Annotated in this window: 52 protein-coding genes and 1 riboswitch (1 of these 53 running past the window's edge); of the genes, 10 read left to right on the top strand and 42 right to left on the bottom strand. The window is 59.7% G+C overall.

Translation table 11 applies throughout. The features are described from left to right. Nucleotides 1-861, bottom strand: partial view of a 30S ribosomal protein S1 gene (rpsA, locus tag DXD77_RS00255; protein ID WP_022095232.1) — the 5' portion only. The gene continues 306 nt to the left of window position 1, outside the view; 861 of the gene's 1,167 nt are visible here — the first part of the coding sequence; its start codon is at nt 859-861; its stop codon lies off the left edge, out of view. 315 nt (nt 862-1,176) lie between these two features. On the opposite strand from rpsA, the gene DXD77_RS00250 reads away from it, so the two are divergent. Then, nucleotides 1,177-1,935 carry an HAD family hydrolase gene (locus tag DXD77_RS00250; RefSeq protein ID WP_117564964.1) on the top strand — a complete coding sequence of 253 codons (759 nt, stop codon included), beginning with the start codon at nt 1,177-1,179 and terminating at the stop codon, nt 1,933-1,935. A 266-nt stretch (nt 1,936-2,201) separates the two neighbouring features. On the opposite strand, the gene DXD77_RS00245 is transcribed toward DXD77_RS00250, so the two are convergent. Then, nucleotides 2,202-3,521 (bottom strand): serine dehydratase subunit alpha family protein, encoded by a 1,320-nt coding sequence (locus tag DXD77_RS00245; protein ID WP_117564617.1) that lies wholly within the window; start codon nt 3,519-3,521, stop codon nt 2,202-2,204. A gap of 271 nt (nt 3,522-3,792) precedes the next feature. Here DXD77_RS00245 and rpiB point away from each other — a divergent pair, with 271 nt between their 5' ends. Continuing rightward, complete coding sequence (rpiB, locus tag DXD77_RS00240) at nt 3,793-4,260, top strand: ribose 5-phosphate isomerase B (RefSeq protein ID WP_117564619.1); 468 nt, start codon at nt 3,793-3,795, stop codon at nt 4,258-4,260. Between the two features lie 176 nt (nt 4,261-4,436). On the opposite strand, the gene ndk is transcribed toward rpiB, so the two are convergent. From ndk to DXD77_RS00225, 4 genes are all read right to left on the bottom strand, one after another. Further along, entirely contained in the window at nt 4,437-4,841 is a 405-nt protein-coding gene (gene ndk, locus DXD77_RS00235; protein WP_055251725.1) for a nucleoside-diphosphate kinase, read from the bottom strand. A 377-nt stretch (nt 4,842-5,218) separates the two neighbouring features. After that, the gene (gene argH / locus DXD77_RS00230) at nt 5,219-6,649 is read right to left on the bottom strand and encodes an argininosuccinate lyase (protein ID WP_117647262.1); all 1,431 of its coding nucleotides are present in this window, start codon (nt 6,647-6,649) and stop codon (nt 5,219-5,221) included. Between the two features lie 118 nt (nt 6,650-6,767). Beyond that, on the bottom strand, nt 6,768-6,938 hold the full coding sequence (locus tag DXD77_RS10315; RefSeq protein WP_156961417.1) for a hypothetical protein: 171 nt from the start codon (nt 6,936-6,938) through the stop codon (nt 6,768-6,770). Nucleotides 6,939-7,171: 233 nt separating this feature from the next. Continuing rightward, nucleotides 7,172-8,398, bottom strand: a complete 1,227-nt coding sequence (locus tag DXD77_RS00225) for an argininosuccinate synthase (protein ID WP_117647260.1) — start codon at nt 8,396-8,398, stop codon at nt 7,172-7,174. Nucleotides 8,399-8,952: 554 nt separating this feature from the next. Here DXD77_RS00225 and DXD77_RS00220 point away from each other — a divergent pair. After that, the gene (locus tag DXD77_RS00220) at nt 8,953-9,780 is read left to right on the top strand and encodes a Cof-type HAD-IIB family hydrolase (protein WP_117647258.1); all 828 of its coding nucleotides are present in this window, start codon (nt 8,953-8,955) and stop codon (nt 9,778-9,780) included. Nucleotides 9,781-10,123: 343 nt separating this feature from the next. Here DXD77_RS00220 and polA read toward each other — a convergent pair whose 3' ends face one another. Then, a complete protein-coding gene (gene polA, locus DXD77_RS00215; protein ID WP_117647256.1) occupies nt 10,124-12,868 on the bottom strand; it encodes a DNA polymerase I in 2,745 nt (914 codons plus the stop codon). A 166-nt stretch (nt 12,869-13,034) separates the two neighbouring features. Between polA and DXD77_RS00210 the strand changes: the two genes are divergently transcribed. Both DXD77_RS00210 and DXD77_RS00205 read left to right on the top strand, forming a co-directional pair. Further along, nucleotides 13,035-14,432, top strand: coding sequence for an aminopeptidase (locus DXD77_RS00210; protein WP_117647254.1), 1,398 nt, complete (start codon nt 13,035-13,037; stop codon nt 14,430-14,432). Between the two features lie 103 nt (nt 14,433-14,535). Further along, nucleotides 14,536-15,345, top strand: coding sequence for a YaaA family protein (locus tag DXD77_RS00205; protein WP_117647252.1), 810 nt, complete (start codon nt 14,536-14,538; stop codon nt 15,343-15,345). A gap of 40 nt (nt 15,346-15,385) precedes the next feature. Here DXD77_RS00205 and DXD77_RS00200 read toward each other — a convergent pair whose 3' ends face one another. Next, nucleotides 15,386-15,901, bottom strand: coding sequence for a hypothetical protein (locus DXD77_RS00200; RefSeq protein ID WP_117647250.1), 516 nt, complete (start codon nt 15,899-15,901; stop codon nt 15,386-15,388). Between the two features lie 63 nt (nt 15,902-15,964). Continuing rightward, a riboswitch (TPP riboswitch) is annotated at nt 15,965-16,080 on the top strand. On the opposite strand from DXD77_RS00200, the gene thiC reads away from it, so the two are divergent. Further along, nucleotides 16,073-17,407: a phosphomethylpyrimidine synthase ThiC gene (gene thiC / locus DXD77_RS00195; protein ID WP_117647249.1), complete on the top strand. Its 1,335-nt coding sequence runs from the start codon at nt 16,073-16,075 to the stop codon at nt 17,405-17,407. (Overlaps the previous riboswitch by 8 nt.) Before the next feature lie 178 nt (nt 17,408-17,585). Then, nucleotides 17,586-18,416, top strand: a complete 831-nt coding sequence (thiD, locus tag DXD77_RS00190; protein WP_117647247.1) for a bifunctional hydroxymethylpyrimidine kinase/phosphomethylpyrimidine kinase — start codon at nt 17,586-17,588, stop codon at nt 18,414-18,416. A 145-nt stretch (nt 18,417-18,561) separates the two neighbouring features. Here the strand turns inward: thiD and DXD77_RS00185 are convergent, their stop codons facing one another. From DXD77_RS00185 to DXD77_RS00165, 5 genes are all read right to left on the bottom strand, one after another. Then, entirely contained in the window at nt 18,562-19,167 is a 606-nt protein-coding gene (locus DXD77_RS00185; RefSeq protein ID WP_233506663.1) for a pentapeptide repeat-containing protein, read from the bottom strand. A gap of 85 nt (nt 19,168-19,252) precedes the next feature. Next, on the bottom strand, nt 19,253-19,912 hold the full coding sequence (locus DXD77_RS00180; protein ID WP_158549051.1) for an SGNH/GDSL hydrolase family protein: 660 nt from the start codon (nt 19,910-19,912) through the stop codon (nt 19,253-19,255). Between the two features lie 75 nt (nt 19,913-19,987). Then, complete coding sequence (locus DXD77_RS00175; RefSeq protein ID WP_117647242.1) at nt 19,988-21,121, bottom strand: TIGR02452 family protein; 1,134 nt, start codon at nt 21,119-21,121, stop codon at nt 19,988-19,990. 140 nt (nt 21,122-21,261) lie between these two features. Further along, a complete protein-coding gene (locus DXD77_RS00170) occupies nt 21,262-21,957 on the bottom strand; it encodes a Bax inhibitor-1 family protein (protein WP_117647240.1) in 696 nt (231 codons plus the stop codon). Between the two features lie 80 nt (nt 21,958-22,037). Further along, entirely contained in the window at nt 22,038-22,340 is a 303-nt protein-coding gene (locus DXD77_RS00165; protein WP_117647238.1) for a hypothetical protein, read from the bottom strand. A 286-nt stretch (nt 22,341-22,626) separates the two neighbouring features. Between DXD77_RS00165 and DXD77_RS00160 the strand changes: the two genes are divergently transcribed. The 3 genes from DXD77_RS00160 (at nt 22,627) to DXD77_RS00150 (ending at nt 25,184) form a co-directional block, all read left to right on the top strand. Beyond that, a complete protein-coding gene (locus DXD77_RS00160; RefSeq protein ID WP_117584218.1) occupies nt 22,627-23,676 on the top strand; it encodes an inorganic phosphate transporter in 1,050 nt (349 codons plus the stop codon). A 67-nt stretch (nt 23,677-23,743) separates the two neighbouring features. Further along, nucleotides 23,744-24,367 (top strand): DUF47 domain-containing protein, encoded by a 624-nt coding sequence (locus tag DXD77_RS00155; RefSeq protein WP_055251695.1) that lies wholly within the window; start codon nt 23,744-23,746, stop codon nt 24,365-24,367. Between the two features lie 286 nt (nt 24,368-24,653). Further along, the gene (locus DXD77_RS00150; protein WP_089571592.1) at nt 24,654-25,184 is read left to right on the top strand and encodes a nitroreductase family protein; all 531 of its coding nucleotides are present in this window, start codon (nt 24,654-24,656) and stop codon (nt 25,182-25,184) included. Between the two features lie 167 nt (nt 25,185-25,351). On the opposite strand, the gene DXD77_RS00145 is transcribed toward DXD77_RS00150, so the two are convergent. The 29 genes from DXD77_RS00145 to argF all read right to left on the bottom strand — a co-directional run bounded on the left by DXD77_RS00145 (nt 25,352) and on the right by argF (nt 57,522). Continuing rightward, nucleotides 25,352-26,026 (bottom strand): DivIVA domain-containing protein, encoded by a 675-nt coding sequence (locus DXD77_RS00145; protein WP_117647236.1) that lies wholly within the window; start codon nt 26,024-26,026, stop codon nt 25,352-25,354. Between the two features lie 62 nt (nt 26,027-26,088). Next, complete coding sequence (locus DXD77_RS00140; protein ID WP_199408976.1) at nt 26,089-26,334, bottom strand: YggT family protein; 246 nt, start codon at nt 26,332-26,334, stop codon at nt 26,089-26,091. Between the two features lie 57 nt (nt 26,335-26,391). After that, nucleotides 26,392-27,117, bottom strand: a complete 726-nt coding sequence (locus tag DXD77_RS00135) for a cell division protein SepF (RefSeq protein ID WP_117647234.1) — start codon at nt 27,115-27,117, stop codon at nt 26,392-26,394. A 60-nt stretch (nt 27,118-27,177) separates the two neighbouring features. Then, nucleotides 27,178-27,915, bottom strand: coding sequence for a YggS family pyridoxal phosphate-dependent enzyme (locus DXD77_RS00130; protein ID WP_117647232.1), 738 nt, complete (start codon nt 27,913-27,915; stop codon nt 27,178-27,180). 120 nt (nt 27,916-28,035) lie between these two features. Then, entirely contained in the window at nt 28,036-28,893 is an 858-nt protein-coding gene (locus DXD77_RS00125) for a PhoU domain-containing protein (RefSeq protein ID WP_117647231.1), read from the bottom strand. A gap of 92 nt (nt 28,894-28,985) precedes the next feature. Continuing rightward, on the bottom strand, nt 28,986-29,789 hold the full coding sequence (pstB, locus tag DXD77_RS00120) for a phosphate ABC transporter ATP-binding protein PstB (RefSeq protein WP_117647229.1): 804 nt from the start codon (nt 29,787-29,789) through the stop codon (nt 28,986-28,988). Between the two features lie 12 nt (nt 29,790-29,801). Then, nucleotides 29,802-30,707, bottom strand: coding sequence for a phosphate ABC transporter permease PstA (pstA, locus tag DXD77_RS00115; RefSeq protein ID WP_117647227.1), 906 nt, complete (start codon nt 30,705-30,707; stop codon nt 29,802-29,804). A gap of 3 nt (nt 30,708-30,710) precedes the next feature. Further along, nucleotides 30,711-31,637: a phosphate ABC transporter permease subunit PstC gene (pstC, locus tag DXD77_RS00110; RefSeq protein ID WP_117647225.1), complete on the bottom strand. Its 927-nt coding sequence runs from the start codon at nt 31,635-31,637 to the stop codon at nt 30,711-30,713. A gap of 1 nt (nt 31,638) precedes the next feature. After that, nucleotides 31,639-32,475: a phosphate ABC transporter substrate-binding protein gene (locus tag DXD77_RS00105; protein ID WP_117647224.1), complete on the bottom strand. Its 837-nt coding sequence runs from the start codon at nt 32,473-32,475 to the stop codon at nt 31,639-31,641. Further along, nucleotides 32,472-33,272, bottom strand: a complete 801-nt coding sequence (locus DXD77_RS00100) for a polyphenol oxidase family protein (protein ID WP_117647222.1) — start codon at nt 33,270-33,272, stop codon at nt 32,472-32,474. The genes DXD77_RS00105 and DXD77_RS00100 overlap by 4 nt, the downstream gene beginning before the upstream one ends. Nucleotides 33,273-33,481: 209 nt before the next feature. Beyond that, nucleotides 33,482-34,636 (bottom strand): cell division protein FtsZ, encoded by a 1,155-nt coding sequence (ftsZ, locus tag DXD77_RS00095; protein ID WP_117647221.1) that lies wholly within the window; start codon nt 34,634-34,636, stop codon nt 33,482-33,484. A gap of 199 nt (nt 34,637-34,835) precedes the next feature. Continuing rightward, entirely contained in the window at nt 34,836-35,831 is a 996-nt protein-coding gene (locus DXD77_RS00090) for a cell division protein FtsQ/DivIB (RefSeq protein ID WP_233506661.1), read from the bottom strand. A gap of 217 nt (nt 35,832-36,048) precedes the next feature. Continuing rightward, entirely contained in the window at nt 36,049-36,960 is a 912-nt protein-coding gene (gene murB / locus DXD77_RS00085) for a UDP-N-acetylmuramate dehydrogenase (RefSeq protein ID WP_117636007.1), read from the bottom strand. 5 nt (nt 36,961-36,965) lie between these two features. After that, nucleotides 36,966-38,384, bottom strand: coding sequence for a UDP-N-acetylmuramate--L-alanine ligase (murC, locus tag DXD77_RS00080; RefSeq protein WP_117636008.1), 1,419 nt, complete (start codon nt 38,382-38,384; stop codon nt 36,966-36,968). A gap of 97 nt (nt 38,385-38,481) precedes the next feature. After that, on the bottom strand, nt 38,482-39,597 hold the full coding sequence (murG, locus tag DXD77_RS00075) for an undecaprenyldiphospho-muramoylpentapeptide beta-N-acetylglucosaminyltransferase (RefSeq protein WP_117647217.1): 1,116 nt from the start codon (nt 39,595-39,597) through the stop codon (nt 38,482-38,484). Beyond that, nucleotides 39,587-41,080 (bottom strand): putative lipid II flippase FtsW, encoded by a 1,494-nt coding sequence (gene ftsW, locus DXD77_RS00070; RefSeq protein WP_117647216.1) that lies wholly within the window; start codon nt 41,078-41,080, stop codon nt 39,587-39,589. The genes murG and ftsW overlap by 11 nt, the downstream gene beginning before the upstream one ends. A gap of 36 nt (nt 41,081-41,116) precedes the next feature. Next, a complete protein-coding gene (gene murD, locus DXD77_RS00065) occupies nt 41,117-42,523 on the bottom strand; it encodes a UDP-N-acetylmuramoyl-L-alanine--D-glutamate ligase (RefSeq protein ID WP_117647214.1) in 1,407 nt (468 codons plus the stop codon). Nucleotides 42,524-42,532: 9 nt separating this feature from the next. Beyond that, on the bottom strand, nt 42,533-43,552 hold the full coding sequence (mraY, locus tag DXD77_RS00060) for a phospho-N-acetylmuramoyl-pentapeptide-transferase (RefSeq protein ID WP_089571579.1): 1,020 nt from the start codon (nt 43,550-43,552) through the stop codon (nt 42,533-42,535). Nucleotides 43,553-43,555: 3 nt separating this feature from the next. After that, the gene (murF, locus tag DXD77_RS00055; RefSeq protein WP_117647212.1) at nt 43,556-44,980 is read right to left on the bottom strand and encodes a UDP-N-acetylmuramoyl-tripeptide--D-alanyl-D-alanine ligase; all 1,425 of its coding nucleotides are present in this window, start codon (nt 44,978-44,980) and stop codon (nt 43,556-43,558) included. 128 nt (nt 44,981-45,108) lie between these two features. Further along, nucleotides 45,109-46,809 carry a penicillin-binding protein 2 gene (locus DXD77_RS00050; RefSeq protein WP_334203902.1) on the bottom strand — a complete coding sequence of 567 codons (1,701 nt, stop codon included), beginning with the start codon at nt 46,807-46,809 and terminating at the stop codon, nt 45,109-45,111. A 182-nt stretch (nt 46,810-46,991) separates the two neighbouring features. Further along, nucleotides 46,992-47,462 carry a hypothetical protein gene (locus DXD77_RS00045; protein ID WP_022094483.1) on the bottom strand — a complete coding sequence of 157 codons (471 nt, stop codon included), beginning with the start codon at nt 47,460-47,462 and terminating at the stop codon, nt 46,992-46,994. A 90-nt stretch (nt 47,463-47,552) separates the two neighbouring features. After that, on the bottom strand, nt 47,553-48,518 hold the full coding sequence (gene rsmH / locus DXD77_RS00040; RefSeq protein WP_006234266.1) for a 16S rRNA (cytosine(1402)-N(4))-methyltransferase RsmH: 966 nt from the start codon (nt 48,516-48,518) through the stop codon (nt 47,553-47,555). Between the two features lie 20 nt (nt 48,519-48,538). Continuing rightward, nucleotides 48,539-48,973: a division/cell wall cluster transcriptional repressor MraZ gene (locus DXD77_RS00035; protein WP_006234269.1), complete on the bottom strand. Its 435-nt coding sequence runs from the start codon at nt 48,971-48,973 to the stop codon at nt 48,539-48,541. A 462-nt stretch (nt 48,974-49,435) separates the two neighbouring features. Continuing rightward, nucleotides 49,436-50,377 (bottom strand): site-specific tyrosine recombinase XerD, encoded by a 942-nt coding sequence (gene xerD / locus DXD77_RS00030; RefSeq protein ID WP_172674638.1) that lies wholly within the window; start codon nt 50,375-50,377, stop codon nt 49,436-49,438. 2 nt (nt 50,378-50,379) lie between these two features. Then, nucleotides 50,380-52,041: a CTP synthase gene (locus DXD77_RS00025; protein WP_055252564.1), complete on the bottom strand. Its 1,662-nt coding sequence runs from the start codon at nt 52,039-52,041 to the stop codon at nt 50,380-50,382. 178 nt (nt 52,042-52,219) lie between these two features. After that, entirely contained in the window at nt 52,220-52,558 is a 339-nt protein-coding gene (locus DXD77_RS00020) for a hypothetical protein (protein ID WP_040358312.1), read from the bottom strand. A 256-nt stretch (nt 52,559-52,814) separates the two neighbouring features. Then, the gene (locus tag DXD77_RS00015; protein ID WP_006234276.1) at nt 52,815-54,296 is read right to left on the bottom strand and encodes a DUF1846 domain-containing protein; all 1,482 of its coding nucleotides are present in this window, start codon (nt 54,294-54,296) and stop codon (nt 52,815-52,817) included. Between the two features lie 604 nt (nt 54,297-54,900). Continuing rightward, complete coding sequence (locus DXD77_RS00010) at nt 54,901-56,388, bottom strand: YfcC family protein (protein WP_369831490.1); 1,488 nt, start codon at nt 56,386-56,388, stop codon at nt 54,901-54,903. Between the two features lie 138 nt (nt 56,389-56,526). Beyond that, nucleotides 56,527-57,522 (bottom strand): ornithine carbamoyltransferase, encoded by a 996-nt coding sequence (gene argF / locus DXD77_RS00005; RefSeq protein WP_117584234.1) that lies wholly within the window; start codon nt 57,520-57,522, stop codon nt 56,527-56,529. Nucleotides 57,523-57,671: the final 149 nt, after the last annotated feature.

Below are 57,671 nucleotides of genomic sequence, written 5' to 3'. Positions count from 1 at the left end.
CTTGACCAGTGCGCGCCACGGATCCTCGGTGGTCTGCTTGAGACCCAGGGAGATGCGCTCGCGGTTGAGATCGACGTCGAGAACCTCGACCTCGACCTCCTGGCCGACCTTGACAACCTCGGAAGGATGGTTGACGTGGTTCCAAGAGAGCTCGGAGATGTGGATGAGGCCGTCGATACCGCCGAGGTCGACGAAGGCGCCGAAGTCGACGATGGAGGAAACGGTGCCCTGGAGACGCATGCCAGACTTGAGCTTGGACAGGATCTCGGAGCGCTCGGCCTTACGGGACTCCTCAAGCACGACGCGACGGGAGAGGACGACGTTGTTGCGGTTGCGGTCCATCTCGATGACGCGGGCCTCGATGCGGGTACCCATGTAGGAGGTGAGGTCCTTGACGCGACGGAGGTCGACGAGGGAAGCGGGCAGGAAGCCACGCAGGCCGATGTCGAGAATCAGGCCGCCCTTGACAACCTCGATAACCTCGCCCTCGACGTTCTCGCCGGAGTTGAACTTCTCCTCGATGCGGTTCCAAGCACGCTCGTACTCGGCACGCTTCTTGGACAGGACCAGACGACCGTCCTTGTCCTCCTTCTGGAGAACGAGGGCCTCGATGGGATCACCGAGTGCAACGATGTCTGCAGGGTTAGCGTCCTTGCGGATGGACAGCTCGCGGACCGGGATAACGCCCTCGGACTTGAATCCGATGTCAACGAGCACCTCGTCATGCTCGATCTTAACGACAGTGCCGTTAACGAGATCGCCCTCATCAAAGTCGGTAATCGTACCGTCGATGAGGTTGTTCATCTCCTCCTCGTTGACATCGTCAAGAGAGAAAATGGACGAGTTCTGAATCTCACTCAAAGGTGGACCCCTTTCGAACTACGGGGCCCCGATTGCTAGGACCTACAGAAGGGTGCGACAAGCACACAACGTTTAGGAACACTCGGGAGCCGACAGATACTAATGTGACGCTTATGCAATCACGTTCGTATAGGTTACGGGGAAATCACTTCGATTTCAAGCGTGAACTGCCATTTTTTACTCGTATGGAGACTTTTTCGCAATCTTGTGAACGACTGTCTCCACAAGCTGACGATAAGCAGTTGGGCATACGGCTTTGGAGTAAAGTATCCCAGACATACGATTCTGAAACGATTTATCGAGAAAGGTGCCCGCGTGCTCAAAGCAGTCGTTTTCGATATGGACGAGACGCTTCTTAGCATCAACCTCAACGCGTTCATCCTTCGCTATTTTAAGGATGTCTCGTCGATGCTTGCAGATATCGGACGACGCAGCCGCGGCGGCACGATGGCGCGCCTCGGCACGATTCTGGTCGACCTCAACGCCAATCGCCGAAGCGGCACTGACAATCGCACCAATCTTGAGTTCTACCAAGAAGAAATTGAGCGCCGGTGCGGCATTTGCCTCTCAGACCCACTCATCTACGAGGCGTTTACCTACTACGATCGTGAAGTCCTGCCGTACAAGAACGATGACATGATCAATGCGAAAGCCATGCCGGGTGCACACGCCGCGCTCGAGGTGGTACAGAACGCGGGCCTGCGCTGCGCGCTCTTTACGAACCCCAGCTTTCCGCAGGGGGCCATCGAGTGCCGCATGGGCTGGGGCGACATGGCCGACGCCCCCTTTGAACTCGTGACGCACATGGGAAACGCCACCCGCTGCAAGCCCGATGCCACCTACTATCTAGAGCAGCTTCAGGTGATGGGACTCGAGCCTCATGAGGTCCTCATGGTGGGCAACGACCCCAAGCGCGACTTCCCCAGCCCCGCCTGCGGCATCCAAACCGCCTATGTTGGCCAGGGAAAACCCGGCCGAGCCACCTGGCACGGCACCATGGAAGACTTCGCCCGCGACTTCAACGCCGTAGTAGAAGCCTTCTACGAGCACCAAGTAGCCGACGAACTGTCGTAAGGGTTAGTCGTTGGGGACGTTCTAAACAACTAGTCAAACAAGAACGTCCCCAACGACTACTCATTCAAGTCTGTCCCCAATGAGTGCCCCAAACAAAAAAGCGCCGTAGGTTGAGCATCAGTCAGCGAAAACGCCCCTAAGCGAGCAAGGTGACGTGAAAGAGGAGGGAAGCGTACTTTGGTACGCGACCGACGATTGAACGTCAGATTGCCGCTTAGGGGCGTTTGCAGCGTCGGCTAGCTACGCGGTTTGGTAAAACCGCGTAGCTAGCAAACCCGTGTTTTGCCGATCATAATGTTGAGGATCTCGACGTCGGTGTCCTTCATGCCCACACGGCCCACGTAGCCCATGCTGGCGATTGTCTGCTCGACGGTATCCTGGATGAGGCCCTCGCCGGCGCGGAAGCCGCGACCCTGCATGGCCATATCGTGACCCAGAATCGCCGCATCAACGGCAGCGGAAATCTTGGCGGCGCAGCTTGCCTTGGCGCCATCGCACACGATGCCGCCAACGTTGCCGAGCGTGTTCGAGACCGTCGCGCCAATCTGCTCGCGCGTGCCACCACACAGCCAGGTAATCGCGGCACCGGCACCGCATGCGGCGCAAATAGCACCGCAAAACGCCGAGAGCGCACCAATATAACTTTTGATATGCACGGCGATAAGATCGGACAGAATTACGGCGCGCACCAGGCGATCGTGGTCGCAGCGCAGGTACTCGGCATACTCCATGACGGGCAATGCGCAGGTAATGCCCTGATTGCCCGAGCCGCACACAATGGCGACCGGCAGCGCGCAACCGTTCATGCGGGCGTCGGACCCGGCGGCCGCACGGGCACGGGCACGGCAGGCGACGTCATCGGCACGAGCACCCAGCAACGTACGGCCTACCTCGGCGCCCCAAGCGTGCGCGAGGCCCTCGGCACTGATCGCACCGTTCAGCTCAATCTGGCGCTCAACGGCCGCGCGGGCGCTCTCGATGTCGCCGCCCTCGATAAAGTCGATGATGGACTCGATCGACATGGGCGTGTCGGCGTTATCTGCCGCGCGCTCGGCCACGACGCGCTCGGCGCAGGCGGCGCACTCCCCCGCCGACTTGCCGCACACCGGAATACCGTCGAGCGTATGGCACGTGACATTGGTGTGGTGGTCGGTAATCTCGACGACCGCGGTATGGCCCCCGGCTGTGGCAGTCACCTTGATGTAGAGGTTGGGTACACCCTCGACAAGCGACACATCGCAGTAATCAGCATCGGCGAGGAGCTCGGCCACGCGAGCACGATCTTCGTCGTTAACGCACTCGAGCACCTCGAGCGCGCTCTTGGCGTCACCGCCCACGGCACCCAGTACGGCCGCTGCTTCAATACCGTGCATGCCGCCCGAGTTGGGCACGGTCACGCTCTTAACGTTCTTGATGATGTTGCCCGAGCAGGCAACGTCCATATGATCGGGTTCGCAACCGAGTGTCTGGCTCGCCAGCGCCGCTGCATAGGCAACGGCAATAGGCTCGGTGCAGCCGAGCGCACAGACAAGCTCGCGGTTCAAGACATCGCAAAAAGCGGCATCGCGAATGGAATCGGTAGGCATAGGTATCTCCTGCTTACATAACGGACTGGACTCTCGATAATAGTTAGCTCTTTTATTTGATAACAATGCATCAAAAACCGCAACCATGGTTCCGACGGACGGCGTTCAAGCGCAATCCGACGGCATTCATTCATGAAAAGCCGGTCTTGTTGCATGCTAAAGCGTTTGACCAAAAAACGCCCGAGCGTTTACACAAAAGTCGCGCTATCATGCAGTCGAACGCGGTAAAACCTTTAGCAATTCCGCCGCACGGACCAGAGAGGAACCACTCATGAAGATTGGTATCGGTAACGACCACGCCGCCGTCGAGCTCAAGAACATCATTTCCGAGCACCTGAAGGAGCGCGGCTGTGAGGTCGTGAACTTTGGAACCGACACCTCCGAGAGCTTTGATTACCCCATCGCCGGCTACAAGGTGGGTAAGGCCGTTGCCAACGGCGACGTCGACCTGGGCATCCTGATCTGCGGCACCGGCGTCGGCATCAGCCTGGCTGCCAACAAGGTGGAGGGCGTTCGCGCCGTCGTGTGCTCCGAGCCCTTCAGCGCCAAGCTCTCGCGCATGCACAACAATACCAACGTGCTCGCCTTTGGCGCCCGCGTCGTGGGCTCCGAGCTCGCCAAGATGATTGTCGACGAGTGGCTCGACGCCGAGTTTGAGGGCGGTCGTCACGAGCGTCGCGTCAATCTCCTCAACGAGATCGACCAGACGCGCGGCCTTAAGATCGTCGACGAAGCCTAAAGATTCACAAAGCCATACGCTAACGCCAGCCCCCGCCCGGAAGAAACATCCGGACGGGGGCTCTTTAGTAGATTTGTGGGCGTTTACCAAAATCTACTGGAATAAAAAGGGCGCCGCGGATGGAGTTCCGCGGCGCCCAAACCACACGCTAACAGCTTTAAGGAGTCAAAGCTGGTTTAGCCAAAAAAGCGCTTGATCTCGATCTCGGCGTTCTCCAGGCAGTCGGAGCCATGGATCACGTTGGCGTTGACATCGACGGCAAAGTCGCCGCGAATGGTGCCGGGAGCGGCATCAAGCGGGTTGGTGGCGCCCATAAGGGTGCGCATCTTGGAGACAGCGGAGAGACCGGAAACGACCATCTTGACGACCGGACCGCTCGTCATAAAGTCACACAGACCGCCAAAGAAGGGCTTATCGGCCAGATGAGCATAGTGCTCCTCGACGGTGGCGCGCTCAAGCGTGGTCATCTCCATGCGCTCGATAACAAGGCCGCTGCGCTCGATACGAGCAACGATCTCGCCGATCTTGCGATCGCGCACGGCGTCGGGCTTAATCATGATGAAGGTCTTCTCGATAGCCATAAGGTAGCCTTTCAAGTAGGTTCGCGCGTGCCCAAGTCCCATTCCGGCACCCGCCTGGACTGCATCGTAACAGAGTTCTAGCTGCAGTTAAACAAAAAGCCGTTTATTGAAGCGTTATTATTTATTGAAGCGCTCCATATGTGTCACTTCTGTTCCGAAGCCCGACTAGAGTACCATCCGCCCCACTTCCAACTGCACCGAACAGAACAGACGGTCGATTGCCGCCCGTGAACGCACCCCCTTCACAACCTGCGCAAATGTCCTACAAAAGTTCTCGACAAGCTCCTTCCTTCTCTATAACAAAACGGGCGCCTACCGTAGCGGGCACCCGTAAAGGCAAGATATGATGAACGCACCAGACAGACGCATCCAATAAGCTAATTAGCTCCGTGGCCCATCTCGACGACCTTAGTCAACGAGCCAAACACACCCTCATCGGCCGCAAGCTGCGCTTCGGCGCGCCCCAACTGCACGGCAACGGCGGCAGGGGCGGTACCGCCCTCGGTCGTACGCGCGGCGACAATCGACGGAATATCGAGCGCCTCGGTAATATCGTGCTCAAAGAGCGGGCTTGCCTCCTGGAACACCTCAAACGGCAGGTCCTCAAGATTGCAGCCGCGCTTCTCGCACATCAGGACCAGATGGCCCACCACGGCATGTGCCTCGCGGAACGGCAGACCGCGCTTGGCCAGGTAATCGGCAACATCGGTGGCGGCAAGGTGCCCCACGCCGCACTCGCGCGCCATGGCATCCTCGTTGACGGTCCAAGTCGAAATCATACCGGCCATAACGGACAGGCACTGCATGAGCGTATGGGCAGTGTCGAGCGCGCCCCCCTTGTCCTCCTGCAAGTCCTTGTTATAAGCAAGCGGCAGGCCCTTCATGGTCACGAGCAGCTGCACCAGGTTGCCGTACACGCGACCGCTCTTACCGCGGATAAGCTCGGCAAAGTCGGGATTCTTCTTCTGCGGCATGATAGACGAGCCGGTGGAGTAGGAGTCTGAAAGCGTGATAAAGCCAAATTCGGAGCTCGACCACAGCACGATCTCCTCGGAAAGACGCGACAGGTGCATCGCCATGACGGATCCGGCGTAATGCAGATCGAGCAGGAAATCACGGTCGGAAACCGCATCGAGCGAGTTGGGAATCACGCCCGCAAAGCCAAGTTCGGCAGCCGTCATCTGGCGATCGAGCGGATAGCTCGTACCGGCAAGCGCGGCAGCACCCAGCGGGCAGTTGTCGGCGGCATCAAAGGCGGCCTTCAGACGTGTAAAGTCGCGCGCGAACATCCAGGAATACGCCAGCAGATGATGTGACAGCAGCACGGGCTGAGCATGCTGCATGTGCGTGTAACCCGGCAGAATCACCTTGTCGTACTTCTTGGCCGCATCCACCAGCACGTGGCGCAACTGCAGGTTGGCCTCCATGAGCTCCTTGGCCAACGCCTTGACGCCCAGGCGCGAATCGGTCGCCACCTGGTCGTTGCGCGAACGTCCGGTATGCAAGCGCTTGCCGGCCTCGCCGATGCGACGCGTCAGCTCGCTCTCGATGGACATATGGATGTCCTCGTCGTTGATATCGAAGGTGAAGTTGCCGGCATCGATATCCTGTTCGATTCCGGTCAGGCCCTCGGCAATCGCCTGCTCATCCTCGGCACTGATGATGCCCTGGGCCGCCAGCATCTTGGCATGCGCCTTAGAACCGGCGATATCCTGCTTATAGAGATGTTTGTCGACCGGCAGCGACGCGCCAAACTCCTGCGTGACCTCGGCCACGCCCGCCTCAAAACGACCGCCCCAAAGAGCCATGGAACCGTCCCCTTTCTCCAAATACCAAAACAAGCGCCCAAAGCAATGCGCCATATCGCTAAAGCGATTTTTCAACCGCTAGTTTTACACATTCCCCGCCGTGCGCGGGACCATGTAGCTAATTTGCAAAGAAGTGACGCGCCATGCACTTGGCGCCCAACGTCTCCCTCCGAATGTTGCCCTGCGAACCATCGATCCAGGCCTTCAGGCTCATAGGAACGTCCTCGACCTTTGCGGCATCGAACTCGGGCGCGAGGGCAAGTAAAGCATGCGCGAAAGCATTGAACATAATGGATACTCCTCATATATATAGGCGCAGAGCTGCCAAATTGATAGAAGGAGCCCCGCCAGACAACCCCGGCGGGGCTCGGACTCAGCCGCAGACGCGGCATCATATATGCGGGCGGAACGTAGGGGCCACCGATGTTAAGAAGTGTCAGCAAGCATAACGAAAGGTAGGGACCCCATGCGCCCGTTATGTATCACGCGGATGGGCCGCGCGGATACCAAGGAAAGGAAGACTTAAGCCTGGGCGGCAGCAGAGCTGGGACCCTGGACCTTAGCCCACGTCTTGAGCGACAGCGTATCGATCTCGATAAAACCGGCGCTGGCCTTCTCGTCAAACGTGGTGTCGCGGTCATAGGTGGCCAGGCCGTAGTCGTAGAGGCTGAAGGGGCTCTTGCGGCCGACGACATGGCAATTGCCCTTAAAGAACTTCAGACGGACGGTGCCGGTCACGAACTTCTGGGTATCGGCCATAAAGGCGTCGAGCGCGTTCTTGAGCGGGCTGTACCACTGGCCGTTGTACACGGCGGTGGCCCAATCCTGCTCGAGCTTAATCTTGGTCTTGAGCAGGTCGCCCTCGACGCAAATGTCCTCGAGTGCCTTGTGGGCGGTGATGAGCGTCAGGGCTCCGGGAACCTCATAGCACTCGCGGCTCTTGAGGCCCACCAGACGATCCTCAACCAGGTCGAGACGGCCAAAGCCGTTGTCGCCCGAAATCTTGTTGAGGGCGATGACGATCTCGGAGAGTTTCATCATCTTGCCGTCGACGGCGACGGGCTTGCCGGCCTCAAACTCAATCTCGATATACGTCGGGGTATCGGGCGTGTCCTCGGGATTCTTGGTCATAACCCAGGCGTCGTCGAGTGGCTCATTCCAGGGATCCTCCAGGTGGCCGCACTCAATGGCACGACCCCACAGGTTGTCGTCGATGGAATAGGGGTTGTCGTTGGCACCCTCGGGAACCGGCACGTTGTGGGCGTGAGCATAGGCGACCTCATCGGGACGGCACTTCAGATCCCACTCGCGAACCGGGGCGATAACCTTAAGCTCGGGGTCGAGGGCCTTGACGGCAGCCTCAAAACGAACCTGGTCGTTACCCTTGCCGGTGCAGCCGTGGGCGACGTAGGTCGCGCCAAACTCGTGAGCGACCTCGACGAGCTTCTTGGCGAGCAGCGGGCGAGACAGGGCGGAGAGCAGCGGGTACTTGTTCTCGTACATGGAGTTTGCGGCGATGGCCTTAGTCAGGAACTCATCGGAGAACTCGTCGCGCAGGTCGAGCACCTGGCAATCGAGAACGCCCAGGTCGAGCGCCTTCTGCTTCTTGGCATCCAGGCCGGTCTCCTCCTGGCCCACGTTGCCGCAGACGCAAACGACATCGAGATTCTTCTCGTCCTGGAGCCACTTGACACATACGGATGTATCAAGACCACCGGAATATGCGAGAACGACTTTTTCCTTGCTCATGGCTGTTTCCTTTCGCCCTTGGTAGCTAATTAGAACATCGGTCAGTTGCAAGTCACTTTGAGGTCAAAAACCGTGCAATATCAGGTTAAATAGCAAAAATCAGCACATACATGCCCTAGAAACATGCAGCAATGTCGTGCTAAAACCCAACGACCTCAAAATGACTCTGTTGAGGCAATTCGCCCCATGCGGACAGAGACGATTGTTATCGTCGTCGGGAAATTGCGCGCTGGCGTCGGATGGCATTGTCTGCAGTGGTGATGATCTTTACGAACTGCATCTGCCTCTCCTTTCACCTACCGCCGGGCGCAATTCTAATATCGTAAACGGTACCTTTTCCTCGGTAAGCGGTTGTTTTTCCGTCTCCGTTTTCGATGGTCGCTATATTACGCTAAAGTGCCTACAGCGCAAGCGACAAATTCAAATTTCTGAAATTTTTTTTCATTACTTTGTGAAGCGTGGTGCAAATACGCCCCGTTCCTGCGACAATACGCTCGGTTACTGGTTGATGATTATAACGTCTGAAACAATTTCGAAACGAAAGGCGCGCTTTTATGCAAACTTACGAATCGGACACCAATATTGGAAGCATTAAGATTCTCGCCGTTGATATGGACAAGACGCTTCTCACCGACGAGCGCGTGTTGCCGCAGGGTCTTGATGAGCGCCTAGACAAGCTCGCCGAGGCTGGCATCGTGTTCTGCCCCGCCAGCGGACGCCCCGCCCCAAAACTCGAAGAAATGTTCGAGAGCATTAAGAACCGCCTTGCTTTTTGCCCCGACAATGGAGCCTGCGTTATCTACCGCGGCAACTATATCTATAAGAGCAACATCGATGTGGCGCTGTATCAGCAGGTGCTCGCTCGTGCCTCGGAGGACCCGCGCGCCGTTCCCGTCCTGTGCTGCTACGACGAGTTCTATGTGCTCGCCCGCGACCATCAGTACCACGACGAGATCAGCGTCTACTACAACACGATCAACTACGTCGACACCTTTGAGGGCATCGATATCGAGTCCAATAAGATCTCGATCTTTTTCCCCGGCTACGACGCCGAGCCCGCGTTCCGCGAGACCTATAACCCCGCGTTCTCGGATCAGCTCTATGTCACCAATGCCGGCCGCGAGTGGATCGACTTTATGAACCTGGGCGTCGACAAGGGTTCGGGCGTCGCGCACCTGTGCGAGCAGCTCGGCATCGATATCGCCGATGCCGCCGCCGTGGGCGATACCTACAACGACATCCCCATGCTTGAGCGCGTCGGTCACAGCTTTATCGTGGACAATGCCGAGGAGCATATGAACGCGCATGCTGAGTGGCGCATTCCGAGCAACAACGACGGGGGCGTACTGACGCTCATCGACGCCATCCTGGCGGCTCGGTAGCCGTCCCATCGGGCCTGGCCGGGCGGCACGGGATATCTTTTCGCTCGGTCAGGTCCTGCGCAAGACGAAAGCCACATTAAGTGGCTTTCTTTGCGTGCGGAATCTACGAAAAGTTAACCCGTGCCGCCCGGCCAGGCCCTAGGTTTACTTTCCTGCCGCCAAGATGGCGTCTTGAGTGTCTAGATACTTAGCTGAAATGATTTGAGCAGAGGGGAGCTCCTTGTTGGAAGGGGCTCCCCTCTGTTTTGGTTACTGTGGGACAAATTAATCAGTAGTGTTTGTCCCAAATCTTAAGTATGTGGGGGCTTGCGTCTTGGGCGAGCTTGCCTTACCGAGTGCTTTCCTATTTCGCGTCGGCCCAGGTTATGCCGGTACTGGCTTCGGCGATCAACGGTACGCGAAGGTCTACGACGTGCTCCATGACGTCGCGGACCATGGCGGTGAGGCGCTCGACTTCGTCGACGGGGCACTCAAAGTCCAGCTCGTCGTGCACTTGCAGGATCATGTGAGCGGCAAAGCCCTCTTCTTCCAGGCGGCTGCTTACGCGGGCCATTGCGATCTTGATGATGTCGGCCGCGGTTCCCTGCATGGGGTGGTTCATGGCCGTGCGCTCGCCAAAACCGCGGAGCTGCGGATTTTTGGCCTTGAGCTCCGGAATATGACGACGGCGGCCGTACATGGTCTCGGCGTAGCCCGTCTGCTTGGCACGTGCCACCACGTTGTCGAGGAACGTGCGCACACCCGGGTAGGCCTCGTAGTAGCGATCAATCATGTCGCGCGCCTCGGCCATCGAGATATGCAGCGACTGCGACAGGCCGTAGGCCTGCTGACCATACACGATGCCAAAGTTCACGGCCTTGGCGCGACTGCGCAGGTCGGGTGTCACCTCGGACACCGGCACGCCAAATACGCGCGCGGCCGTCTCGGCATGGAAGTCCTCGCCCTCGTTGAAGGCGCGCACCAGGTGCTCGTCACCCGAAAGATGCGCGAGCAGGCGCAGCTCGATCTGCGAGTAGTCCACCGCCAAAAAGACGCTTCCCTCGCCTGCCGAAAACGCCGTCTTGACGGTACGACCCAGCTCCGAGCGCGTCGGGATGTTCTGCAGGTTCGGGTCGCTCGAGGACAGGCGACCCGTTGCCGTGATGGTCTGGTTGTACGTGGTGTGCACGCGGCCGTCGCCTCGACGCAGTGGACCCAGCGTGTCCAGATAGGTGGACTTGATCTTGGACTTCTCACGCCAGTCCAAGATCAGACGCACGATTTCGTGGTCACGGGCAAGGTCGCTCAACACCTTGGCGTTGGTCGAATAGTAGCCGCGCTTGGTCTTTTTGAGACCCTTGGTCGGAAGCCCCATAACGTCAAACAGCACGTGCGACAGTTGCATGGGACTGCCGATGTTAAACGTCTCATCACCTGCCAGGTCGCGAATGCTGCGCTCGACCTCGGCAATCTGGGTCGCCAGGCCCTCGGACAGGCTGCGCAGCCGATCGGGATCCACGAGCATGCCAGCGCGCTCCATCTTGGCAAGCACCGGCACAAGCGGCATCTCGATGCCATCGAACACGTTGGCGGCGTTCTCGCGGGCCATGCACTCGCGCAACGGCGCCACGAGCGCCAACGTCAGGGCCGCAGTACGGGCGGCAGACGCCGGAGCGTCCTCACCGGCACCCTCTGCACCGCGCGCCGCAGGCAGCGCCATCTGCAGATAGGTATCGGCAAGATATGCCTCATCGAACTCGGAGCGATCGGAATCCAGCAGATAGGCTGCGACCACGGTATCGAAGATACGCGTGGAATCGGCAGCGAGCGGATCCATGAGCTCGGGCTCAGAAGAATCAATGGGCGAAAGCTCGTGCAACAGCACCTTCATATCCGGGCTCGCCATGCGACCCTCCATAAACAGACGCGCGAGCACGCCAGCAATCACGCCGTGGACGAAGTTGAAGCCCTCAACCTCAGCCGCCGCGCAGCTGTCGTCCTCCTCGAGCGCGAACAGGCCCTTGGACGTCGCCAACCACAGCGTGCGCGTCAGTCCAAAGAGCGCGCCCTCTTCCTTGTCATCGTCCACCACGGCGGCGACCCACTCGCCGGCATCAATCGCGCGGGCAACCTCGGACGCCACGGCAGCAAGCGCCTCGGCATCGCCGGCAGCGGTGCGCTCAATCGTGGGCATCTCAAACGTGCTGGCAGCTGCCCCGCCCTCGCCGCCGATCAGCGCCAAGAAACGGTTCTGCATGGCGGTGATACCAAGCGTGCCCAGCGCCGCGGAAACCTCATCGGCGGAAAACGCCGGGAAGGACGTCGCCTCAAAATCGAGCTCAACGGGTGCATCGGTGCGGATGGTCGCCACCTTACGGCTCAGCAGCGCGTCGTCGATGTGTGCGCGCAGGTTTTCTCCCATCTTGCCCTTGACCTCGTCAGCATGCGCGATGACCTCGTCAAGGCTGCCGTACTGCGCGATGAGCGCACTCGCCTTTTTGGGGCCGATGCCCGGTACGCCGGGAATGTTGTCCGACGTATCGCCCTTCAGACCGTAAAAATCGGGCACGAGCGCCGGCGTGATGCCGTGATACAGGTCGTCCACGCTCTCGGGCGTCATGATCGCCACGTCGGACAGGCCCTTGCGAGTCGAGACCACGTTGACGTGCTCGGTCACGAGCTGATACATGTCGCGGTCGCCGGTCACCAGCAGCATGTCGCAGCCGGCCTCCTCGCCCAGGCGCGCCATGGTTCCCAGGATATCGTCGCCTTCCCAGCCCTCGGACTGCAAAATGGGCACGTTGAGCGCGGCGAGCAGCTCCTTGATCATGGGGAACTGCGCGTGCAGGTCGGGGTCCATGGGCGGGCGCTGCGCCTTATACTGCGGCAGCATCTCCATACGCACGCGCGGCTTGCCCTTGTCAAACGCCACGACAACGCCGTCGGGATTAAAGGCATCGATCATCTTGAGAAACATGTTTAAAAAACCAAAGATCGCGTTGGTGGGGCGACCGTCCGGCGCGTTCATGGTCGGCGGCACGGCGTGGAAGGCGCGATGCATGAGCGAGTTGCCGTCGATGACGGCAAAGGTACGGCGCTTTTCAGACATATTGAATACCTCGCTTTGGGCTGGGCACGGTTTGCTCACACCAGTTTACACGCTCCCCGCCCCGCGGCCACCGCACATCAGGCTTCCCTGCCGCCGCGGGCCCGCGCGTGATACGATGGCTCACGGTACATCAACCAGCACGATCGATCCGAAAGGAGCCTGCGTCATGGAGCGTCCCAGCGCATGGAAAAAGTACACGCCACAGCAGATCGAGGAGCTCGAGGAGCTTTGCCGCGGCTATAAGCAGTTTTTGAGTGAGAACAAGACCGAGCGCCTGTGCGTCAAGGCCGGCATCAAGATGGCCGAGGAGGCGGGCTACGTCGACCTGGAGACCGTGATCGCCGAAGGCCGCGAGCTCAAGGCAGGCGACAAGGTGTACGCCGCCAACCACGGCAAGGACCTTATGCTCGTCAACCTTGGAACCGCCCCGCTCGAGCAGGGCTTTAACATCCTGGGCGCCCACGTGGACTCGCCTCGCCTGGACCTCAAGCAAAATCCCGCCTTCGAGGCCGGCGACATGGCCTACCTCGACACGCACTACTACGGCGGCGTCAAGAGCTACCACTGGGTGGCCTCCCCGCTCGCGCTTGTGGGCGTCATCTGCAAAAAGGACGGCACCACCGTCGACATCAACATCGGCGACAAGGCTGACGACCCGGTCTTTACCATCTCCGACCTGCTGATCCACCTCTCGAGCGAGCAGATGTCCAAGCCGGCCAAGGACGCCGTCGACGCCGAGATCCTCGACGTGATCGTGGGCGGCCGCCCCGTCAAGTTTGACGAGGACGACAAGGACGCTCCCAAGGAGCCCGTCAAGCAGATGTTCCTGGATATCCTCAAGGAGCAGTACGACGTCGAGGAGGAGGACTTCCTCTCCGCCGAGATCGAGGTCGTGCCCGCCGGCCCCGCCCGTGACATGGGCCTCGACCGCTCCATGATTCTGGGCTATGGCCACGACGACCGTGTCTGCGCCTATCCGTCCATGCTCGCCCAGATCAACGTCGCCAACGTGGAGCGCACGAGCATCACACTCATCGTAGACAAGGAGGAGATCGGTTCCGTGGGTGCCACCGGCATGACGAGCCGCTTCTTCGAGAACACCGTCGCCGAGATCATGACGCTCGCCGGCGAGGATAGCCCGCTGGCCCTGCGCCGCGCGCTCGCCCGCAGCCGCATGCTCTCCTCCGACGTGTCCGCCGGCTTCGACCCGGGCTACGCCGGCAAGTTCGAAACCAAGAACGCAGCCTTTATGGGTCGCGGCCTGTGCTTTAACAAGTACACGGGCAGCCGCGGCAAGGGCGGCTCTAACGACGCCGACGCCGAGTATGTGGCCCTCATCCGCGACATCATGGACGAGGCCGGCGTGGACTTCCAGACCTGCGAGCTCGGTCGCGTCAACGCGGGCGGCGGCGGCACCATCGCATACATCATGGCTAAGTACGGCATGAACGTCATCGACTCTGGCGTTGCCGTCCTGTCCATGCACGCCCTGTGGGAGGTCGCTAACAAGGCCGATATCTACGAGGCCTATCGCGGCTACAAGGCCTTCATCGAGCGCGCGTAACCAACCCTTCATCAGTTGCGGTGAAATACAGACTAAACTGGCCCATAAACGGCCAAAACAGACCGTATTCCACCGCAACTTCTTTTTTGGCAGAGGAGAGTCCATGCTGCAGGTCGTCATTTCGCCCGCCAAGCAGATGCGCGCGGCCCAAGATGCTTTTGAAGTCCTGGGCATTCCACCCTTTGCGCGCGAGACGGCTCGCCTCCACCGCGCACTGCTAGATATCGAGCGGAATGAAGGCAGCGACAGCCTGCAGGCGCTATGGAACGTGAGTGACAAACTGCTGGGGCCTTGCCTCAACACCCTGCATGAGTTCGGGCCCATCCTGAAAAACGGCGATCTCGACAATCCCGCACTCGCCTGTCACCTCTCCCCTGCCGTCATGTCCTACCACGGCATTCAATACCAGAGCATGGCGCCCGAGGTGATGGATTCCGCGCAGCTCGCATGGCTGCAAAGCCACCTGTGGATCCTCTCTGGCCTCTACGGGTGCGTTCGCCCCTTTCATGCCGTCGAACCATATCGGCTGGAGATGGGCGCGAAGCTCGCCGTTGACGATGCCCGAGACCTCTATGCGTTTTGGAGCGACAAGCTCGCGCGGGCTATCGCCCCGGCAGGCTCAAACACCACGATCGTCAACCTCGCCAGCGTAGAGTACGCCAAAGCCGTTCTGCCCCATCTCGCGGGCGACGCCACGGTCGTCACGTGCCTCTTTGGCGAAGGCATCCGCAACGGCAAGCCCATCCAGCGCTCGACCGCCAGCAAAAAGGCACGTGGTTCCATGGTGCGCTGGATGGCAGAAAACAAGCTCGAGGATGTAAGCGGGCTCACCGCGTTTGACGTTGGTTATCGTCACTTTCCCGAGCTTTCAAATAAGAACACTTTGGTCTTCCTGAACGAACAGACCTTGTAGGACCACCGCTACTTTTGAATGTGCTGCCTAGGCACGGGGTCTATTCCGCCAAGCCGTCGGCTTTGCCAACTTCGTTTGTCGAGCCATCTTGGTAGGTAATCTTAACGTGCTCTACCTCGGACACCGCAACACCCGATGGGGGCTCCAAGCGCCATTCCGTCAGCGCGATATCCATAGTCGTAGGCACGTCGCCCTGATTCTTGAGCTTCACCGTCAGCGTTTTGAGCGCCGCATCATACGTCACGCGTTCGATTTCCTCACCAGGAATAGACCCACCGCTCAGCTGAAGCTGGACAAATCCATCGCGCGAATACCAATAGTCGCCCGGCGCGGCAACGGTATTGCCGCCCGTAACCTTCACTGTCATGATCGGCAGGGCATCGTCGGCCTCGAACTCCCATGCAGCGCCGCCGTGACCGCCAAACGTCCAGATACAAAAGGCAATCACCAGCACGGCAAGCACCGCAAAACCAATCGCGACAAGGCCATGGTGCGCACGGCTTTCCTCGGCCGATACATCCCATTGCGTCTCTCGATATAGATGCTTGTCTTCCATGTTCGCCTCCCCACAGGCACGCTCGTTAGGCCAATCGTACCCATTCGAGCTATACTTGAGCCCATTACATAAACGGGGAGCTTGCAGGACAAGACGGCAGGCTGAGACTGGGCGCGCCCGCCCTGACCCGCAAACCTGATATGGGTAATGCCAACGAAGGGAGCCGTGCCAATGAGCACACAGACCGAGCCCAAGCTCGTCACGCAAATCGACTTCGCCCGCGCCGGGCAGATCACGCCGCAGATGAAGGAAGTCGCCGAGCGCGAGCATCGCGACCCCGAGTACATCCGCGAGCGCGTGGCCGACGGCCGCATCGCCATTCCCGCCAACATCGTGCATATCAAAAAGGGCATGCGCGCCTTTGGTGTCGGCGAGGGCCTGTCCACCAAGGTCAACGTCAACCTGGGCATCTCGGGCGACAAGGCCGATGCCGCCGAGGAATGGAAGAAGGTCAAGATCGCCGAGGACTTTGGCGCCGACGCCATCATGGACCTTTCCAACTCGGGCAAAACGCGCCAGTTCCGCCAGCAGCTCATCGACGAGACGCCGCTCATGGTGGGCACGGTGCCCATGTACGACGCCATCGGCTACATGGAAAAGCCGCTGGTCAAGCTTACCAAGGATGACCTGTTCGAGGTCGTGCGCGCGCACGCCGAGGATGGCGTGGACTTTATGACCATCCACTGCGGCATCAACAAGTCGGTCACCAAGACCTTTAAGGAGACCGGCCGCCTGATGAACATCGTCAGTCGCGGCGGCTCGCTGCTGTTTGGCTGGATGGAGGTCACCGGCAACGAAAACCCCTTCTACGAGCACTTTGACGAGCTGCTCGAGATTTGCCACGAGTACGACGTGACGATTTCGCTCGGCGACTCCTGCCGCCCGGGCTGCCTCTACGACTCCAACGATGCCACCGAGACCGCTGAGATGATCGAGCTGGGCAAGCTGTGCAAGCGCGCTTGGGCCGCCGGCGTCCAGGTCATGGTCGAGGGCCCGGGTCACATGGCGCTCGACGAGATCGCCGCCAACATGAAACTGCAGAAGCGCCTGTGCCACAATGCCCCGTTCTATGTGCTCGGGCCGCTGGTGACCGATATCGGCGTGGGTTACGACCACATCACCGCTGCCATCGGCGGCGCCATCTCCGCCAGCTCCGGTGCCGACTTCCTGTGCTACGTGACGCCGGCCGAGCACCTGTGCCTGCCCAACGCCCAGGACGTGCTCGATGGCCTCATGGCCACTAAGATTGCCGCGCACGCCGCCGATATCGCCAAAAAGGTGCCGCACGCCCGCGACATGGACGACAAGATGGGCCAGGCACGCCGCAAGCTCGACTGGGATGCCATGTGGGAGTGTGCTCTCGACCCGGTCACCGGTAAGAAGCGCTACGAGGAGTCCCCCGCCGCCACCGAGGGCACCTGCACCATGTGTGGCAAGATGTGCGCCGTCCGCACCGTTAACAAGGTGTTCGAAGGCACGACGATCGACCTCGGCATGGAGGACTAACTCGTCACCGGAGCCACAATCGGTAACATGGTGTTCGTCAATTGTTGACGTGTGAACATTTGCTTACATTTGCGTAAAGATTGCATCGCCCGCCCGGGTTCGACATAGAGTCGGCCCGGGCATCTTTATAATGCTGGCTTAAAGACCCATTTGATTCCGACCGAACAAGGGAGCAAACATGGATCGCAGTAAGGTACCTGCCGTTCTATCCATCGCAGGATCCGATTCCAGCGGTGGCGCCGGCATTCAGGCCGACATCAAGACCATCACGGCGCACCGCCTGTATGCCGAGACGGCCATCACCGCCATCACCGCACAAAACACGCTCGGTGTCACCGCCGTGCAGAATATCTCCCCTGATATCGTCGCTGCGCAGATCGACGCCGTATTTGACGATATCCGCCCCAGCGCCGTCAAGATCGGCATGGTTTCCTCTGCCGAGATTATCGAGGTTATCGCCGACCGCCTGAGCGCCTGGAACGCGACAAACGTGGTCGTCGACCCCGTCATGGTAGCCACCTCGGGCGCACGGCTGATTGCCGAAGATGCCGCCGAGGCGCTCACCCGCCGCCTGTTCCCACTAGCAACCGTCATCACGCCCAATATTCCCGAGGCCATGGCCCTGCTCGATTACGAGATCGACTCCGAGCGCACACAGCAAAATGCTGCCATGCTCCTCACCCGCCGCTTTGGTTGCGCATCCCTCGTTAAGGGTGGGCATCTTGTCAACGAGGCCAACGATGTATTGGCCGAACCCGCGCCACTCGATGACGAGGGCAACCATCTGGGTGATCCGCTCACCACGTGGTTCCGCCACAAGCGCATCGAGACCGGCAACACGCATGGCACCGGCTGCACGCTTTCATCCGCCATCGCCTGCGCATTGGCGCAGGGCATGGATCTTGCCGACGCCGTCAACGCCGGCAAGGCCTACCTAACGGGCGCTCTCGCCGCCGGCTTTGACATGGGCAAAGGCTCCGGCCCTGTCAACCACATGTGGCAGTACTAAATAGCCAGTAACCTGCCAAAAAAAGACAGGCTACCTTGCACCAAAAACCGTCGCAACATTCGATGAAAATCGTGCAAACGCGAAAAATCATCGGATGTTGCGACGGTTTGATTTTAGATAGCGGTCGAGCAAAGGACCGGGGCGCCTATTCGTCGGCGAGCTGGATGCCGAGCAGACCCGAGAGTGCCAACGCCTGCTCGGCATTAACCGTCAGGCCACGCAGCTCATGGTAGTCGCCCGAGACGACAGGAGCCGCGAACGTACAACACGATACATCCACGCCGGAAAGCGGCGTCTTGAACACATCGATTCGCGTCAGGTCGCAGCCGTCCAAGCGCAATTGCCCCAGCTTTGCCCCCTGGAGTGCGGCCTCGGTCAAACGCGTGTCACGCGCAGCCATGGGGCCAATGCTTCCCTCCGAAAGGTTCGCATAGCTCAAATCGCACGATGTAAACGACACGCTCGACAGACGCGCCCTGAGCAAGTTGAGCCCCGGCGCCGAGCAGTCAACGAAGTCGCAGCGGTTGAGCCAGCAACCTTCCATGTTGCAGCGGATAAAGCGGCAACCGCGAAACACCACGTCGCGAAACGTCGAGCCGCTCCAGTCAACGCTATCGAACTCGCATGATCGGAACACGACGCCATCGAAGGTCGCGCCGTTCGCCACGTCGCAGGCAAGATCCAAATCCTCAAAAGCGGTATTGGAGACGAGCTCATCGCCCTCGGCAAAGAGGTCGATGAGCTCGTCCATGCCCATATGGCAGCCAATCCGTTCGTTTACCCGGGCAAAACCACCACAAAGGTGCCTGTCCCCTTTGCGGTGGCTTGGGGTCGCGCTACTCACCGAGCATCTCTTGGAGCTTGGCTGCCACGGCGTGACCCAGGCTCTCGTGGCTTTCGGGCATCATATGCAGATAGTCGATATCGCCCGGCTCGGCAAACTCGGCGGCATTCAAAAAGTCGCAGCCAAACTGCTCGGCCACGTGCGCATAGTACTCGCCAAAATGCTCAGATGCCTCAACGGAATGCTCGTCAAAGTCGGTCATATACACATCGGCGATCTGCGGCTTAATCTTGATAGGAGCCATCAGCAGGATGCGCGGGCAAGGCGCAGCGTCGGTCCACGGAAACGCGCGGACGGCGCGAATCAGCGCCATGGCGCCACGGGCGATATCGGAAGCTGTCACGTTAAAGACCGTCTTACAGTCGTTGGTGCCCAGCATGATCACAATGGCGTCCAGCGGCTTATGGGCCTCGAGCAGCATCGGAAGCGCGCGAATACCGTTGAGGTTAGTGTCCAGATGGCACATGTCGTCGCGTACCGTCGTGCGGCCGTTGAGGCCTTCTTCAATTACATGCCAGCCCTCGCCTAAGTCACGTTGGACCACGCCACACCAGCGCACATCCTGCGCATAGCGCACCGCGGTACCGTCGCGCATGCCCGCCGGATCGTAACCATAGGTGTTGCTGTCACCAAAGCATAGAACGTTTTTCATCGTAAGCTCCCCACTCAATAAAAAGCCGACGGGAGCAGCCCCCGTCGGCTCGGTATATCGCATCACGCGCACCGTTTACAGGTACTTGCGCCAGTCGTCGTCATCCTCGTCATCCTCGGCAGCGGCCTGAGCCTGCTCGGCGGCACGGGCGGCTGCGGTGCGGGCGGCAACCTGAGCATAGGACTCCTGGTTGCGCTCGGGGAAGTTTGCCAGCACGTGCTCGAACTTGGCGAAGTCCTCGTCCCAGCGCGTAGAGGGCACGGCAAAGAAGACCTGCTTGACCTTGAAGTCGCCCGACGCGAGCTCCTTGCGGAAGAGCTCGGCCACGGCCTCGGCATCAAAGCCGTTGTTGTCGCAGCCCCAAGCACCCAGCACGAGCTTCTCGCGACCAAGCTCATCGCAGATGGCGAGCACAAAGCGAATGCGGTCGCGCAGGGCATCCAGCAGAGCATCGTCGCTCACGCGATACTCCTGGCGGGCGCGCCTAACGTTGGGCGCGGCGGCCACGATCACGTCGGCGTATGCATGCACGTGGTTGCGGTCGAAGCGCACCGCAGGCACCACCAGGGCGCGGTTACGATAGAGCTCGCAGTTGATGTTGCGGCGACGGTTCTCGCCGTACCACTTACGCTGCCTATCGAGAACGTTGTACAGATACGAATCGGCGCACAGCGTGGCCTCCTGGCCCAGATAACCCTGAATATATCCACCGCCCGGATTGGTAAACGAGGCAAAGGCGAGCACGGCCATGTCGCAGAACTGCGCATAGCCGCGACCGTTATCGAGGATTGCCTGCGTGGCGGAGGCATCAAGCACAGTGACCTCGGGCAGGACCGGAGCGGGCTCCTCAGCAGGCGCGGACTCAGCTTCGGCGATTTCCTCGGCAGGCTCCTCGACGGGCTCGGGCGCCGCCTCGGTCTCGGGCGCCGCCTCGACCTCGGTAGTCTCCGCGTTCTCGACGTCCTCGGCGACCTGCTCTTCGGCGGCCACAGCACTCTGAACCTTGGCCTTCATCGCCGCGACAAAGCCGGTAGGCATACCGTCAAACTCGCGAACACCGGCAAGCGAACGCTCGATATCCTTGGCGCACGCTTCGGACACAGTTGCCACGTGACGCTCGGCGGCCTTGGCACGGGCCTCGCGCTTGGGATTGGGCTGACCCGCTCGGTTGGACCTGCGGTTACGGTTCCTGTTGTCGACGTCTGCCATACGTGGCCACCTTTCCTGTCGCTGCCGCTATCGGCTTTTCCCATCCATGATACCCCGCCGCGTACAAAAAAGACGGCCCCGAAGGACCGCCTTTCGCATCGTTTTACCGTGTCCGGCAGGAAGCATCGCAATGCCGCGCTTTAATCGCGACGGCCGAGGATGTTCAGAATGCGCAGGAACACGTTGATAATGTCCACGAACAGGTTGGATGCCATGAGCACGGCGTTGGGCAGCGTGGGCGGCACCGTCGTTGCCACATAGGTGTCGTAGCCGATGAAGCCGGCGAACACCACGATCACGATCAGGTCGGTGATGGACTGCGAAACGCCCATGAACATCAGCACGATCTCGACCAGAATCGTGGCAAGCAGGATGCCAAAACCAATGCCATACACACGCTGGAAGAACTTGGGGAAGGTCACGCCCAGCGCACCAAAGACAAAGGTGATGGCGGCCGTGGCGATAAAGGCGGTGTTAATGGTAGGCAGGTCGTAGTTGGCAAGACCAAACGACGCCGTCAGGCCAAAGGTGCTCGCAAAGACCACGTAGCCCACGAGTGACAGGCCCACGGACTGTTTGCTGGCAGCAGCCGACATCATGACCATGCCGACGATGGTCAAAATAAATGAGCCAAAGACCAGCGGCAAAGCGGCGCCGCTCATCATCATGCGCGCAAACGACATGGTGCTCGTAAAGTAAACACCGGCGCCCATGGCGCAAAAGCCCAAAAAGATCAGAGCAGACATGACAAGGTTGTACGCGCGCGGCGACATCTCCTTGGCACGGCTTGCGCCGGTCTCGATGGGGCCATTCTGATAGCCCTGGATATCGTTCATAATTTCGTCCTTTCAAAAAGCACCGCGACGGCGCCGTAGCTGACAAGTTTCCTGCCATTGTACCCGAACGCCACGCGTTCTTACCTGCGGCGCCCGCTCTCGAGTGTTCGGTCGAACGCCCACACCCACCAACGCATCACGTGTGCCTGCGAGCCGTCCGCCCGCTCGCGCGTCTGGTCCTCCAGATACAACTCGGTCGCGTGCCCGCCAAAACGCACCTTATAGGTTGCCGTACGAATGCCGTGAACCGTCAGGCCAAACCCAGTGGTCGAGACAATCTCGTCAATCGTAAAGCAACGACCGTCGACCCAGCAGACGGTGACCGGCACGACCTGTCCGCCCGCGAGGATGCGAGCCACGACGTCCACATACTGCTTGTGCACGCGCCGAGTTTTGCCATCTGTCTGTCGATATTCCATGCCTCCTATTATCGAACGCATGTTTGCATGTTGTAAAGCGAACAGGCTGTGGTTTTGGGGTGTTGGGGCGCGCGCACGTGTCCTCATGGTGTGTTAGCAAAAAGAACACCCACGGTCAACAGGGCTAATATTCATTTTTAGTGCCAAAAAATTCACTGCTCCCATCAGAACTCGGTAAAGAAACCCGCAGGAGGTGATACGATTTATCATGTTTCTGTAACGTGCCTGCAAACTTCGAGAAAGCCCATATATGGACGTAACGTTCTCAACCTTCCTCGGCCAACTTGTGTCGAACCCAGTCCTTGCCGTCACCGTGATCCTCGCGCTCGGCGCCATCTTCGTCAATGGATGGACCGACGCACCCAACGCCATCGCGACCTGCGTCACTACGCGTTGCATGCCCGCCCGCGCCGCTATTCTCATGAGTGCCGCATTCAACTTCCTTGGCGTGCTCATCATGACGCACTTTAACGCGAGCGTCGCCAACACCATCTCCCATATTGTCGACTTTGGCGGAAACAGCACCATGGCGCTCGCCTGTCTGTGCGCGGCGCTGTTCTCCATCGTCGTCTACGGCGCCACAGCGTCGCGTTTTGGCATCCCCACCTCGCAAAGCCACAGCCTTATCGCCGGCCTGACCGGTGCCGCCATCGCCCTCGGCGGTGCGAGCAGCGTCAACGTCCACGAGTGGATGAAGGTCATCTACGGCCTGGCGCTCTCCATCGGTCTGGGCTTTGTCATGGGCTGGGTCCTGTGCAAGCTCGTCTCGATTCTTTTCGCCGCCGCCAACAGGCGACGTGCCAATGTCTTCTTTAAATACGCTCAGATCGCGAGCGCTGCGGCCATGAGCTTTATGCACGGCGCGCAGGATGGACAGAAGTTCATCGGCGTGCTCTTTTTAGGCGTGGCCTTTGCCAGCGGTCAGACGAGCGTCGGCGATGCCGGCATCCCCATCTGGATTATGCTGCTATGCTCGGCCACCATGGGCATCGGCACCAGCGTGGGCGGCGAGCGCATCATCAAGTCCGTTGGCCAGAGCATGGTCAAGCTCGAAAAGTACCAGGGCTTCTCCGCCGACCTGGCGGGCGCCGCGAACCTGCTGCTTGCCACCCTTACCGGCATCCCCGTGTCCTCCACGCACATCAAGACCTGCGCCATCATGGGCGTCGGTGCCGTCAAACGCCTCTCGGCCATCAACTTCGGCGTCGTCAAGGACATGATGTTCACCTGGTTCTTCACCTTCCCCGCCTGCGGACTCATCAGCTTTGTCATGGCCAAGCTGTTCATGATGTTCCTCTAGTCAAACCGAACGTCCATCCGGACCGTAACACCTCGCCCACCCGTCTTCGCCTCGAAAGGACCCACTCATGGCAAAGAAACCCGATTCGTTCTACTTTGACAACTACGTCGCCTGCGCCGACCTCGCCGTCCAGGCCGCCGAGCTGCTTACCAAGATTTTCGAGAACTTCGATCCCGCAAAGATTCACGATATGCTCGACAAGATGCATGCGATCGAGCATGCGGCCGACAAGAAGCACCATGAGCTTGAGGACGCCCTGCTCACCGCCTTTATCACCCCGCTTGAGCGCGAGGATCTGGACCTGATGAGCTGCTCGCTCGACACCGTGCTCGACCGCATCGAGGGCGTCGTGCAGCGCGTCTACTTCACCAACATCCAGAGCATCCATCCCGATGCCATCGTGATCGCCCACAAGGTGACCGACGCCTGCCGCGCCATGAAAGACCTGATGGTCGAGCTGCCTAACTACCGCAAGTCCAAAACGCTGCGCGAGCTCGTCATCCAGATCAACACCATCGAGTCCGAGGCCGACGAGCTCTATATCAACGCCATGCGTAACCTGCACGTTAACGGCAAGGACCCGCTCGAGGTCATCGCTTGGCGTGACGTGTACGCCTTCCTGGAGTACTGCGCCGACTGCTGCGAGAATGTGGCCGATGTCGTGGATTCGATTGTCATGAAGAACAGTTAATTGGGGGTACATGTCCCACCGGTCGCGGGCCCGGCCACTAATAACCTTTTTCACTCCGGCTGCAAGCAGAGTCGTTCAAAAGGTTATTAGTGGCCGGGCCCGCTCCCTTATGCACCACCATTGGGAACTTTGGCTGATAGATTTAGCGCGACGGGGGTTTGGCTGAAGGGACCTTTGGTATCCGTTCGGACACTTTGGCCCTTGATGAGCGTTTGGCTGATTGCTGCTTTGGGTACTCTTTGGGTTACTTTTGGTTTGTTTGATTTTTAATTTTAGGAGGGCTTGTATGTCTTATTTGGATCTGGCTCGTGGTCGGTATTCTTGTCGTTCTTTTGAGGACCGTCCTGTTGAGCAGTCGGTAGTGGATGCCATTGTTGAGGCGGGGCGGATTGCTCCTTCTGCTTGTAATAATCATCCAGCCCGTGTGATGGTGCTGGATACGCCTGAGCTGTTGGAGAAGGCTGCTGCTTGTCAGCCTCGGTTTGCTCGTGATGGGTCTATCTTTGGAGCTCCGCTTGTCTTCCTTATTTGCAGCGTTACCGATGATGCTTGGGTGCGCCCGTATGACCAGATGAATTCCAGTGAAATCGATACGTCCATCGTGTGCGACCAGATGATGATGGAGGCCACCGAGCAGGGCCTGGGAACGTGCTGGGTATGCCATTTTAAGCCTGAGGTGGCACAGGAGCAGTTCAATCTGCCCAAGGGCGTCTATCCCTATCACATGCTCGTCTGTGGCTATCCCGCCGACCACATCGCCGATCCCGAGCATCGCGAGGCCCGCACCATTCCCCTCTCCAACTTCCTCCTCAAGTAGATTTTTGGGACATGCCTTAAAACCTACCCTTGACCGCTCACCCGTTCGCCGAGTTCTGCGCCACTATGTGCAGGGCTCGGTTTTTTATGTTGCGCGCCCCTGCACAGTCATAAAAAAGGACCCGCAAGGTGCGGGTCCTTTCTAGGCACTAAATTGCAGGACGAATGTTAGTCCAGGTCGTCGGCGGCAAAGTTGTCGATCGGGGCGAAGGGATCGGCCACGGGGACAACCGGGTCAGCGACGGGCAGCGGCTCGGCGGGAACAGTCACCGCAGGAGAAGCGGCAGAACCGACCGGCGTGGAGGCCATGAGGTCGGCCGGGAAGGAGTTCTGGGCATCATCCATAAAGTGCTGGATGAGCTTGAGGTACTCGGCCTTGAACTCCTCACGGGAAGCCTTAAGACGGTCGATCTCCTCAAGCTCGGCCTGCTTCTCGGTCAGGGCCTGGCGGATGACCTCGCGGGCCTTGGCATCGGCCTCGTTGCGAATGCGGTCAGCGTTCTCGTTGGCGTCGTTGACAATGCCCTCGGCGGTCTGCTGGGCAGCAATCAGGGCAGCGGAAATCTGACGCTCCTGAGCGGAGAAATCGGGCGCAGGAGCGGCGACGGGCGCGGCAGGGACGGCCTGAGCGGCAGCATCCTGAGCCTGAGCGAGCTGGGCCTGCGTGTCGGCGAGCTGCTGCTCGGTGGCGGTCAGACGACCCTTAAGATCGACAATCTTGGCGAGCATGGCGTCGACCTCGGAGGACAGGGTCTCCAAGAAGACGTCGACCTCGGCGGGATCGTAGCCGCGCTTGGCCTCAGAGAAGGTCTGAGCCTGAATGTCAGCAGGGGTAATAGCCATAACAAGTTCTCCTTTATCTTCGCCTTGGCGCCGTGCGCCCGACGTGAGTTACTAAGCCAGTTTTATATGAGTATACCTATAAGAAGTTGCAGAACCAGCTTCTGCACCAACTGCAACGCAATAATCGCAACGACCGGTGAAAAATCGATGCCGCCCATGGGCGGGATAAACCGGCGAAAGAGGTTGAGCCACGGACCGCAGACGCTATCGAGCACTGCGGCGATATCCTGTAGCAATCCGCCCTGCTTCATAGGGATCCACGTCATAAAGCAGTAGACCACGATGAGCGTGGAGTAAAAGTTGAACAGCGTATTGACCAGCTGGACAATGGTGTAGATGTTGATGAGAATCTCCTCGTCTTGTTTTTACTTAAGGTAGCCGTCGGCACGGAGCTTCTTGAGGTCGGAATCCTTGACCTCGCAGCCGGCGGGAAGCACCATAAACACGCGGTCGCCCACCTCTTTGACCGTGGCACCCAGGCCGCAGGCAAAGCCGTAAGAAAAGTCCAAGACGCGCTTGGCGACCTCGGTACGAACGCCCACAAAAATCAGCGCGACAGGCTGCTTGGTGCGCACGCGGCGCACGACGGTCTCCACGTCGTCATAGCTCTCGGGGCGCAGGACATAGGCCGGCAGCTGCGGCGTAGAGTTGATGATGTTGCTCGCATACGCCGAGGCATCGCTCGGTGAGGGAGCAGGTGCGGGGGCAGCAGCGCGGGCACGTGTGCTCTCGGCATAGCTCGACGGCGTGTCGTAGGCACCGGGACGATAACCGCCCGCAACCGTCTCCTGCGAGCGCGATGGCGGGTTGTAGGTCGTAGCGTGGCGAGAATCGTCACCGACCAGCTGACCGGAGCGCGTGTACACGGCCACCGACTCGGCCTCGCCGCGGCGCGTCTGACCCAACAGGCCGTTGCTCGGCTCGTCCTGGGTGTAGAAGCCCTCGCCCGAGGCACCGCTGTAACCGTTGTTCTGGTAGCCGTCGTCATAGCCATCATCGTAGCCGTAGTCGTCGTCCTGACCATAACCCTGGTCGTAACCCTGCTGGCCGCCCAGGTGCATCTTATTTTTAATCTCGTCAAGGAAGCCCATGGTTGTGTCCTCTCGCGGTTTAGTGCAGGCGCTCTGATAATCAGTGCGCACTTCAGAGCCTTATTTTACTGCAAACTCCGGGCTAAATACTACCCTGCCCAGGCGAACGAGCGTAGAGCCTTCCTCAAGGGCAGACTCAAAGTCCTCGCTCATGCCGCAGGAAAGTTCGGGCAGGCTCAGATCGGAGTGCGTCGCCTCAAGCTCATCCCTTAGCTCGCGAAGTCCGGCAAAAGTGCGGCGCGCCACATCCTTATTCCCCCGGGGTGCCATAGTCATAAGGCCCTGCACACAAATTCCTTCAAGCTCCGCAAGCTCACCTGCGGCGTCGCGGACCTCGTCGGGCGAAAAGCCGCCCTTGGACTCCTCACCACTCACATTGACCTCGATCAGCACACGCTGGGGGCCGGAGAGCTCACCCGCCTCAATCTTGCGGACCACACGGCTCGAGATGACCTGAGCCAAATGCAGCGAGCTTACCGAATGAATCAGCTCGGCCGAGCCCAGAACCGCATTGATCTTGTTGGTCTGCAGGTTGCCGATCATATCGAAGCGCACCTCGGGTAGCTCCGGATGCTCTGCGAGGCCCGCAAGCTTGCGAACGAGCTCCTGCGGGCGGTTCTCGGCAAAATGGCGATACCCCGCCTGGATAGCGGCAACGGTCTCATCGACGCCAACAGTCTTGGAGACGGCAATCAGGCACGCGGCATCGTGGGGACGGCCCGCGCGATCGAGTGCCGCATAAAAACGCTCCAGAATCTGCTCGCGGCGAGCGCGCATCAAGTCCAAATAGTTATCCATTGCCAATCGCCTCCGCTGACAGCCAAACAAGTAGTCCCATGCTAACGCAAGAGCGCGGCCCCGCATCCGCAAGGCCGCGCTCACATAGGTATTTACAATCTTTCGACGAACGGGGCCACCCTACTCCTCGTCGTCCTCGGAATCGTCCTCGTCCTCGAGGTGCTCGAGCAGGTAGCGGAGACCCTCGCTCACCTCGTTAGCGGGCACTTTGGCAACATAGTGTGCATCGACGGCAGGCCTCATGATGACGCCCTCGCCCGAAGGCACGCGCATGCTCTCGAGCTCGTCCTCGTCCGTGCGGGCGATATCGCCGGCAGTCATGCGCTGGCCGGTCAAAAGGAAGGTCAGACGACAGGCGGCATCGATGGAAATCGAAGCGATACGATCGAGGTAGCGCGAAACCATGATGGCACGGCGTAGATCGTCATAGTTACTGTCGTCGTCCATAAAATCGCCCGTGTCCATGCGGTTGAAGGTACGGAAGAACTTCTCGTACGCCGCATGCACCGGCTCGTCCTCGACGGCCAGATTACAGATGATGGACATGTCGTTGGTGACGAGCGCAGAAAGCGACGAACCCAGCACCTGATAGACAGCCTCGGCCTCGGCTTCAACCAGGGCCACAAGCTCCTGAGGCAGCGAGATGTCGGCCTTGACCATGTGACGCGTGGCGCGGCAGATCTGGCGAACCTTATCGGTCATGCGCTGCAGGTTAAAGTCGACGTAGATGATTGTCTGCAACAAGCGGAAGTCGGAGGCGACCGGCGACTGCGTAGCGATCAGGTTGTAGCACACGGCCTCCAGGTTGGCGCAGCGCGCGTCAATCGAAAGCGTGCGCTTCTTGGTCTTGGTGGCGAGCTTGCGATCGTCGGTCGCGTAGGCCTTTACGGCATCGTGGAGGGCCAGATCGACGGCCTCATAGATGCTCAGCATCTCGTGACGGGCCTCGATGAGCTGACGGGAAAACAGTTTGCGCATGGTTCACTCCAATCAGTTGGGTGCGGTCATGCCGCCCGCACAGTGAATACGCACCGGACCAGGTCCGATCGGCTTGGGACTAGTCGCACCGATCAGCCAAAGCGGCCGGTGATATAGTCTTCCGTACGCGAGTCCACCGGGCTGGTGAAGATCGCGTCGGTTTGACCATACTCGATGAGCGTGGCGGGCTCGCCGGCAACTTCCTGCAAGAAAAATGCGGTGTAGTCGCTGATACGAGCTGCCTGCTGCATAGAATGCGTGACGATGATAATCGTCATCTCGGGCGCCAGCTCGGCCATCAGATCCTCGACCTTAGAGACGGACGTGGGGTCGATGGCGGAGCAGGGCTCGTCCATCAGAAGGACATCGGGTTGCACCGCAAGCACGCGCGCGATGCACAGACGCTGCTGCTGACCGCCCGAGAGCGCCAAACCATCCTTGTTGAGCTGATTGGATACCTCTTTCCAGAGGTTGGCGCGCTTGAGCGATTCTTCCACGATGTCATCGAGGTCGCTTTTGCTAGTCACGCCCTGCAGACGAGGGCCAAAGGCGACATTCTCGTAGATGGATTTGGGAAACGGGTTGGGCTGCTGAAAGATCATGCCCACGCGACGACGGAGGTCGACCGGGTCGACGCCCTCGGCATAGATATCATTGCCGTCGAGCGTCATGGTGCCCTCGACGCGCGTACCCTCGATCAGGTCATTCATGCGGTTGATGCAACGCAAAAACGTCGATTTGCCGCAGCCCGAAGGGCCAATGAAGGCGGTGATGGCGTTTTTGGCGATGTTGAGGTCGAGCCCCGTCAGCGCATGAAAGTCACCGTACCAAAAGTTGAAATCCTTGGCCGTGATGGCCGCTTGCTCCGGCGTGGGAGCGGACTGATAGACGGACATGGGACTCCTTAACTAGCGGCGCTTGCGCGACAGATAGCGCGCAAACAGGTTGAAGGCCAGAATAATCGCCATCAGCAAAAGCGCGGTGCCGTAGGCTGCGTTCATGTTGATGCCGTCATTGGCGAGCAGATAAAGGTGAACGGTCATGGGACGACCGGAATCGAGCGGCGAAATAGGCAGGTTGATGGCCTGACCCATGGTGTAGAGCACCACGGCGGTCTCGCCGATGGCGCGGCCGATGGCAAGGACAATGCCGGTGGCGATGCGGCCAAAGGCAGAAGGAAGCACGATCTTGGAGACGACCTGCCACTTGGTGGCGCCCAGACCATATGCGCCCCAACGGATATAGCGCGGAACGGCGCGGATGGCTTCCTCGGTGGTGCGCATGACGATGGGAAGCATCAAGAGCGCAAGTGCCAGAGCGGCAGAGACCATCGAAAGACCCAGGCCCATGGCCTCGACAAACAAGGCGTAGCCAAACAGGCCCATAACGATGGAGGGCACCGAGGCTAGGGCATCGGCAGCATAACGAATGATGTCGACGACCTTGCCCTGCTTGGCGTACTCGGCCAGATAGACGGCTGCCAGCACAGCGATCGGCGTGCAGATAAGCATGGCGAGCGCCGTCACATAGACGGTCGAGACGATCGTCGGCCAAATGCCGCCCTCGGCGTTGACGCCCTGGGGCCAACCGAAGATAAAGTCGAGCGAGATATGCGGCAGGCCGTTAATGACCACGTAGGCGATGATAGCGACCAGCACCAGCGTGGTGATGTATGCCGCGGCACGGAACACGCCAAGCATGATCTTGTTGGACAGGTCCTTGTTGATGCGGCCCTTCTTGCCGTGGGAAAGGGCACGCTTGATGCGCTCGCGCGACGAGGTCGTATCGACCGTCGTGTCAACGGAATCGGACATAGCCTACCCCCTCTTCTTCTTGGAAATCAGACGGACGATGCCCACCAGCGCAGCGGAGATGATAAACAGGACCACGCCCATGCCAAACAGCGCCGAGCGGTGCAGACCCGAGGAATAGCTCATGTCGAGCGCGATCTGGCTCGTGAGCGTCGAGATGGGGCTCGAGATGCTATCCGGAATGACCGGAGCGTTACCCACGACCATAAGCACGGCCATGGTCTCGCCGATAGCGCGACCCATGCCCAGCACGATGGCGTCCACGATACCCAGCTTGGCCGCGGGCAGCACGACCTTATAGATGGTCTGCCATTTGGTGGCACCCATGGCATAGGATGCCTCGCGGATGCCCATGGGGATGGAGTTAAGGGCATCGATGGTGAGTGTCGTGATCGTGGGGACGATCATGATGGCAAGCACGAACCACGCCGTCAGGGCACCAAACCCAAGACCGCCGGTCAGCTGCGCGATAAACGGGCGGATGATGATCATGCCGAAGAAGCCGTAGATGATGGAGGGAATACCCGCCAGCAGGTCGACGGCAGGGCTGATGAGCTTGCGCACGCGCTTGCTGGCAATCTCGACCAGATACACGGCTGTGCCCACACCCAACGGTACGCCCATGGCAAGGGCACCGACGGTCACCAGACCTGAGCCGGCCAGCAGAGACATGATGCCGTAATGCCCCTCGGAAGGAGCCCATGTAAAGCTAAAGAAGTCCGCCAGGCCAATATCGGTAAAGACGGGCAGGGCCGAGTACGTGGTGAAGACAAAGATCAGGATGACGGTGACGACCGCCAAGAATGCGCAGGCGAAGAAGATCCACTGTAGCGCCTTCTCCTTGATATAAGTGCTGCGTGACACGAGCGCCAGCTCGCGCTTTTTGGGTGCCCGAGCAGTCTGCTCGGTCTGGGAGTTTTCCTGTGCCTCCATGCTACTCACTCCCCTTCCCGTCGTTGGTGACGGGAATAAAGCCCGCCTCGCGAATCTGCTTGTCCATCTTTTCGGACGTCACGTAGTCGATGTAATCCTGCGCTTGCTGCGAAGGCGTTCCCTTCACAAAGAAATAGAGGTCGCGGGAAATGGGATAACCGCCACTCGCGACTGTCTTCTCGGACGCCTCGACGTGATTAACCGAGACGGCCTTGACCGAAGTCTTGGCGTTGAGGCTCTCGACAAAACCCAGCGAGATGTAGCCAATAGCACCACGAGAGCGAGACACGACATCGCGTACCTGGCCCGTACCCGAAAGAACGGCCGAGCGGCGATCGAACGGCGCGCCGTCCATCACGATGGTGCGGAAAGCCTCACGCGTACCGGAAGCCTCATCGCGGTTAATAACCTGAATCTTCAAGTCCTCGCCACCAACCTCTTTCCAGTTGGTGATCTTGCCCGCATAGATATCGCGGAGCTGTTCAGTCGAGAGGTTATCGACCGGGTTGTCGTCGTTCACGATGACCGCGATGCCGTCGTGTGCGATAACGATAGGCGTCAGGCCCAGGTCTTGCTCATCGGCGTTGAGGCCACGAGAGGAGCTGGCGATATCGGCGGTGCCGGCGCTAACAGCTTCGATGCCAGCAGATGAGCCCAGGCCAGAAACCAGCACGTCGGTGCCGGTTTCCTCCTTAAAGCCCTCGGCCGCGATCTCGGCAATGGGAAGGCAGGTGGTCGAGCCGGCCACGGTGATAGAAGACGTAGAAGAGCCCGAGGAGCAGGCACACAGCGCGAGCGTGAGCACCGCGGCGCTCAGGACCGATACAATCTTTCTCATAGCATCACGCCGGTCGCAGCATGGCGCCCGCAGGTGCCGCCCTCGTTGCGGTAGGAATAAAAGCGGTCGTTCTGACGCACGGTCGAAAGCTGGGTATCCACAATCCCATCCGCATCGACACCGACATCTACCAGCGCCTCACGAATGGCGGCAGATAGATCGAGCATGCGAGAAGCGCCCGCATCGATGCACGAGAACTCGGCGGCAAAGCGGCCCATGAGCTCCTGGGAAACCTCGTACTCGTCACCCAGGATATGGGGACCGATATAGGCAGAAACATCGCTCGCATTGCAACCAGCCGCCTCGCAGAGCGCCTGGCACGCCTTGGCGGAAATGCGCGCAATCGTACCCTTCCAGCCAGAATGCACCACGGCAAAACCGTTGGGAGCAACCAGCACCACGGGAACGCAATCGGCAAAGCAAAGCATCACGGGCACCTCACGGGCCGTGCAGACGATGGCATCGCAGCCCTCGGCAATCTGCTCGCGAATGTTCTCGAGAACATCGGCGCCGTTCGAGGTCACCGTCACGACGTGGTCACCATGTACTTGATTGGGCACGAGCAGATTATGCTCGCACTCAGCGGCCCCCATGGCCTCGAGCACGCGGCGACGATTTTCTTGAACGGCAAAGGGGTCATCGCCTACATGCGAGCCCAGATTGAGCGAGGAGTACGCATCTTCGGAAACGCCACCGGTGCGCTCGGTAAAGGCAAAGCGAACATCGTGCGTCGCGCCCTCTACCAACGTAACTCCATCATGGTCGACACGCGAAACGTTGTCCGCACGTGCTGCCATACTAAAGCCTCCTAATAACACAAGTATCGCGGCGACGCCGCAGCAGTCCGCGTCATACGGCTGCCATACTTCCTTAAAAGGATACCCGCAGCGGTAGGGACCAAACGTAAAGGGAACGTAAGGAGATTGGAGGCTTTCGTTTACAAACGAGAAACAAAACGGGGTGCATCCAAATGGACACACCCCGTGCAGGTCGTTGAAAAAACGAACTAGAAGCTGCCGCGCTTGAGGAAGTCGGGAAGCTCAAACTGGTCGTTGCCAAAGTTGGGCAGCTCGGTACCACCGACGTTGCGAGTCGGAGCAGCCTGAGCCGGGCTGGCAGCCGGAGCAGTGCGCTGCGGCTCAGCGGAGGCAGCGGCCTTGCTCTGAGACTGCTGAGCAGCAAAGAGCTCATCCTGACGGTTGACGTTGGAATCAGAGAAGCCCGTGGCAATAACGGTGATGCGCACCTGGTCGCCCAGGGACTCGTCAACAACGGTACCAAAGATGATGTTGGCCTCGGGGTCGACGGCATTGGCGACAACGTCGGCGGCGTCGCTGATCTCCTGGATGCCCAGGTCCTTGGAGCCGGCGATGGAAAGCAGGACGCGCGTGGCGCCATCGATGGAGCTCTCGAGCAGCGGGCTGGAAATAGCCTGCTGGGCGGCGTCGACGGCACGGGTGTCCCCAGAAGCGGTGCCGATGCCCATCATGGCGGTACCGGCCTGCTTCATGATGGTCTTAACGTCAGCGAAGTCAAGGTTGATGATACCGGGGACGGTGATGAGGTCGGTGATGCCCTGGGTGCCCTGGGAAAGGACGCCATCGGCAATCGCGAAGGCCTCGAGCATGGTGGTCTTCTTCTCGGCGATGTCGAGCAGCTTGTCGTTAGGGATAACGATCATGGTGTCGACGCAATCGGAGAGGGTCTTGATGCCCTCCTCGGCGCTCTTCTTGCGCTTGCGGCCCTCGAAGGTGAAGGGCTTGGTCACGACGGCGACGGTCAGTGCGCCGACCTCGTTCATCGCGATATCGGCAACGATGGGAGCGGCGCCGGTACCGGTACCACCGCCCTCGCCGCAGGTGATGAACACCATGTCGGCGCCAGCGAGCGCCTCGGCAATGTCATCGCGGGACTCATCGGCAGCCTTGCGGCCAACCTCGGGATTGGCGCCGGCGCCCAGGCCGCGGGTAAGGTCGGTGCCGATGTGCACCTTGATATCGGCATCAGAGATCGCGAGCGCCTGAGCATCGGTGTTGATGGCAACAAACTCGACGCCGCGGATGCCCTCTTCGATCATTCGATTGACCGCGTTGGTACCGCCGCCGCCGACGCCGACCACCTTAATGACGGCAAGGTAGTTGTTGATCTCTGTCTCGTGCATGTCGGTCCTCCGAACAAAGGTTATAGCCATAGCATGGGTCGACCCCTGCGCACATTAACCTTCAGGTTGAAAGTAAATGCAAAGGTAAACCGTATTATGTTTGCACATTATGAACGTATCAGTCAAATAATTGACCGTGAAAACCAAACAAACCAGATAAACGGCGTGGTATGGCCCCTCAACAAAGCATCAACCAGCGCTACGAGGTCGGAGCATTCCTAAATGTGTAGTTGCCCGGAGAGCGCACATTGATATACGTTACGCCCTCTACCTGCGAAAGCAACTTGGTGACTACGCGTTCCTTCTTGGCGATATCGTCCGAATCGCCCAGCGACACCTCAATGCCGTTATTGAGGTTTGCCGAGATGGCTTCGACCGAAGGCGTGGAAATATCCTTGACTTGTCCCAAGAACTCGCTCGAAAAACCACGCACATAATCCAGGCCGGCCTTAACGGCTTTGGAGTTCACCGCCTGGCCGGAAACCGGAGCGACATCCGCCGAGACATCAGTCAACAACACCGCGCCATAATGCTTGGCGAGCGCCAGCGCGGCATCGATTCCGGTCAAGGTATTTGAGCCCTGCCCTGTCGTGATGACGTTGCCCTGGTCGTCCACTTCGACCGACGTCGACAGCGGGGCGATCCAGGTGTCATCGTCTCCGATAGCCCAGGCAAGGTCGTCGGAGCTGATATACGCAATGGCGATAACTTTACGCTCCGTCGGCGTGATGATAAGCGTATGGGGAAACTGGCGCTGGACATCCACGCCCGAAACCCACGGGTTCTGCTTGAGATCCTCGGTAATCTGGTCGGGATCGACGTTAAAAAGCGACGTTCCCTCGGGCAAGTCGATCAGCTGGATAGCATCGTGCTTCGTCACATGCTCGCTGCCTTGAATCTGAATATCAGTGGCAGTAAACAGTCCAGAGTTGATCACCACGATGGCAACGACGACGAGCACGGCCAAGACGGCCAGAACGCCGCCCACGATTTTGCCTTTGCCTGTAACGACAGAAGCGGCGTCTGATGTTTTATTTGCCATCGCTCCAAGTGAAGATAACGGGTTGAAACCTTTTTTACTCGAAGGCTTCTTGGCGGTAGCCGGCACCGATGTCAGCGAGCGCGGTTTCAATGCGCCCAGCGTGAGACCTGGACGCGCCGCTTTAGTTCCCGTCGAGGGCTTGGGAGCTGCCATGGGACGGGCAGGCTTGGCGCCCATAACAGGCTTTGACGTCACCGAGGGACGCGAGGACTTTTTTGCGGCCGGACGATTACCGAGCTGCGAGCCGACGACCGGACGACTGGTCTGTCGAGCATGCCCGACAGACTTAGAGTGCGCGACGGTATTGCGTTGAGGTTTGGCAGGCGCGCCGGAACGCCCTCCGGCGCGGCGGAAGGTGGGTTTCGATGCTCTAGAAGCCGAGGAATTTAACTTCCGGTCTGAGCTCGATGCCATACGCCTCCCTCACCTTTCCGTGCACATGTCTGATAACCGCGGCAACGTCATCGGCCGAGGCAGTTCCGTTATTAACGATAAAATTAGCGTGAACGGGCGAAACTTCCGCGCCGCCAATCGAAAAACCCTTTAATCCACAATCCTCGATAAGCTTGCCCACACTCGCATCGGGCGGGTTGCGAAAGACAGACCCGCAGGATGCGCGACCCATGGGCTGCGTACGCTTGCGCCTTGTAAGGTACCGCTCCATGCGCTCGCGAATGTCGGCCTTGGGCGCCGGTTTAAGCTTGAGCACGCACTCGAGGATGATCTCATTGCGGGGAAGGCTACATTCGCGGTAGCCCCAAGAGATCTCGGACCCCGCATAATGCTTGATACCGGATGCCGGGTCAAACGTTACGACATCCTCAACCAGCGAGCCAATCCACTCGGTCCGCGTGCCGGCATTCATAGATATCGCACCGCCGACCGAACCGGGAATGCCAACGGCAAACTCAAGGCCCGAGAGGCTACGCGACAGGGCATCGTTGACCAGGCGCGCAAACATCACGCCCGCACCGACCGTCAGCGTACAACCGTCATCGGCAACAACCGTGCGCTGGAACTCACGTCCGAGCGAAATGACGGCACCGCGATAACCGCCATCGGCAACCAGCAGATTGGAGCCCTTGCCGATGATGACCCACGGCACCTGCTCGCGATCGAGCACCGCCACGGCGCGGCGGAGGGCATGATAGCTATGGCACGTCACAAAGAGGTCGGCCTTGCCGCCGATACGATAGCTCGTATGACGCGCAAGGCGCTCGTCCTCGATCACATCCGTGTCGATCATGCCCGAGAGCGCCATGACGGCGTTAAACAGACCCATTAGACTTAAGCGTCTTTCTTGGCAGTCAGATACTCAATGAACTCGGGACCGACGGTCGTAACGTCGCCGGCACCCATGGTGAGCAGCAGGTCGCCCTCGCCCACCATCTGCTCGAGCTCCTGATTGAGCTCAAGACGGCTGGAGCAGTACACGACCTCCTTGCCAGGATGCTTGGCGCGCACGGTATCGGCGAGCATCTTAGAGGTGACACCCGGAATGGGCATCTCGCCAGCCGAGAACACATCAATCAGCAGCAGTTTATCGGCATTGGCAAATGCATCGGCAAAGTCGTCGCACAGGGCCTGCAGGCGCGAATAGCGGTGCGGCTGGAACACGACGTCGACGTGCTTGTAACCCAGCGACGAAGCGGCAGCAAGCGTCGCCTTGATCTCGGTGGGGTGATGGCCGTAATCATCGACCACGGTGATGCCATCGATATCGCCCACGTGGGTAAAGCGACGGCGGACGCCCTCAAAGCTCGAGAGCGCCTTGGCGGCGGCGTCGATGTCAAGGCCCAGGACATGGGCGACGGTGAGCACCGCCGTGGCGTTGAGCATGTTGTGGCGACCGGGATTGCTCTTGATCTCCACAGCGCGCTCAGTGCCGTCCTCAAAGCGAACGATAAAGTCACTCTGGATGCCCTTGACATCCGGGTGCATGCAGACGATGTCGTTGCTCTCGGCAAAGCCGTAGGAAAGCACGTGACGGCCCGTCGACTTGGCGAGCTCGACCAGATGCGGGTCCTCACCGCAGACGATGACGGTGCCGTCCTCGCCCACCAGGCTCATGAATTTGGCGAAAGTTGCCTCGATCTCCTCGATACCCGAGTAGTGATCGAGGTGGTCGGCCTCGACGTTGGTCACAATGACTACGTTGGGGTTCAGGAACAGGAAGGAGCTGTCGGACTCGTCGGCCTCGGCGACAAAGTAGTCGCCCGAGCCGTTCTTGCCGTTCGTGTCATAGCCCTCAACGATGCCGCCGATCAAGAAGCTCGGATCCAGACCCATGCGGTCGAGCATGGTGGCACACATCGAAGACGTGGTGGTCTTGCCATGCGTGCCGGCAACAGCGACGGTGGTGTAGCCGTGGCCCAAAGCAGAGAGCATCTTGGCACGGGGCCACACGGGAATACCAAGCTCGCGAGCACGCACGAGTTCAGGGTTGGACTCCGGAATAGCGGTGGAGACAACAACCACGTCGGGCTTGACCTCGTCGATCGTGGCGGCCTCATGGCCCACATGCACCTTCACACCAGCGCGGGTAAGCTGGCGGATATAACGTGACGTCTTAAGGTCGGAGCCGGTAACGGCATAACCGCGCTCGTGCAGAACGAGGGCGATGCCGCTCATGCCGGCGCCGCCGATACCGATAAAGTGGGCGCTCTTAAACTCGGGCGCGGAGGTTGCAGTCTGGGAATCAGCCATGTGCTCGTGTACTCCTTGCGTAAACACTGCCTGTAACCCGTTAACTGTACCGCACCTACCGCATCAGCGCGAGGGCGACCGAAGATATCCCGTCTAACTAACGCAAACCCTCTACCGCATCGGCCAGAAGAGCGGCGGCTCTATCCTGAGCCAGACCACGCGCCGCCTGACGCATGGCGTCGCGCGCCGCCGCGTCATCGACCAGGTGCAGCAGCTCATCGGCAAAGGCAGAACCGTCGATATCGGCATCGGCGCAGAGCACGCCGGCCCCGGCGTCGACCAGATAACGAGCATTGGTGGTTTGGTGGTCGGCCGTCGCATGCGGATACGGCACGAGCACCGAGGGCACGGCGAGCGCAGCGATCTCGGCCACGCTCGATGCACCCGAACGCGAGAGCACCAAATCGGCAGCAGCCAGCATATCGCCCATGTTGTCGATGTAAGGCTGGACGCGGTAACGCTTCGCCTCCTCGGGCGTCAGCGCCAAAGCGCGCTCGGTCTCCTCAAAGCCGTCGGCACCCGTCGAATGCAACACATAGAGGTTCTTGCGCGAAAGCAGCTCGTTTTTGAGCGAAGTCACGCGCTCGTTGAGGTGCTGGGCGCCAAGTGAACCGCCAAAGACGAGCAGCAGCGTAGCGTCCTCGGGAACGCCAAGTGCCTTGCGGCCACGATCGCGATCGCCCTCGATCACCGAGCGACGTACGGGGTTGCCGGTCATGAGCACGTGGTCAGGGTCACCTTCGCGCTCAAAGACCGAACGCGCTGCCGGCACCGAGATGCACACGCGGGCGGCGTGGGAGTTCATCATCTTGTTGGCCAGGCCCGGAACAGAGTTCTGCTCATGCAGCAGATACGGAACGCCTGCGCCCTTGCACCACCCCAACAGCGGAACCTCGACATAGGCACCAAAACCGATGGCGGCATCGGGCTTGCCGACCTTTGAGAAATGATTGGCGAGCGCACGCTTGGCCTTATTGACACGCCACAGCGAGGTCAGCGCCGTCCAAGGACGGGAGCGGTCGAAGCCCGTGACCGTAATGGGCACAAAATCAAACCCAGCCTCGGGGACCAAACGACCCTCGAGCTTGCGCGACTGGCCCACGAACACAACGTGGTGGCCACGGTCACGCAGTTCTTCGGCCAAGGCGAGCGCGGGGTTGATGTGTCCTGCCGTGCCGCCGGCTGCAATAGCAACGGTCATTTTATCGGTCATGGTAGTCCCTTCGTACACGCGGTCCCTGGTCGTCGGTGCGCAGACGCGCCGACGGGTCCGAGTTCAAATCGATTCGATTATATCCGCCGCCCGCGTTGCGAGGGCTGGGGCGCTGCGGACGACCTTGCGGAGCCGTTCGCGAGCGTGGACGAGCTGCCGGCTCGGATGCAGAACCATCCAGAACGGTAAAGCCGCTACGCGAAGGTCGTTCACCGCGCACATGGGCCACGCCGGCGGTGCTCTCGTCCATAACGGCAAAGCTCTCACGGCGGCGGTCATACTCATCGCGGCGGGCGCTCTCGTACGAAACGCGCAGGATCAACCCGGCAAGCATAAGCGACACAATAATCGACGAACCGCCGTAGCTAATAAACGGCAACGGTTTGCCCGTCATGGGAAACACGTTGAGGATGCCCAGCGCGTTAATCAAAAACTGCACCGCGAGAATGACCGCGGAGCCAGACGCCATAAGCGCGCCCCGACGATCGGTCGCCTGCTCGGCAATGCGAAACGCCGAGTAGATCAGCATCGCAAACACCAAGAAGAACAGCACGGTTCCGACAAAGCCGACTTCCTCGCCAATGATGGCCAGGATGTAGTCATTGTGCGCCTCGGGCAGATACGAGTACTTCATGGTTGAGTTGCCGATGCCACGGCCGAACAGACCGCCCGAGGCAAAGGCCATGATGGCAAGCGTGGCCTGATAGCCGTCACCATACTCGTCAGCCCAAGGGTTCAAGGCAACCTGAATACGCACCATACGGTACGGCTCTGCGACAAGTGCAATCACGATCACGAGAATGCCGAAGATTAGCACGCCGATGATAAATCTCGGGTCGAGACCCGCAAACAACGCCATGCACATGAGGGTCAACAGGATGATCAGGACAGTACCGAAATCGGGCTGGATAAAGATCAGAAAGAGCGAAATACCCAGGTAGATGCCCATCTTGCGAAGGAATTCGTTTATGTTGCCACCGGGCGAAAAGAAGCGATCAAGCATGATGGCCGAATACGCAATGGCAAATGGCTTTAAAAACTCGGAAGGCTGGAACTGAATACCGGCGATGTTGAGCCAGCGCGTGGCGCCACGGCTGCCGCTGCCCACCAAGAACACCAGAAACAGTAGCCCTATCATGCCGATAAGGAAGATCCTAAGCACATCCTCCCCAAACCAGCTGTCCGGCAAAACGCGCACGATGGCAATCAGCGCCAGAACACCAACCACGGCAAACGCGGCCTGTCGACCCAGGAAAAACGTCGCCGAGCCATTCTCGTGCAGCGCCTCGACCGAAGACGCCGAGTACACCATCAGCAGACCAAAGCACACCAAAGTAAACAGGCAGGCCATAAATATCAGACGGGGGCGCATGATGCGGGCGGGAACGCCGGCAATATAGCGTTCGCTAAACGACTGCCCGCCGCGACCGGAACGCGGTGTGCTACGCCGCGAGGAAGCACGGTCCGAGTCGGGCCTCCTCATACCTTGTCGGGGGCTCTCCTCTCTCACCGGCAACCCCTATTCCATTTGCGATTTCGCCGCAGCGGCAAGCTGCGCCACATAGTCCTTAAACACGCGGCCGCGCTCCTCATAGCCCGAGAACTCATCGAACGAAGAGCAGGCAGGAGAAAGTAAGATCACGTCGCCACGGCTCGACAGCGAACGGGCGACGTCCACGGCATCGCGCAGGTCATCCGCTTGGGCGATATCCACATCGCCATCGACATCGGCCTCGTCCATAGCGGCGGTAAAGCGCTCGCGCGCATCGCCAAAGCAGACGACCGAGCGTACGTTATCCATAACAACGCGCGCGAAGTCCGTGAGCGGCGTGCCCTTATCGTGGCCGCCGAGCAGCAAGATCACGTCGTCATCGGGAAATGCCGTCAGCGCCTTCTCGACCGCATCGGTGTTGGTCGCCTTGGAATCGTTGACGTAGCGCACGCCGTCAATCTCGCCACACGGCTCCACGCGGTGCTCGAGCGGCTGGAACGAGGCCAGACCGCGGCAGACACCATTGACATCGGCACCGACTGCCAGGGCAGCCGTGGCAGCGCACAGGGCATTGATAACATTGTGATGGCCCGAGATCTTGAGTTCGGACGTGGCGACAAGCTGAGTCTCGACGCCCTTCAGGCGCACGACCATTTTGCCGTCGCGCACAAAGGCGGCGTCTGCACCCTCGGGCTCGTCAAAAGCGACCTTGCAGATGCGGCGACCCGGCGTATAGATGTACTCATCGAACTCGTGAATGCCGGCGTCTTCGACGTCGACAACCACCAGATCGTCATCGACCATATTGTCAAACAGCTTGATCTTGGCAAGCGCATAGTTCTTATGGCTCTTATGCCAGCCCAAGTGGTCGGGAGTGATGTTGAGCAGCACCGCCACACGAGGGTGGAGCTCGGTGGTCGTAGCAATCTGATAGCTCGAGAGCTCAGCCACAAACCACTCGTTGCGGGCTCGGCCGTCAATCTCGTTGACCGGCGGCTCGCCGATGTTGCCGACAGCTACGCTGGCCTCGCCGGCAGCCTTGAGCAGATAATCGGTCAGCGACGTGGTGGTCGTCTTGCCGTTGGTGCCCGTGATGGCAATCCAGTTATCGGGCGACAGGCGATAGGCAAACTCTGGCTCACCCATAATCTGGGCGGCATGTTCGCGCCCGGCCTTAAAGAAGCCCGAGAACTCCGAGATGCCCGGGCACGTCACGCATGCGTCATAGGCGCCCTCGACCTGTTCGGTCCCATAGACAAACGACGCACCAGCAGCCTCGAGCGCACGCGTGGCGTCATTGGGCTCAGAGGTGCCGCCGCCATACACGGTAACGGCGCTTACGCGCTCGGGATGTGCCAGCGCCCAGCGGGCGACATCGAGACCGGATTTGCCCTGACCCAAAACGAGCAGGCTAAAGACTTCAGCAAGAGGCATGAAAGACCACTATCCCAACTGGAAGAACAGAGCAAGGCCAACGGCACCAAATGCCGCAGCGATAATCCAAAAACGGATGACGACCTTGGTCTCGGCCCAACCCTTCTTTTCGAAATGATGATGGATGGGCGCCATAAGGAAGACGCGCTTGTGCGTAAAGTGGAAGTAGACAACCTGAATCATGACCGACAGGGTCTCAACGATAAACAGGCCGCCGATGATGAGGGAGACGACCTCGGTGTTAGTCATGATGGACGTACAGGCAAACGCGGCACCCAGAGCAAGCGAGCCGGTATCACCCATAAAGATGCTCGCCGGATAGCAGTTGAACCACAGAAAGCCCAAGCAGGCACCGGCACACGCGGTGCAGAAGATGGACAGGTTCACGTCTCCGTGCAGAAACGCCATGGCAGCCATGGCGAGCATGGCGATCATGGAGGTGCCGCCAGCAAGACCGTCAAGGCCATCGGTCAGGTTCACGGCATTAGAAAGACCGGCAATCATCAACCAGCAAAAGACAATATAGAGCCACGGGAACGAATAGCCGCAGATGGTGGTCGAAAGCACGCCAAGGTCGATCGTCAACCCACCGGGAAAACGAATCTCGGGGGCGACGCCGCACCAGTTGACGGCAAGTACCGTAAAGGTGACACAGATAATGGTTAGGCCGATCATCTTGGCATGGGGCGTCAGACCGAGCGAGCGCCCATGCGTAACGGAGGTCAGGTCGTCGATCAGGCCCAGCACGCCGGTCGCCAGCGTGGCGAGCAGCACGAGTACGAGCTCGGTGGTGAGCTTGCCCATCAGCAGGCAGGTCAGCGAGATCGCGACGAGGATGACAACGCCACCCATGGTGGGCGTTCCCTGCTTAACCAAATGACGCTTGGGGCCGTCGGCACGAACCTGTTGGCCGATACCCTCGACCTTGAGCAGCTTGATCCACCACGGCATGAGCAGCAGCGCAATGGCTGCGGCGATGCCAAGCCCCAAAAAAGCCTGATACGTTGGATACGAGGGATTGCCGAACATGGGCTAGCACACACCTTCCAGAAAGCGGTCGAGCTCAACAAAGCGGGAACCCTTGACCAGTACAACATCATGTTTTTCAAGCGCGCCGCCCATGCGGTCGAGCACCTGCTGATAATCGGAGAACACCTGGATGCGGTCCTCGTCCATGCCCATCATGCGTGCGGCATCGGCCATAAGCTGGGCCAGCTCACCACCCACGCACGCCAGCATGTCGAGCTTCTTGGCGGCGGCATAAGCGCCCACGAGCTCATGCATGCGAGGAGCCTCATCGCCCATCTCGCCCATCTCGCCCAGGATCGCCATGCGAGACCCCGTGCACGAAAGCGAGCACAGCAGGTCGAGACCGGCTGCCATCGATTCGGCGCTGGCGTTATAGGAGTCATCGATGACGCGGGCACCGCTCTTGGCGCGCTTGATCTCCTGGCGGTGACCGGTGATCGTAAGACCCCTAAAGGCAGCATCGATCTGCTCGGGCGTCACGCCCAGGCGATAGGCAACCGCGGCGGCCTTAACGGCATTAGGAACGGACTGCACGCCGGGGATGGCAAGCATGGTATCGATTGTCTCGCCCTGACCAAAATCGAGCGTAAAGACCGGACGGCCCTCGTCATCAACGCGAACGTCGCGGGCGCGGACCTCATCATCGTCAGAGACACCGGCCAGCATCACGTCGATACCAGCAGGCTGGGCGAACGTATCGCGAATGAACGGCGTAAAATCGTCCTCGCCGCCCAAAACCAGCAGCGGCAAATAGTCGCCGGCGGCGCACATGCCCTGTACAATCTCGGCCTTAGCGCGGGCGATGTTCTCGCGGCTGCCCAAAATGCCGATATGAGAGGTGCCGATCTTGCTCACGATGGCAAGGTTGGGATTGGCGGACTGGGACAGGCGCTCGATCTCGTGGAAATGGTTCATGCCCATCTCGAGCACCAGGATCTCGGTATCGGCCGGAGCGGAAAGCACCGTGAGCGGCATGCCGATCAGGTTATTGAAATTGCCCTTGGTGGCCCAGACACGATAGCGCTTGGCGAGCACAGCGGCGAGCACGTCCTTGGTCGTCGTCTTGCCGATGGAACCGGTAATGCCAACGACCAGGCAGCCAAGCTCCAGGCGATACGCATGCGCCAAACGCAGCAGAAACTCCTCGGGATCATCGGTCAGCAAGATGGCACAGCCCTTGTCCTGCGCCAGCGAGACCAGCTCGGCCTCGGGCTCACGCGTCATCACGACGGCGCCGGCACCCGACTGGACCGCACGGGAAGCAAAATCATTGCCGTCGACGTTTTCACCGGGAAAGGCGACGAAAATCGTCCCTTCCTCGACCTGGCGCGAGTCGATAACGCACCCGCGGCATACCCGATCGACTTCTCCCGTCACGGTTCGGGCCCCTGTTGCGGCCGCGAGGTTGTTGACGGCGATCTCTATCATTGCAGCTCCCCTGTAAACCTAAATAATGCTATCGGCGTATTGTATCCCAGCGCCGCGCATGCGTGGTGCAGGGCATGTGAACACCCCTCATATGGGACAACAAACCACGCCCCAAAGATTGTAACCCCCTACTTCGTGTGCGGGATACCCAGCACGTCGAGCGCGTTGGCCATAATGGACTGGAACGGCACCGCAGCGGCATCTGAGCCGCTCGGCGTTCCGTCGAGCGTGATATAGCACAGCACCTTGGGCGATTGTGCCGGTGCAAAGCCCATAAAGGACGACATGTAGTTCTCCTTGAGGTAGCCGCCGTTCTCGTCGGCGCGTTCGGCCGTACCGGTCTTACCCGCCACGTCATAGCCGTCAACCGCGCCGCCAACGCCCGTTCCCTCCGACACGACCGTCTGCATGCACGATGTCACCTGGGATGCGGCATCCTCCGAAATCGCGCGCTCGCCTTCGCCCCAGTCCTTCTCGTCGCCTTTGCTGGACTTATAGAAGTGCGGGGTCATCATCACGCCGCCGTTGGCGATGCCGCCCACGGCACGTGCGATCTCAATCGGCGAGACAGACAGCGCCTGTCCAAAGCTCATCGAGCCCAGCGTGGCGCCGTCATACTGGTCACGCTCCTTGACGATGCCCAGGCTCTCGCCCGGAAAATCGACACCAGAGCTGTGACCGATGCCCCACTTGTCCACATAGGCAGCAAAGTCGTCGGCACCGATCTTGCGCCCCACCAGGACAAATCCCACGTTGGACGAACGGCGCATCATCTCGCGCACATCCATGGTCATGGCGTAGTCGCGCTTGTCGGCATCGGTGACGGTATCGTCGCCCACCTTGATGCTCGCCGGCACCTCAAACGACGTACTCGACCGCACGACGCCCAAGTCGAAGCCGGCGCCCGCCACGAGCGTCTTAAAGACCGAGCCGGGCTCGTAGGCGTCGGTGACCAGGCGCAGGTTCATATCCTCGGTCTTGGCGTTTTCCAAATTGGTCTGGTCGTAGGTCGGATACGAGCAGGCTGCCAAGATCTCGCCTGTCGTAGGATCGGTGACCAGCGCCGAGCCGTTCTTGGCCTTTGTCTTCTCGACAGCCTCTGCCAGGGCATCCTCGGCCGCACGCTGGATATTGACGTCGAGCGTCGTCACGATATCAACGCCGTCGACCGCAGCCACCTTTTTATAGGCACCGCCCGCGATATAGCTGCCGTCCCTCGCGCGCTCGCGTACGAGAGAACCGTTCGTGCCGGTCAGAAGCTTGTTGTATTGCTTTTCGAGACCCGTCAAGCCGTCGTTGTCTACATTCACTACACCCAGCACCTGCGATGCCAGATTGCCGTATGGATATACGCGCTTCATGGCCTGCTCAAAAAGCACGCCGGGCAGGTTCTTCTTCTCCAGCGCCGCAGCGTCGTCTTCGTCCACCTGGCGCTTGATATACACCCAGGTTCCATCGGACTCAACGAGCTTGCGGCAGGTCTTTTTATCGATTCCAGTTGCCTTGACCAGCGCCGACACCGTCTTGTCAACATCCTCGACAAGCTGGGGGTTCACGGCGATGTTGCGACATTCGGCCGACGACGCCAGCACGTTACCGTTGCGGTCGTAGATGGTGCCACGTTTGGCATAGAGGGTCTGCGCAAGCAGGCGGCGCGCATCGGCACGCTCGCGCAGTTTATCGGCTTCGACAATTTGATAGTCGCCAAGGCGAAAGACGCCCAAGCCCAAGCCAAGCCCAATGAAGCCCATGACGGCTTTGCGGCGAGGCAGAGGCGTGCCCGTGAGCCATTCGGTCGACGAACTCTTGCGCGACCTGGTGTTATGCACTTGAGGGCCGCCCGAGCCGCGAAGTCGCGACGCCGGGTCGTTGCCACGGGACTGCCCGGCGTTGTAAGATTGCCGACCCGTTCCTTGATAACCAGAACGTCCCCGCGACGAGGGACGTCCAGAACCGCGGCCCCCATCGGAACCGCGGCGATAGTCATTTGTCATACTCAGCTACCGTCTTGCTACTGAGCGGTCGCGGTCGCGTTGGCGCCCGCGGCTGCATCCTGCGAAAAGTCAAGTGTAACGCTCTCGCTGGGCTCCACCATGCCATAAGCGCCCGCAAGGTCGCGAATGCGCGTGTCGGCGCCATAGACCGAATGCATGACCTCCAGGTCGGAGCTCTCATCGGTCGCCTTTTCGAGCGTATTGGTAAGCTCGGCGTTGCTGTTGAGCACCTGGGCCGTAACACCGGCGAGCGCCACGCGGGCGACGCCGATCGTCATGAAGATAGCCGCAATGATGCAAAACGTTTTAAGAACGCTCATGAAAACCGGGCTTACCGCCTGGTTTGCCTGACGGCCCGCGCCCGTGTAGACATCAAAGCGCGGCGTGCGCTGCTCACGGGGAGCAACGGGGGCCTGCGGCGTCTCACGATAGGCGGGCATGGCGTTCATATCATAGGCGAGTGCTGCGCTTGAAGTGTTGTAGCCCATGATATGCCGCCTCCCATCCCGAGTACGTTGGTAGTGTGTTTAAGCTTCGTTTATGGTGCGAGCGGGAGGTCCAATATCACGCGGTCGCGCCTACAGACGCTGCGCCACGCGGATTTTGGCTGATCTCGCCCGAGGGTTGCGCTCAACCTCATCAGGCTGTGCAACCAAGGGTTTGCGGGTGATGACCTTGAGTATCGGCACGTTGCCGCACACGCACACCGGAATCTCCGGCGGACACGTGCACCCCTGGCTCATCTCCTTAAAGTGGTTCTTTACGATACGGTCCTCGAGCGAGTGATATGAGATGACGCAGATACGTCCGCCCGGGTTGAGCCACCTGGTGGCGGCATCAAGCCCTCGTTCGAGCACATCGAGCTCGTGATTGACCTCGATGCGAATGGCCTGGAAACTTTTCTTGGCCGGGTGTCCGCCATGCCGACGAGCGGCAGCCGGGATACCCGCCTTGATGATCTCGACAAATTGGCCGGTGGTTTCGATCGGTTCTTGCTCGCGGCGGCGCACGATCTCGCGCGCGATCTGCGAGGCGAACTTCTCTTCGCCGTAGACGCGTAGAATCCGAGCGAGGTCGTGTTCGTTATAGGTGTTGATGACCTCAGCTGCGTTTAAGGTGTTATTACCCGGATCCATCCGCATGTCCAATGGGGCGTCCTCGTTATACGAAAAGCCCCTTCCAGGGATATCGAGTTGCGGTGACGAAACGCCCAAATCGAACAGGAAGCCATCGACCCCGGGCACCTCGGCCGAGCAAAGCAGCTCGTCCAAGTCGCCGAAGTTGCCCTTCAGCAGCTGGTGCGGAACGCCGGGAACCTCGCGGTCCAGACGGGCGCCAGCGGCCTCGAGGGCCATGTCGTCCTGATCGACGCCGAGCAAAAGACCCGTCTCCCCCACCTGCGCAGCCATCTTTACCGAATGGCCGGCACCGCCAAGGGTGCAATCGCAGACAACGGAGCCGCTCTTTAGCCGCAGCGACTCAAGCACTTCGCCGAGCATGACAGGTTCATGCCGATATTCTTGTGTCAAGATCCCACGCTCCATCCGTTACCCGTGCCTTGCCCTTACGAGAAGAAGAGGTCCAGCAGGGCCTCATCGTCATCGTCCTCATCGGCCGCGGCGCGATCCCAAACCTCAAGGTGGTCGTAGTTGCCCACAACCGTGACCTCGCGGTCGAGGTTCGCCTGCTTGCGGAGAGACTCGGAAAGACCGATACGACCGGCGCTGTCCACGTCCATCGACGTGGTGCGCTTGTTGATCGCCCTCATGAGCTTCTGGTCATTAATGTCACGCGGGTTAAAACCCTCGTGGCCCTCACGACCCGCGAAGAGTCCTTCGACCCACTTATCGAAGGCCTCGGCAGAGAACACGTACAGAGCATCGACATCCAGGGCTTTGAACACGCGAACGTGCTCTCCAAGCTCCTCGCGAAGGGGTGCAGGCAGGGACAGACGACCTTTTGCATCGAGATTGCGCTCGTATGCACCAGTCATTCCCATGTGCGCCCTCCCCTCGGTTACTCAGATGGCACGTACGCGGGGAACCACCCCGCCTGTCGACGTCATTAATAATATGGGGAACCGCCCCATTTTTCAACACCTTTCCCCACCCCTTCCCCCACCCCGCCCCACCACTCCACCCACCATATATTGCAAAACACCCCCAATCATATGTTCGAAAACACAATATGTTGTGTTTACAGCAACGGCGGGATGCCACCTGTGGCACCCCGCCTTTCAACCTCAACCTTCAAGTTGACCTTGAGGCGATTTTTGCGTCCCTTTACATGCCGTTCACATCGCCCCCAAACTCCCCCACCCAAGGCACATGCGGCCCGCCACCGCGACGACAAGTGGCAAAAAATGGGACGGACCCCAGATTGCCCATGCGCGCGCAAAAGCACGCCGCGGCAATCTGGGGCCCGTCCCCAAATACCTATAGATATGCAGGCCAGCGATGTGTTAACGATGTGCCAGCGGGTGCGCCGCCAGATAGACCTCGGTCAGTTGCGTACGATCGACATGCGTGTAGACCTGCGTGGTCGATATATCGGCATGTCCCAAGATCTCCTGTAGCACACGGAGGTCTGCACCGCCCGCAAGCATATGGGTGGCAAAGGAGTGACGCAGCGTATGGGGATGGAGTCCCACCAGCCCCACCTGGCGCCCGTAGCGCTCACAGATGGCATGGATGCCCTGGCGCGACAGACGGCGGCCGTTCTTATTTAAAAAGACCGCCGAGGTCTCGGTTCCGTGGGCATGGGCCGCCAAGCGAGAACGCCCCTCAGTTAAATAGAGCGTCAGAGCTCGCGCCGCGCTTCCCACCAGCGGGGACAGGCGTTCCTTTGAGCCCTTACCGCGAACGAGCACAAAGCCATCGTCGATATGGATATCGCCCACATCGAGCCCCACCAACTCGCTCACACGCAAGCCGCATCCGTAGAGCACTTCCAAGATGGCATGGTCGCGCAAGCCCATCTCGCCCTCGGGGAAGTCTTGATCGAGCAGCGCCGAGACATCCTCCACCGATAGATACTCCGGCAAACGCTCAGCCTTTTTAGGCAGGCGCAACGCCGCCGTTGGATTTTGGGCCACAATCCCATCGCGCACCAAAAAGGCATGCAGGCCCTTCACGGCCGCAAGCGCACGCTCCACCGAGGCATCGGAATAGCCCCCATCGCGACGGTCGGCGACAAAGCCCTCCACGACCTGACGAGTCGCCTCATCAAAAGACATGATGCCCGCCCGCTCCAGATACGCGCAGTACGTCGTCAGGTCACGACGATAGGCCGCAATCGTGTTGCGCGCCAAACCCCGCTCGACCGCGAGGTAATCGAGATACTCCCCCGCCGCCACGGCGAGCGACGAGGGAGTAGCTTCGGTATGTTCTTTGTTCGCCGGCACCCTTAGTCCGTAGCGAGGTTCATGGGCGTCACCTGCAGGCGATCGACACCCTCGTGCTGACCGATCGAGGCACGCACGAACTCTCGGAACAGCGGCTGCGGGTTGGTCGGACGGCTCTTGAACTCGGGGTGGGCCTGGGTTGCCACATACCAAGGATGCACGTCGCGCGGCAGCTCGACCATCTCGACCAGGCGCTCGTCGGGCGACAGACCCGAGATAACCAAACCGGCGTCCTCAAGCTGGTCGCGGAAGGCGTTGTTAAACTCAAAGCGGTGACGGTGACGCTCGTAGACGAGATCCTCGCCATATGCCTCGCGAGCGAGGGTATCGGCGGCGAGCTTGCACGGATAGGCGCCCAGACGCATGGTGCCGCCCTTCTCGGTGACATCCTCCTGCGAGCTCATCAGATCGATGACGCTAAACGGACCGTCCGGGTCGAACTCGGAGGAGCTGGCGCCGGCAAGGCCGACGACGTTGCGGGCGAACTCGCACACGGCCACCTGCATACCCAGGCAAATGCCCAGATACGGAATCTTGTGCTCGCGGGCAAACTCGGCCGCGAGGATCTTGCCCTCCAGGGCGCGCTTGCCAAAGCCGCCGGGGACCAGGATGCCCGAGGCGTCGCCCAGAACTTCGGAGACATTCTGCTCGTCGAGGCTCTCGCCGTCGACCAGCTGGACGTCCACATGGCGATCGTAGAAGACGCCCGCATGGTGCAGGGCCTCGATAACCGACAGGTACGCATCGGGCAGCTGCGTGTACTTGCCAACGACGGCGATCTTCACCTTGTCGGCGTGATGGTTGGCGTGATTCTGTTTGCGCAGGAACTCGTTCCACTCGCTCATGTCGCGCTCACGCGGGTCCAGACCCAGACGCTCGCAAATGCGCAGGTCAAAGTCCTGCTCGGCAAGCAGCTGCGGAACATCGTAAATACTCGCGCAGTCCTCGTTGGTAAAGACGCAATCGGTGTCGACGTCGCAGAAGCTTGCGATCTTCCCGCGGATAGCGTCATCGATATGGTGGTCGGAGCGCAACACGATAATATCGGGCTGGATGCCAAAGCTGCGGAGCTCCTTGACGGAATGCTGCGTGGGCTTGGTCTTGACCTCGTGGGCGGCGGCGATATAGGGAACGAGCGACACGTGGATGTAGCAGACGTTCTCGGGGCCGGCCTCCTTGCGGTACTGACGAATGGCCTCGACAAACGGTTGGGACTCGATGTCGCCGATCGTGCCGCCCAGCTCGGTGATGACTACATCGGAGCCGGTCTGCTCCTCGATGCGGCGGAACTTATCCTTAATGGCATTGGTGACGTGAGGAATCACCTGCACGGTACCGCCCAAAAAGTCGCCGCGACGCTCGCGGGCGATGAGGCTTTTGTAGATGGCACCGGTCGTAAAGTTGGAATCGCGGGTCAGGTTCTCATCAATAAAGCGCTCGTAATGACCCAGGTCCAGGTCGGACTCGTAACCATCCTCGGTTACAAAGACCTCACCATGCTGGAACGGGCTCATGGTACCGGGGTCGACGTTCAGATACGGGTCGGCCTTCTGCATCGTTACTTTGTAGCCACGCGACTTGAGCAGACGGCCCAGCGAGGCCGCGGTGATACCCTTGCCCAGGGACGAAACCACGCCACCGGTTACGAACACATGCTTGGTCATATTGAGTTACCTGCGCTTCCCGTAGAAGTTGTTTATCCACATCTTACGGGTCTTCATTGTAATACTCGCGCCGCGGACCGTCCGCAATTTTTCTCGCGTGCGATTGCATTTCTCGATCTTGAAACAAAACGCCGCCCGGTTTCCCAGGCGGCGTCGCTATGGCAAGGGTTACATGCTGCTATCGATCAGCAACCTCGTCCTCAAGCATTTCTTGAACGAGCATGCCGGTACGGACGCCCTCAAGATACCACTCACCACGTTCGGTGAGGCAAATGCCATTTGCAAGCTGACCGCCGTCGTCGCTATAACGCGAGACGACATCAATCATACCTTCGGAATCCAAGCGATCGATTGCGGCGCGGGCACGATACGGCGAAACCCCCACGCGCTCGGCAAGCGTTTTGCGCGAGAAACCATACGGCCCGCCATTGTCTTCGGTTTGCTGGTCGATCTCCATCAACACCAGCACCTCGACACGCTTCATATCGTTGACACTCGCACGACCCTTGCCCGCCATAGCAGCCTCCTCAAACCGAGCACGAGCATCTAACGCGCCGTGCGCGACCGACACACCTCACGATGGCAGGTAATATCCATCATGCGGCATCCCGCTAAGGATGAAACAGTTACGGTTATTGTATACCGCTCAAATTGTTTCTAGGCAGGTAAACAGCTATTTTTCGCCGAAATAGACGCTTTATTGATCAAAAAGCCGTACCGGGCGCTAACCCGATACGGCCAAAATGCAATGCAATTACCGCGGTGCTTCAAACTTAGCGATGGAAGAAACCGCGGCGCTCAAACTTGGGCTCGCAGCACACGTTGATGCCCAACTTGCGCAGTACCGTCTCGTCCGTCGGCGAGATAATCACGCTAAAGAAGGCATCGCAACCGCGCAGCTGCTCCAGGCCCGAAAGGACGCGAGCGGCCGTCTCACTCGTGGCCGAGGTGATCGACAGCGCCATAAGCGTCTCGTCGGTGTGGAGGCGCGGGTTTTTGCTGCCCAGGAAATGCGTCTTGAGCTTGCTGATGGGCTCGATCGCCTCATCGCTAATGACCTCGAGCTCAAGGTCGACGCCCGAGACATGCTTGAGGGCGTTCATAATGAGCGAACTTGCGGCGCCCAGGCGCGTGGAGGTCTTACCGGTCACCACGGAGCCATCGGGCATGACCATGGCACCCACGGGACCACCCGTCAGCTGCTCCCTGGTGAGGGCCGCCGAGCGCGCCGGTGAGTAGTTCTTATCGATGCCGGCTTTCTTCATAATAATCTTGAGACGGTCGACTTGCTCATCGCCCACGCCGGTACGGCGCACATTTTCGACCGCGGTAAAGTAGCGGCGAACGATCTCCATCTTGGAAGCGTCGCGGCAGGCATCGTCATCGGTGATGGCAAAGCCGACCATATTGACGCCCATGTCCGTAGGGCTCTGGTAGGGGCTCTTGCCCAGGATCTTTTCCATCAGGGCACGGACTACCGGGAAGGCCTCGACGTCGCGGTTGTAGTTGACCGTGGTCTTGTTGTAGGCCTCCAGGTGGAAGGAGTCGATGATATTGGCGTCATCGAGGTCAGCCGTGGCGGCCTCGTAGGCAATATTGACCGGATGCGTCAGAGGAAGATTCCAGACCGGGAAGGTCTCGAACTTGGCATAGCCGGCGGCCGTGCCATGCTTGTGCTCGTGATAGAGCTGAGACAGGCAGGTGGCAAGCTTGCCCGAGCCAGGACCGGGGGCAGTGACCACAACGAGCGGTCGGGTGGTCTCGACAAACTCGTTCTTGCCATAGCCATCGTCGGACACGATCAGATCGACATCGTGCGGATACCCCTCGATGGGATAGTGCAGCTTGGCGGGAATACCGAGCGCGTTCAGGCGGTTGCGGAACACATCGGCAGCGGGCTGGCCGGCGTACTGGGTGATGACCACAGCCGCGACGGCAAAGCCGTTGCCGCGGAACAGGTCGACCAGGCGCAAAACGTCCTCGTCATAGGTAATGCCCAGGTCACCGCGAGCCTTGTTCTTCTCGATGTGGTTCGCGTTAATGGCGATGATGACCTCGACGTCGTCGGCTATGCTCTTGAGCATGCGAAACTTGCTGTCCGGCTCAAAACCCGGCAGCACGCGGCTCGCGTGATAGTCGTCAAACAGCTTGCCGCCAAACTCCAAATACAGCTTGCCGCCAAACTGCGAGATGCGCTCCTTAATATGAGCGGCCTGCAGCTCGATATATTTCGCGTTGTCGAAACCCTGGCGCATGTATGGCTCCCGTCCCGTTTCGTAAATTAAGTTCCTACGCGATTATAACGGAGCCTGCCCTCCCCGATGCCCAGGCCATCAACAGGCACCAACCAAACACGCCATCGATAAGTTGCGGTGAAATAGCTCCTGTTTAACCCCTCAAGACGGCCAAACGGGAACTATTCCACCGCAACTTCCCCTTTTGGCGCAAAGTAACCTGACCCCTTTGCACCAACAGCAGAAACGTCGCGGGCAGAGAACGAACAGCGAACAGACACCAGAGCGAGCAAGCCGCCCCCTGCGCCAACAATGGCAGCGCCGCAGGTTGAGCATAAGTCAGCGAAAGCCCACCAGAGCGAGCAAGGTGACGTGAAAGAGGAGGGCATAGGCCTTTTGGCCATGCCCGACGATTGAACGTCAGATTGCCGCTCTGGCGGGCTTGCAGCGTCGAGTGGTTCCGGCGTTTGGTAAAACGCCGGAACACAAGAGCGCCCCCTCCAGCGCACGGAACGGGAGGGGGCTAAAGGTAGGAGTCTACCGGTGGGTTTACCCCACCGGAAAGACGATGACCAGGTAATCCTTTGCAGGATCGTCAAGGTTCCGTGGGGTACCCAAGGGGTACTTAGAGCATCACGCAGGCGACGGTCAGAATGATGGCGCAGACGACGGAGAGAGCGACGATGAGCTTAAGGGCAAACTTGAGCCAGGTCGTCCACTCGATCTTGGCCAGGGCAAGACCGCCCATGATGGCGCCGGAGGTCGGGGTGAACAGGTTCACGACACCGATGGCGGCGGAGAAGATCATGACCATGACCTCGGGCGAGAAGCCGAGCTTAACAGCCAGCGGTCCCATGATGGGCATGGAGACAGTAGCCATACCGGAGGTCGAGGGGATCAGGAAGGACAGGCCGAAGTAGACCAGGAAGCTCATGGGAGCGAAGATCACGCCGGACAGGCCAGCCAGAGCATTGGCGGCAGCGTCGAGGACGTAGACGTCGAGGCCGGTGCTAGCCATGAGGACGGAGATACCACGGGCGAGAGCGATGACGAGGACAACGGACATCATGTCGGCAGCGCCGGTGATGAAGGTGTTGACGATCTGCTTCTCGGACAGGCCACCGATGATACCGATCAGGACAGCCATGAGGAAGAACCAGGTGGAAGCCTCGTCGAAGTACCACTGGCCAATGGGCAGGCCGGTGATCAGGGCAGACCAGCCCTGAACGATGGCGTTACCGTCGGCGTCATAGACGGCGCCAGCATCGAAGAAGTTGGCGACGCCCTCGTTGAGATCGGCCAGCGGGATGAAGCCGACGATCATGACGACGAAGGTGAAGGCAAAGGCGATCAGAACACCCTTCTGACGACCGGTGAGCTTGACCTCCTTGTGAACCTCGGAAGCAGCCTTGCCGTGAGCCTCTTCGGCGTCCTTGAGCTCCTGCATCGAAAGGATGGTGGAACCCTTGTCAGCCTTGACCTTCTTGGCATAGCTCATAACGAAGAGGATGGACATAACAGTGGTAACAATCCACAGGACGGCACCGAGGCCGATGATGATGGACTGGTTGACCTCAATGCCAACGCCAGTCAGAGCGTCAACGGCAGCACCGACGGCAAACGGGTTAACCGTGGAGCCCAGGCAGCCGCAGCCAGCGCCGAGCAGGACGGTAGCGGCGCCGACCATGGGGTCGAAGCCAGCAGCCATCATGGTGGCGGCGAGCAGGGCGTAGAAGGGAACGGTCTCCTCGCACATACCATAGGTGGTACCACCGAGGGAGAAGATGAGCATCAGCACGGGAATGAGCATGATCTCATTGCCCTTAAGCTTCTGCACCAGAACGGCAATGCCGTTGTCCAGGGCGCCGGTCTCGGTCATCATGCCGAGGAAGCCGCCGAGGATCATAACGAAGAGGCAGACGGGCAGAGCGTCAGCGAAGCCCTTGACCGGGGCGGTGCAGAAATCGCTCAAGCGGGCAGCGGTAACCGCGCCACCGGACGTACCGGAGACGATAACGGTAACAACCGCGACGATTGCCAGCAGAGCAAGAAGAATGGTGAACGATGAAGGCATACCGCGCTTTTTCTTAGCGGTCTCAGTCATAGTTCTCATCCCCCCTTCATAAATCAATTACTGATCTCGCCCGAAGCGGCTCTTCCGTGCCGTGCATGTCGCTCGGTGCGAGATTTTTACCAGACAAAAGCGCTCGGGGTGCGCAGCAATGCACCCCGAGCGAGATGCTAGATGCTCTTACTTGAGCGTAGCGTACATGACAGCCTTGATGGTGTGCATGCGGTTCTCGGCCTCGTCGAAGACCTTGGAAGCGGGGCTTTCGAAGACCTCGTCAGTGACCTCCTGCTCGGTGATGCCGAACTGCTCGCACTTCTCGGCGCCAATCGTGGTGTTGGTGTCGTGGAAGCTGGGCAGGCAGTGCAGGAAGATGGCACCCGGGTTGGCCATAGCCATGACCTCGGAGGTAACGCGATACGGGGTGAGCTGAGCGATGCGCTCGGCCCAGACCTCGTCGGGCTCGCCCATGGAGACCCACACGTCGGTGTAGAGAACGTCAGCGCCGGTGACGCCGTCCTTGACGTCGGTGGTCAGCTTAATGGTGCAGCCGTTGGCCTCAGCGATGGGCTTGCAGGCCTCGATGACGTCGTCAGCGGGCATGCACTCCTCGGGGCCGCAGGCCACGAAGTTCATGCCGAGCTTGGAGCAGACGACCATGAGGGAGCGAGCGACGTTGTTCTTGCAGTCGCCCATGAAGACGAGGGTCTTGCCCTTGATGTCGTAGTTGAAGTTCTCCTGGACGGTCAGGATGTCGGCGAGCATCTGGGTGGGGTGCCACTCGGTGGTCAGACCGTTCCACACGGGCACGCCGGACTTAGCGGCAAGCTCCTCGACGTCGTCCTGGGCAAAGCCACGGAACTCGATGCCGTCATACATGCGGCCGAGAACGCGGGCGGTGTCCTCGATGGACTCCTTCTTGCCCATCTGCGACGAACCCGGATCGAGGTAGGTGACGCCCATGCCCAGATCCATGCCGCCGACCTCGAAGGCGCAGCGGGTACGAGTGGAGGTCTTCTGGAAGAGCAGGACGATGTTCTTGCCCTCGAGATAGCGGTGAGGAACGCCGGCGCGCTTCATGTCCTTGAAGTTCTTGGAGAGCTTGAGCAGGTACTCGATCTCCTCGGTGGTGAGGTCGAGGAGCTTGAGGAAGCTACGGCCGGAGAGGTTAACACCCATGGTTCGTTTCCTTTCGAAAAAGTGAATTACTAAAAAGTGGTGCCCGTTTGACGGGCGAAACCGGTGCGGTTGTAGGGGGACCGCACCGGAACCGTTAAAACCTTAGAGGTCCTCGCGCCAGAAGGGCATGCTCATGCAGCGCGGGCCGC

This window comes from Collinsella sp. TM09-10AT, from assembly GCF_003436275.1.
Taxonomy (GTDB): domain Bacteria; phylum Actinomycetota; class Coriobacteriia; order Coriobacteriales; family Coriobacteriaceae; genus Collinsella.
Note: the sequence above shows the minus strand (reverse complement) of the source record. Positions and strands in the feature narration are given on the sequence as shown.

Coding starts and splice junctions, on each gene's coding strand:
- DXD77_RS00245 (WP_117564617.1), bottom strand. CDS start 3,521: ATGCCTACCGATTCCATTCGCGATGCCGCTTTTTGCGATGTCTTGAAC.
- rpiB (WP_117564619.1), top strand. CDS start 3,793: ATGAAGATTGGTATCGGTAACGACCACGCCGCCGTCGAGCTCAAGAAC.
- ndk (WP_055251725.1), bottom strand. CDS start 4,841: ATGGCTATCGAGAAGACCTTCATCATGATTAAGCCCGACGCCGTGCGC.
- argH (WP_117647262.1), bottom strand. CDS start 6,649: ATGGCTCTTTGGGGCGGTCGTTTTGAGGCGGGCGTGGCCGAGGTCACG.
- DXD77_RS10315 (WP_156961417.1), bottom strand. CDS start 6,938: ATGTTCAATGCTTTCGCGCATGCTTTACTTGCCCTCGCGCCCGAGTTC.
- DXD77_RS00225 (WP_117647260.1), bottom strand. CDS start 8,398: ATGAGCAAGGAAAAAGTCGTTCTCGCATATTCCGGTGGTCTTGATACA.
- DXD77_RS00220 (WP_117647258.1), top strand. CDS start 8,953: ATGCAAACTTACGAATCGGACACCAATATTGGAAGCATTAAGATTCTC.
- polA (WP_117647256.1), bottom strand. CDS start 12,868: ATGTCTGAAAAGCGCCGTACCTTTGCCGTCATCGACGGCAACTCGCTC.
- DXD77_RS00210 (WP_117647254.1), top strand. CDS start 13,035: ATGGAGCGTCCCAGCGCATGGAAAAAGTACACGCCACAGCAGATCGAG.
- DXD77_RS00205 (WP_117647252.1), top strand. CDS start 14,536: ATGCTGCAGGTCGTCATTTCGCCCGCCAAGCAGATGCGCGCGGCCCAA.
- DXD77_RS00200 (WP_117647250.1), bottom strand. CDS start 15,901: ATGGAAGACAAGCATCTATATCGAGAGACGCAATGGGATGTATCGGCC.
- thiC (WP_117647249.1), top strand. CDS start 16,073: ATGAGCACACAGACCGAGCCCAAGCTCGTCACGCAAATCGACTTCGCC.
- thiD (WP_117647247.1), top strand. CDS start 17,586: ATGGATCGCAGTAAGGTACCTGCCGTTCTATCCATCGCAGGATCCGAT.
- DXD77_RS00185 (WP_233506663.1), bottom strand. CDS start 19,167: ATGGACGAGCTCATCGACCTCTTTGCCGAGGGCGATGAGCTCGTCTCC.
- DXD77_RS00180 (WP_158549051.1), bottom strand. CDS start 19,912: ATGAAAAACGTTCTATGCTTTGGTGACAGCAACACCTATGGTTACGAT.
- DXD77_RS00175 (WP_117647242.1), bottom strand. CDS start 21,121: ATGGCAGACGTCGACAACAGGAACCGTAACCGCAGGTCCAACCGAGCG.
- DXD77_RS00170 (WP_117647240.1), bottom strand. CDS start 21,957: ATGAACGATATCCAGGGCTATCAGAATGGCCCCATCGAGACCGGCGCA.
- DXD77_RS00160 (WP_117584218.1), top strand. CDS start 22,627: ATGGACGTAACGTTCTCAACCTTCCTCGGCCAACTTGTGTCGAACCCA.
- DXD77_RS00155 (WP_055251695.1), top strand. CDS start 23,744: ATGGCAAAGAAACCCGATTCGTTCTACTTTGACAACTACGTCGCCTGC.
- DXD77_RS00150 (WP_089571592.1), top strand. CDS start 24,654: ATGTCTTATTTGGATCTGGCTCGTGGTCGGTATTCTTGTCGTTCTTTT.
- DXD77_RS00145 (WP_117647236.1), bottom strand. CDS start 26,026: ATGGCTATTACCCCTGCTGACATTCAGGCTCAGACCTTCTCTGAGGCC.
- DXD77_RS00135 (WP_117647234.1), bottom strand. CDS start 27,117: ATGGGCTTCCTTGACGAGATTAAAAATAAGATGCACCTGGGCGGCCAG.
- DXD77_RS00130 (WP_117647232.1), bottom strand. CDS start 27,915: ATGGATAACTATTTGGACTTGATGCGCGCTCGCCGCGAGCAGATTCTG.
- DXD77_RS00125 (WP_117647231.1), bottom strand. CDS start 28,893: ATGCGCAAACTGTTTTCCCGTCAGCTCATCGAGGCCCGTCACGAGATG.
- pstB (WP_117647229.1), bottom strand. CDS start 29,789: ATGTCCGTCTATCAGTCCGCTCCCACGCCGGAGCAAGCGGCCATCACG.
- pstA (WP_117647227.1), bottom strand. CDS start 30,707: ATGTCCGATTCCGTTGACACGACGGTCGATACGACCTCGTCGCGCGAG.
- pstC (WP_117647225.1), bottom strand. CDS start 31,637: ATGGAGGCACAGGAAAACTCCCAGACCGAGCAGACTGCTCGGGCACCC.
- DXD77_RS00105 (WP_117647224.1), bottom strand. CDS start 32,475: ATGAGAAAGATTGTATCGGTCCTGAGCGCCGCGGTGCTCACGCTCGCG.
- DXD77_RS00100 (WP_117647222.1), bottom strand. CDS start 33,272: ATGGCAGCACGTGCGGACAACGTTTCGCGTGTCGACCATGATGGAGTT.
- ftsZ (WP_117647221.1), bottom strand. CDS start 34,636: ATGCACGAGACAGAGATCAACAACTACCTTGCCGTCATTAAGGTGGTC.
- DXD77_RS00090 (WP_233506661.1), bottom strand. CDS start 35,831: ATGGCAGCTCCCAAGCCCTCGACGGGAACTAAAGCGGCGCGTCCAGGT.
- murB (WP_117636007.1), bottom strand. CDS start 36,960: ATGGGTCTGTTTAACGCCGTCATGGCGCTCTCGGGCATGATCGACACG.
- murC (WP_117636008.1), bottom strand. CDS start 38,384: ATGGCTGATTCCCAGACTGCAACCTCCGCGCCCGAGTTTAAGAGCGCC.
- murG (WP_117647217.1), bottom strand. CDS start 39,597: ATGACCGATAAAATGACCGTTGCTATTGCAGCCGGCGGCACGGCAGGA.
- ftsW (WP_117647216.1), bottom strand. CDS start 41,080: ATGAGGAGGCCCGACTCGGACCGTGCTTCCTCGCGGCGTAGCACACCG.
- murD (WP_117647214.1), bottom strand. CDS start 42,523: ATGCCTCTTGCTGAAGTCTTTAGCCTGCTCGTTTTGGGTCAGGGCAAA.
- mraY (WP_089571579.1), bottom strand. CDS start 43,552: ATGTTCGGCAATCCCTCGTATCCAACGTATCAGGCTTTTTTGGGGCTT.
- murF (WP_117647212.1), bottom strand. CDS start 44,980: ATGATAGAGATCGCCGTCAACAACCTCGCGGCCGCAACAGGGGCCCGA.
- DXD77_RS00045 (WP_022094483.1), bottom strand. CDS start 47,462: ATGGGCTACAACACTTCAAGCGCAGCACTCGCCTATGATATGAACGCC.
- rsmH (WP_006234266.1), bottom strand. CDS start 48,518: ATGGAGCGTGGGATCTTGACACAAGAATATCGGCATGAACCTGTCATG.
- DXD77_RS00035 (WP_006234269.1), bottom strand. CDS start 48,973: ATGGGAATGACTGGTGCATACGAGCGCAATCTCGATGCAAAAGGTCGT.
- DXD77_RS00025 (WP_055252564.1), bottom strand. CDS start 52,041: ATGACCAAGCATGTGTTCGTAACCGGTGGCGTGGTTTCGTCCCTGGGC.
- DXD77_RS00020 (WP_040358312.1), bottom strand. CDS start 52,558: ATGGCGGGCAAGGGTCGTGCGAGTGTCAACGATATGAAGCGTGTCGAG.
- DXD77_RS00015 (WP_006234276.1), bottom strand. CDS start 54,296: ATGCGCCAGGGTTTCGACAACGCGAAATATATCGAGCTGCAGGCCGCT.
- DXD77_RS00010 (WP_369831490.1), bottom strand. CDS start 56,388: ATGAGAACTATGACTGAGACCGCTAAGAAAAAGCGCGGTATGCCTTCA.
- argF (WP_117584234.1), bottom strand. CDS start 57,522: ATGGGTGTTAACCTCTCCGGCCGTAGCTTCCTCAAGCTCCTCGACCTC.